This window comes from Aggregicoccus sp. 17bor-14, assembly GCF_009659535.1.
In the GTDB taxonomy this organism is placed as follows: Bacteria; Myxococcota; Myxococcia; order Myxococcales; family Myxococcaceae; genus Aggregicoccus.
Window position 1 is genome coordinate 502,086 of record NZ_VJZZ01000002.1, and the last position, 54,922, is coordinate 557,007.

At 73.6% G+C, this 54,922-nt stretch carries 49 protein-coding genes; 29 read left to right on the forward strand and 20 right to left on the reverse strand.

Annotated elements, in window-relative coordinates; translation table 11 throughout:
• Nucleotides 1–131: 131 nt before the first annotated feature.
• Nucleotides 132–1,025 carry a LysR family transcriptional regulator gene (locus FGE12_RS06020; RefSeq protein WP_255449842.1) on the reverse strand — a complete coding sequence of 298 codons (894 nt, stop codon included), beginning with the start codon at nucleotides 1,023–1,025 and terminating at the stop codon, nucleotides 132–134.
• Between the two features lie 119 nt (nucleotides 1,026–1,144).
• Between FGE12_RS06020 and FGE12_RS06025 the strand changes: the two genes are divergently transcribed.
• The 4 genes from FGE12_RS06025 to FGE12_RS06040 all read left to right on the forward strand — a co-directional run bounded on the left by FGE12_RS06025 (nucleotide 1,145) and on the right by FGE12_RS06040 (nucleotide 4,667).
• Entirely contained in the window at nucleotides 1,145–1,732 is a 588-nt protein-coding gene (locus FGE12_RS06025) for a glutathione S-transferase family protein (RefSeq protein ID WP_153865333.1), read from the forward strand.
• 46 nt (nucleotides 1,733–1,778) lie between these two features.
• Nucleotides 1,779–2,282: a DinB family protein gene (locus FGE12_RS06030; protein ID WP_194797625.1), complete on the forward strand. Its 504-nt coding sequence runs from the start codon at nucleotides 1,779–1,781 to the stop codon at nucleotides 2,280–2,282.
• 110 nt (nucleotides 2,283–2,392) lie between these two features.
• Nucleotides 2,393–2,677 carry a hypothetical protein gene (locus tag FGE12_RS06035; protein WP_153865335.1) on the forward strand — a complete coding sequence of 95 codons (285 nt, stop codon included), beginning with the start codon at nucleotides 2,393–2,395 and terminating at the stop codon, nucleotides 2,675–2,677.
• Between the two features lie 202 nt (nucleotides 2,678–2,879).
• Nucleotides 2,880–4,667, forward strand: coding sequence for a glycosyl hydrolase family 18 protein (locus FGE12_RS06040; protein ID WP_153865336.1), 1,788 nt, complete (start codon nucleotides 2,880–2,882; stop codon nucleotides 4,665–4,667).
• Nucleotides 4,668–4,722: 55 nt separating this feature from the next.
• Here FGE12_RS06040 and FGE12_RS06045 read toward each other — a convergent pair whose 3' ends face one another.
• A complete protein-coding gene (locus FGE12_RS06045; RefSeq protein WP_153865338.1) occupies nucleotides 4,723–5,493 on the reverse strand; it encodes a DNA/RNA non-specific endonuclease in 771 nt (256 codons plus the stop codon).
• Between the two features lie 159 nt (nucleotides 5,494–5,652).
• Nucleotides 5,653–6,972 (reverse strand): collagen-like protein, encoded by a 1,320-nt coding sequence (locus FGE12_RS06050; RefSeq protein ID WP_153865340.1) that lies wholly within the window; start codon nucleotides 6,970–6,972, stop codon nucleotides 5,653–5,655.
• A gap of 117 nt (nucleotides 6,973–7,089) precedes the next feature.
• Between FGE12_RS06050 and FGE12_RS06055 the strand changes: the two genes are divergently transcribed.
• Both FGE12_RS06055 and FGE12_RS06060 read left to right on the forward strand, forming a co-directional pair.
• Nucleotides 7,090–7,551, forward strand: a complete 462-nt coding sequence (locus FGE12_RS06055) for a peroxiredoxin family protein (protein ID WP_153865342.1) — start codon at nucleotides 7,090–7,092, stop codon at nucleotides 7,549–7,551.
• Nucleotides 7,552–7,612: 61 nt separating this feature from the next.
• Nucleotides 7,613–8,170: a hypothetical protein gene (locus FGE12_RS06060; RefSeq protein WP_153865344.1), complete on the forward strand. Its 558-nt coding sequence runs from the start codon at nucleotides 7,613–7,615 to the stop codon at nucleotides 8,168–8,170.
• Nucleotides 8,171–8,182: 12 nt separating this feature from the next.
• Here the strand turns inward: FGE12_RS06060 and FGE12_RS06065 are convergent, their stop codons facing one another.
• Nucleotides 8,183–8,536 (reverse strand): RidA family protein, encoded by a 354-nt coding sequence (locus FGE12_RS06065; RefSeq protein WP_194797626.1) that lies wholly within the window; start codon nucleotides 8,534–8,536, stop codon nucleotides 8,183–8,185.
• An 89-nt stretch (nucleotides 8,537–8,625) separates the two neighbouring features.
• Nucleotides 8,626–11,076, reverse strand: a complete 2,451-nt coding sequence (locus FGE12_RS06070; RefSeq protein WP_153865348.1) for a PPC domain-containing protein — start codon at nucleotides 11,074–11,076, stop codon at nucleotides 8,626–8,628.
• A 247-nt stretch (nucleotides 11,077–11,323) separates the two neighbouring features.
• On the opposite strand from FGE12_RS06070, the gene FGE12_RS06075 reads away from it, so the two are divergent.
• Nucleotides 11,324–12,397, forward strand: coding sequence for a sensor histidine kinase (locus tag FGE12_RS06075; RefSeq protein WP_153865350.1), 1,074 nt, complete (start codon nucleotides 11,324–11,326; stop codon nucleotides 12,395–12,397).
• Nucleotides 12,394–13,167 carry a LytTR family DNA-binding domain-containing protein gene (locus FGE12_RS06080; RefSeq protein WP_153865352.1) on the forward strand — a complete coding sequence of 258 codons (774 nt, stop codon included), beginning with the start codon at nucleotides 12,394–12,396 and terminating at the stop codon, nucleotides 13,165–13,167. Before FGE12_RS06075 ends, FGE12_RS06080 begins: the two co-directional genes overlap by 4 nt.
• Nucleotides 13,168–13,192: 25 nt before the next feature.
• Here FGE12_RS06080 and FGE12_RS06085 read toward each other — a convergent pair whose 3' ends face one another.
• The gene (locus FGE12_RS06085) at nucleotides 13,193–14,230 is read right to left on the reverse strand and encodes a pirin family protein (RefSeq protein ID WP_228530591.1); all 1,038 of its coding nucleotides are present in this window, start codon (nucleotides 14,228–14,230) and stop codon (nucleotides 13,193–13,195) included.
• A 120-nt stretch (nucleotides 14,231–14,350) separates the two neighbouring features.
• Between FGE12_RS06085 and FGE12_RS06090 the strand changes: the two genes are divergently transcribed.
• Complete coding sequence (locus FGE12_RS06090; protein ID WP_153865354.1) at nucleotides 14,351–15,127, forward strand: hypothetical protein; 777 nt, start codon at nucleotides 14,351–14,353, stop codon at nucleotides 15,125–15,127.
• Here FGE12_RS06090 and FGE12_RS06095 read toward each other — a convergent pair.
• Together FGE12_RS06095 and FGE12_RS06100 are read right to left on the reverse strand one after the other, a co-directional pair.
• Nucleotides 15,121–16,722, reverse strand: a complete 1,602-nt coding sequence (locus tag FGE12_RS06095) for a hypothetical protein (protein WP_153865356.1) — start codon at nucleotides 16,720–16,722, stop codon at nucleotides 15,121–15,123. The two genes, FGE12_RS06090 and FGE12_RS06095, sit on opposite strands and share 7 nt — an antisense overlap.
• Entirely contained in the window at nucleotides 16,719–17,483 is a 765-nt protein-coding gene (locus tag FGE12_RS06100; RefSeq protein WP_153865358.1) for a hypothetical protein, read from the reverse strand. The genes FGE12_RS06095 and FGE12_RS06100 overlap by 4 nt, the downstream gene beginning before the upstream one ends.
• A 172-nt stretch (nucleotides 17,484–17,655) precedes the next feature.
• Here FGE12_RS06100 and FGE12_RS06105 point away from each other — a divergent pair, with 172 nt between their 5' ends.
• A complete protein-coding gene (locus FGE12_RS06105; RefSeq protein ID WP_194797627.1) occupies nucleotides 17,656–18,552 on the forward strand; it encodes an endonuclease/exonuclease/phosphatase family protein in 897 nt (298 codons plus the stop codon).
• 75 nt (nucleotides 18,553–18,627) lie between these two features.
• Nucleotides 18,628–19,416 carry an ABC transporter ATP-binding protein gene (locus FGE12_RS06110; protein ID WP_370458894.1) on the forward strand — a complete coding sequence of 263 codons (789 nt, stop codon included), beginning with the start codon at nucleotides 18,628–18,630 and terminating at the stop codon, nucleotides 19,414–19,416.
• On the opposite strand, the gene FGE12_RS06115 is transcribed toward FGE12_RS06110, so the two are convergent.
• A complete protein-coding gene (locus tag FGE12_RS06115) occupies nucleotides 19,413–19,871 on the reverse strand; it encodes a hypothetical protein (RefSeq protein WP_153865361.1) in 459 nt (152 codons plus the stop codon). The two genes, FGE12_RS06110 and FGE12_RS06115, sit on opposite strands and share 4 nt — an antisense overlap.
• A gap of 167 nt (nucleotides 19,872–20,038) precedes the next feature.
• On the opposite strand from FGE12_RS06115, the gene FGE12_RS06120 reads away from it, so the two are divergent.
• Entirely contained in the window at nucleotides 20,039–22,207 is a 2,169-nt protein-coding gene (locus FGE12_RS06120) for a chloride channel protein (RefSeq protein ID WP_153865363.1), read from the forward strand.
• Here the strand turns inward: FGE12_RS06120 and FGE12_RS06125 are convergent.
• Nucleotides 22,204–23,418 carry a cysteine desulfurase-like protein gene (locus FGE12_RS06125; RefSeq protein ID WP_153865365.1) on the reverse strand — a complete coding sequence of 405 codons (1,215 nt, stop codon included), beginning with the start codon at nucleotides 23,416–23,418 and terminating at the stop codon, nucleotides 22,204–22,206. The two genes, FGE12_RS06120 and FGE12_RS06125, sit on opposite strands and share 4 nt — an antisense overlap.
• Before the next feature lie 54 nt (nucleotides 23,419–23,472).
• Between FGE12_RS06125 and FGE12_RS06130 the strand changes: the two genes are divergently transcribed.
• Nucleotides 23,473–23,970 (forward strand): ATP-binding protein, encoded by a 498-nt coding sequence (locus tag FGE12_RS06130; RefSeq protein ID WP_153865367.1) that lies wholly within the window; start codon nucleotides 23,473–23,475, stop codon nucleotides 23,968–23,970.
• Between the two features lie 6 nt (nucleotides 23,971–23,976).
• On the opposite strand, the gene FGE12_RS06135 is transcribed toward FGE12_RS06130, so the two are convergent.
• Nucleotides 23,977–25,458, reverse strand: a complete 1,482-nt coding sequence (locus tag FGE12_RS06135) for a DUF4403 family protein (RefSeq protein ID WP_153865369.1) — start codon at nucleotides 25,456–25,458, stop codon at nucleotides 23,977–23,979.
• A 71-nt stretch (nucleotides 25,459–25,529) separates the two neighbouring features.
• Here FGE12_RS06135 and FGE12_RS06140 point away from each other — a divergent pair, with 71 nt between their 5' ends.
• Both FGE12_RS06140 and FGE12_RS06145 read left to right on the forward strand, forming a co-directional pair.
• Nucleotides 25,530–25,964: a MarR family winged helix-turn-helix transcriptional regulator gene (locus tag FGE12_RS06140; RefSeq protein WP_153865371.1), complete on the forward strand. Its 435-nt coding sequence runs from the start codon at nucleotides 25,530–25,532 to the stop codon at nucleotides 25,962–25,964.
• Complete coding sequence (locus tag FGE12_RS06145) at nucleotides 25,961–26,374, forward strand: organic hydroperoxide resistance protein (protein ID WP_153865373.1); 414 nt, start codon at nucleotides 25,961–25,963, stop codon at nucleotides 26,372–26,374. The genes FGE12_RS06140 and FGE12_RS06145 overlap by 4 nt, the downstream gene beginning before the upstream one ends.
• Before the next feature lie 19 nt (nucleotides 26,375–26,393).
• On the opposite strand, the gene FGE12_RS06150 is transcribed toward FGE12_RS06145, so the two are convergent.
• Both FGE12_RS06150 and FGE12_RS06155 read right to left on the reverse strand, forming a co-directional pair.
• Nucleotides 26,394–27,287, reverse strand: a complete 894-nt coding sequence (locus tag FGE12_RS06150; RefSeq protein ID WP_153865375.1) for an aldo/keto reductase — start codon at nucleotides 27,285–27,287, stop codon at nucleotides 26,394–26,396.
• A gap of 65 nt (nucleotides 27,288–27,352) precedes the next feature.
• On the reverse strand, nucleotides 27,353–28,429 hold the full coding sequence (locus tag FGE12_RS06155) for a class I SAM-dependent methyltransferase (RefSeq protein ID WP_194797628.1): 1,077 nt from the start codon (nucleotides 28,427–28,429) through the stop codon (nucleotides 27,353–27,355).
• Between the two features lie 176 nt (nucleotides 28,430–28,605).
• On the opposite strand from FGE12_RS06155, the gene FGE12_RS06160 reads away from it, so the two are divergent.
• Together FGE12_RS06160 and FGE12_RS06165 are read left to right on the forward strand one after the other, a co-directional pair.
• Nucleotides 28,606–29,874, forward strand: a complete 1,269-nt coding sequence (locus FGE12_RS06160; protein WP_153865377.1) for an inner membrane CreD family protein — start codon at nucleotides 28,606–28,608, stop codon at nucleotides 29,872–29,874.
• 60 nt (nucleotides 29,875–29,934) lie between these two features.
• Nucleotides 29,935–30,420, forward strand: coding sequence for a DUF3574 domain-containing protein (locus FGE12_RS06165; RefSeq protein ID WP_153865379.1), 486 nt, complete (start codon nucleotides 29,935–29,937; stop codon nucleotides 30,418–30,420).
• An 8-nt stretch (nucleotides 30,421–30,428) separates the two neighbouring features.
• On the opposite strand, the gene FGE12_RS06170 is transcribed toward FGE12_RS06165, so the two are convergent.
• From FGE12_RS06170 to FGE12_RS06180, 3 genes are read right to left on the reverse strand one after another with little or no spacing between them, the layout of a single operon-like run.
• The gene (locus tag FGE12_RS06170; protein WP_153865381.1) at nucleotides 30,429–31,247 is read right to left on the reverse strand and encodes a YoaK family protein; all 819 of its coding nucleotides are present in this window, start codon (nucleotides 31,245–31,247) and stop codon (nucleotides 30,429–30,431) included.
• Between the two features lie 40 nt (nucleotides 31,248–31,287).
• On the reverse strand, nucleotides 31,288–31,632 hold the full coding sequence (locus FGE12_RS06175) for a histidine triad nucleotide-binding protein (RefSeq protein ID WP_153865383.1): 345 nt from the start codon (nucleotides 31,630–31,632) through the stop codon (nucleotides 31,288–31,290).
• A 21-nt stretch (nucleotides 31,633–31,653) separates the two neighbouring features.
• Nucleotides 31,654–33,096: a hypothetical protein gene (locus tag FGE12_RS06180; protein WP_153865385.1), complete on the reverse strand. Its 1,443-nt coding sequence runs from the start codon at nucleotides 33,094–33,096 to the stop codon at nucleotides 31,654–31,656.
• 48 nt (nucleotides 33,097–33,144) lie between these two features.
• On the opposite strand from FGE12_RS06180, the gene hprK reads away from it, so the two are divergent.
• The 4 genes from hprK to FGE12_RS29985 are packed head-to-tail and all read left to right on the forward strand — an operon-like array spanning nucleotide 33,145 to nucleotide 36,643.
• Nucleotides 33,145–34,107, forward strand: a complete 963-nt coding sequence (gene hprK / locus FGE12_RS06185) for an HPr(Ser) kinase/phosphatase (protein ID WP_153865387.1) — start codon at nucleotides 33,145–33,147, stop codon at nucleotides 34,105–34,107.
• On the forward strand, nucleotides 34,107–34,970 hold the full coding sequence (gene rapZ / locus FGE12_RS06190) for an RNase adapter RapZ (RefSeq protein ID WP_194797629.1): 864 nt from the start codon (nucleotides 34,107–34,109) through the stop codon (nucleotides 34,968–34,970). Before hprK ends, rapZ begins: the two co-directional genes overlap by 1 nt.
• A gap of 26 nt (nucleotides 34,971–34,996) precedes the next feature.
• Nucleotides 34,997–36,445, forward strand: a complete 1,449-nt coding sequence (gene asnS, locus FGE12_RS06195; RefSeq protein WP_153865531.1) for an asparagine--tRNA ligase — start codon at nucleotides 34,997–34,999, stop codon at nucleotides 36,443–36,445.
• 57 nt (nucleotides 36,446–36,502) lie between these two features.
• On the forward strand, nucleotides 36,503–36,643 hold the full coding sequence (locus FGE12_RS29985) for a hypothetical protein (RefSeq protein WP_194797630.1): 141 nt from the start codon (nucleotides 36,503–36,505) through the stop codon (nucleotides 36,641–36,643).
• On the opposite strand, the gene FGE12_RS06200 is transcribed toward FGE12_RS29985, so the two are convergent.
• Nucleotides 36,637–37,779 (reverse strand): DNRLRE domain-containing protein, encoded by a 1,143-nt coding sequence (locus tag FGE12_RS06200; protein ID WP_153865389.1) that lies wholly within the window; start codon nucleotides 37,777–37,779, stop codon nucleotides 36,637–36,639. The genes FGE12_RS29985 and FGE12_RS06200 overlap by 7 nt on opposite strands.
• A 388-nt stretch (nucleotides 37,780–38,167) precedes the next feature.
• On the opposite strand from FGE12_RS06200, the gene FGE12_RS06205 reads away from it, so the two are divergent.
• From FGE12_RS06205 to FGE12_RS06220, 4 genes are all read left to right on the forward strand, one after another.
• Complete coding sequence (locus FGE12_RS06205) at nucleotides 38,168–39,127, forward strand: sensor histidine kinase (protein WP_153865391.1); 960 nt, start codon at nucleotides 38,168–38,170, stop codon at nucleotides 39,125–39,127.
• A complete protein-coding gene (locus FGE12_RS06210) occupies nucleotides 39,124–39,936 on the forward strand; it encodes a LytTR family DNA-binding domain-containing protein (protein WP_153865393.1) in 813 nt (270 codons plus the stop codon). The genes FGE12_RS06205 and FGE12_RS06210 overlap by 4 nt, the downstream gene beginning before the upstream one ends.
• Nucleotides 39,937–40,096: 160 nt before the next feature.
• Nucleotides 40,097–40,699, forward strand: coding sequence for a hypothetical protein (locus tag FGE12_RS06215; protein WP_153865395.1), 603 nt, complete (start codon nucleotides 40,097–40,099; stop codon nucleotides 40,697–40,699).
• Between the two features lie 92 nt (nucleotides 40,700–40,791).
• Complete coding sequence (locus tag FGE12_RS06220; protein ID WP_153865397.1) at nucleotides 40,792–41,184, forward strand: hypothetical protein; 393 nt, start codon at nucleotides 40,792–40,794, stop codon at nucleotides 41,182–41,184.
• On the opposite strand, the gene FGE12_RS06225 is transcribed toward FGE12_RS06220, so the two are convergent.
• Nucleotides 41,181–41,588: an STAS/SEC14 domain-containing protein gene (locus FGE12_RS06225; RefSeq protein ID WP_153865399.1), complete on the reverse strand. Its 408-nt coding sequence runs from the start codon at nucleotides 41,586–41,588 to the stop codon at nucleotides 41,181–41,183. The genes FGE12_RS06220 and FGE12_RS06225 overlap by 4 nt on opposite strands.
• 88 nt (nucleotides 41,589–41,676) lie before the next feature.
• On the opposite strand from FGE12_RS06225, the gene FGE12_RS06230 reads away from it, so the two are divergent.
• On the forward strand, nucleotides 41,677–43,128 hold the full coding sequence (locus tag FGE12_RS06230) for an MATE family efflux transporter (RefSeq protein WP_153865401.1): 1,452 nt from the start codon (nucleotides 41,677–41,679) through the stop codon (nucleotides 43,126–43,128).
• Between the two features lies 1 nt (nucleotide 43,129).
• Here the strand turns inward: FGE12_RS06230 and FGE12_RS06235 are convergent, their stop codons facing one another.
• Entirely contained in the window at nucleotides 43,130–44,065 is a 936-nt protein-coding gene (locus FGE12_RS06235) for a DMT family transporter (protein ID WP_153865402.1), read from the reverse strand.
• A 167-nt stretch (nucleotides 44,066–44,232) separates the two neighbouring features.
• On the opposite strand from FGE12_RS06235, the gene FGE12_RS06240 reads away from it, so the two are divergent.
• Complete coding sequence (locus tag FGE12_RS06240; protein ID WP_153865404.1) at nucleotides 44,233–46,044, forward strand: long-chain fatty acid--CoA ligase; 1,812 nt, start codon at nucleotides 44,233–44,235, stop codon at nucleotides 46,042–46,044.
• Nucleotides 46,045–46,167: 123 nt separating this feature from the next.
• Here the strand turns inward: FGE12_RS06240 and FGE12_RS06245 are convergent, their stop codons facing one another.
• Nucleotides 46,168–46,701, reverse strand: coding sequence for a hypothetical protein (locus tag FGE12_RS06245; RefSeq protein ID WP_153865406.1), 534 nt, complete (start codon nucleotides 46,699–46,701; stop codon nucleotides 46,168–46,170).
• 501 nt (nucleotides 46,702–47,202) lie between these two features.
• Between FGE12_RS06245 and FGE12_RS06250 the strand changes: the two genes are divergently transcribed.
• Entirely contained in the window at nucleotides 47,203–50,178 is a 2,976-nt protein-coding gene (locus FGE12_RS06250; RefSeq protein WP_153865408.1) for a hypothetical protein, read from the forward strand.
• 29 nt (nucleotides 50,179–50,207) lie between these two features.
• On the forward strand, nucleotides 50,208–54,866 hold the full coding sequence (locus tag FGE12_RS06255) for a hypothetical protein (RefSeq protein WP_153865410.1): 4,659 nt from the start codon (nucleotides 50,208–50,210) through the stop codon (nucleotides 54,864–54,866).
• Nucleotides 54,867–54,922 lie beyond the last annotated feature (56 nt).

Here is a 54,922-nt window from a genome sequence, read left to right on the forward strand (position 1 = left end):
ATACCGGGGTGCTCCAGAGCCCGTCAATCCCGAGGCGCAGGGCTTCCCCTGGCGCACGGCCGTGAGCAGGTGCGCGTGTGGGTGACGCGCGCGCCTCCGCCCAGGCTTCACCACGAGGGCATACGGGGCGCTCACCGCGCAGCGCGCGCGCGCCGGCGCCTCGGAGAGCCGGGCAGCGCGAGCATCGGCGGGAGACGCTCGGCGAGCAATTCGACGAAGAGCCGCACCTTGGGCGGGAGGCTCGCGCGGCTCGGGTAGACGGCGTGGAAGGTGCGCACCAGTGCGGGGCGGGGGCCGAAGAGCACCTTCAAGCGGCCGTCGCGCACGGCCTCGTGGCAGAGGATGCCCGGCACGCGCGCGATGCCCACGCCGGCGAGGGCCGCGTCGCAGGCCACCTCCAGGTCGTTCACCGTGAGCACTGGCTCGATGCGCGCCTTCACGCCTCCGACGCTCCAGGTCTCGAAGGCGCTCAGCGCGATGCAGCGCGCGGCGCCCAGCGCCCGCGGCTCCGGCGTGCCGTGGCGCGCGAGGTAGCGGGGGCTCGCCACGTAGTACACCGCGCCCTCGCCCAGGCGGCGCGCCACGAGCGACGAGTCGTCCAGCGGCCCCGCGTGGATGGCCACGTCCAGGCCCTCCTCGAGCACGTGCACGGGACGGTCGGCGAGCACCAGCTCCACCTGCAGCTTCGGGTGGCGGGCGAGGAACTCCGAGACCACGGGCCCGAGGTAGCGGCGGCCGAAGAGCGAGGGCGAGGAGACGCGCAGGAGGCCCATGGCCTGCGCGAGCTGCTGCTGCACCTCGGCGTTCGCCTCGTCGATCTGCGCAGCGATGGCCGCGCAGCGCTCGTAGTAGGTGGCCCCCGGGCCGGTGACCCGCAGCTGCCGCGTGGTGCGCTCCAGCAGCCGCACGCCGAGCTGCGCCTCCAGCTTGCCCAGCCGCTCGCTCGCGCTCTGCTTGGTGATGCCGAGCCGGCGCGCGGCGCGGGTGAAGCTGCCCTCGCGCACGATGGAGGCGAAGAGGAGCATGTCGGACGGGGACACCATCGCTGTCCAGCCTATCCTGACAAAGCGTCAGCGCGCCGCCGCATTGTCCGTTCGCGCGGGGCGCCGCACCCTGCGTGCATCCCTCTTCCCGGAGCACGCCCATGAAGCTCTATGCCGCCCCCAGGACCCGCGCCATCCGCCCCCGCTGGCTCCTCGAAGAGCTCGAGGTGCCGTACGCGCTGCAGCGGGTGGAGGTGTCCCAGCCCGAGGGCGTGTCGCCCGAGATGCGGGCGCTGCACCCGCTCGGCGAGGTGCCCGTGCTGGTGGACGGAGCGCTCACGCTCTTCGAGTCCTCGGCCATCTGCCTCTACCTCGCGGACCGCTTCCCCGAGAAGGGCCTCGCGCCGCTCCCCACGTCCGCGCAGCGCGGGCCCTATCTGCAGTGGCTGCTCTTCGCGGAGGTGACGCTCGAGCCGCTGGTGCTCGAGCAGCGCCTCCATGCGATGCGGCCGGAGGCGCCGCGCCCCGCGCCGCCCGCGCGGCTCGGGGAGGTGCTCGGCGCGCTCGAGCGGCACCTCGAGGGCCGCGAGTACGTGGCGACGGAGGGCTTCACCGCCGCGGACCTCGTCCTCTCCTCCATCCTCCACCTCGCGCACACCCTGCGGCTGCTCGAGCGCTACCCGCGGCTGAGCGAGTACACGCTGCGCTGCACGAAGCGTCCTGCGGTACGACGGGCGGTCATGGGCTAGGGGCCCGCGCTAGGGTGTGGGGCGAGCCCTCATCGAAGGAGACCCCGTGACGTCCGCGACCCTGAGCGCCCTGCAGCAGTTCCCCTCCCAGCTCCGGCAGCTCTTCGACGAGGTGCCGCGCGAGCACTGGCACTGGACGCCCGCGTCCTGGGAGGGCATCCCGAGCGAGGCTCTCGACCCGGTCGGGCAGCTGTGCCACGTGCGGGACATCGAGCAGCTCGGCTACCACGTGCGCTTCAGGCGCCTGCTCGAGGAGCGCGAGCCCGTGCTCGCATCGCTCGATACCGAGGCGCTCGCGGTGCAGCAGCGCTACGCGGAGGCCGACCCCGCGCAGGCGCTCACCGCCTTCGCTCGCGCCCGCGAGCACACGATGGCGCTGCTGCAGGGGCTCTCCACCGCGCAGCTGCAGCGGCGCGGCTCCTTCGACGGCTACGGCGAGGTCACCGTGCAGTCGCTCATCCACTTCCTGAGCAGCCACGACCAGCAGCACCTCGCCGGGATGCAGTGGCTGCTGGGGCGCATCGCCAGCCTCGGTGGCTCTGCTCACTGAGCGACGCCGCCGCGGCCCAGCGTTCAGCGCCGGGCGGCCCGCGAGGCCGCACCCCTGACGAGATGCTGGCCGTGGGCGCGGCGCGGGTGTCTGCTGTGCGGCGCCCCTCCATGCGAACCGCGAAGCCCTACAGCATCGACTACGCCCCCGCCGCCTGGCGCCACATCGGCTCGCTCTCCGGCGAGGAGTTCAGCGGCCTGCAGCGGGCGCTGCAGCGCATCGCGGAGGTGGCCACCGCGGCGCTGCCGGCCGCACCCCCTGCGGGGCTCTTGCTGGAGGCGCAGGTGGCGGGCCTCGGCTTCCGCTACGCCGTGGAGGCCGAGCCACGGGTCGTACGGCTCGTGAGCCTCGAGCGGCTCGCGCGCCGCGCAGCGCGCACCCGCGCGGCCTCCTGAGCGCCGCTCCCGTCCACTCGCCGACTCCTACCTGCAGCGCGTTTTTGCCGCGACGCCGCACGCTTTCGTCCCCGCTGCCCGGCGACTACGACTCCGGTCTGAGTGCACCTTGCCGCGCAGCGAGCGCGCACCCAACTGGGCGGCCTTCCCGGGGGCGCCTCGCACCGCGCGTGCACGCCCCCCTCACTGGAGGTCCGAGCCGATGCGGAGTCTGGGGGCCGTGGCAGTGCTGCTGGTGCTGTGGACGGGGGCGGGGTGTGGCGCGGGGGACGAGGCGCTCGAGCAGCCGACGCCGGAGCCGCTCGCGCCGGGAGAGCCCGCGGTGCCGCCGGCGCTGCCGCCGGGCGCGCCGCAGGGGGTGCAGGCCGCGGTGGCGGGCGACGGGCTGCTCGCGAGCTGGAGCGCTCCGGCTGCGTCCGCGGGCGCCGGCCCCGTGCAGCGCTATAGCCTGCGCTGCACCCCGGACTGCGGGGAGCAGCAGGTGGACGCGCAGGTGCACGAGCTGCAGCTGCAGGGGCTGCGCGAGGACACGGAGTACACGCTGGAGGTGGCTGCGGTGAACACGGTCGGCGAGGGCCCCGCGGCCCTCTCCTCTCCCGTGCGCCTGCCCAAGCGCAGCCGGCTGCCGGGGGCGCCCACGGCGGTGAGCGCCGCGGCGGGGGATGCCCAGGCCACGGTGCGCTGGACGGCGCCGTCGCAGACGGGCAGCTCCGCGCTGCGCAGCTACACCGTGCGCTGCACGCCCGCGTGCACCGCGCGCTCGGTCGCCGCGCCGGCCACCAGCGTCACGGTCCCGGGGCTGAGCAACGGCACCGCCTACACCTTCCGGGTCTCGGCGGTGAACGACGCAGGCGAGGGCGCGGCCTCGAGCGCGAGCAACGCCGTGACGCCGCAGGCCCCGCTGCCTCCGCCTCCTCCGCCCCCTGCCGCTTCGGGCCGCTGGGTGTCGGCCTACTACGTGGGTTACCAGCGCAGCCTCTACCCGGAGGCCGAGCTGGACCTCAGCACGCTCACCCACCTCATCGTGGGGCGGGTGACGCCGCTGGCCACGGGCACCTTGAACACCACCTTCGACATCGACGCGACGAACGGCCCCGCCATGGCGCGCACCCTCTCGAGCCGCGCGCACGCGGCCGGCAAGAAGGCGCTGCTGATGGTGGGCGGCGCGGGTGAGCACGACACCTTCGCGGCCGCCGCCTCCTCGGCGAACCGCGCGCGCTTCGTGAGCAGCCTGCTCTCGGCGATGGACAGCCTCGGCTACGACGGGCTGGACCTGGACTGGGAGCCCATCCTCGATGCGGACCAGGCCCCGCTGCTCGCGCTGGTGCAGGCGCTGCGCGCGGCCCGGCCCGGCATCCTGCTCACGCTGCCCGCGGGCTGGGTGAACGCGAACTTCCCCGGCGACGTGGGCAGCTACTACGCGCAGCTCGCCGCGCAGCTGGATCAGCTCAACCTCATGTCCTACGACATGGCGGCGGACTGGACGGGCTGGGACAGCTGGCACTTCGCCGCGCTGTACGGCGAGAGCGCCACGCACCCCAGCTCCATCGACTCCACCGTGCGCGCCTACCTCGCGGCCGGCGTGCCCGCGGCGAAGCTGGGGCTGGGCCTGGGCTTCTACGGCTCGTGCTGGCGCGGGGTGAGCGCGCCGCGCGTGCCCGTCACGGCCTCCGTCGCGCTGCTGGAGAGCGACAACGCCATGAGCTACGCGAACATCGTCTCGCTCTACGCGCCCAGGGCCACGGCCGCGTGGGACGAGGCGGCGCAGCAGGCCTACCTCACCTCGAGCAGCGGGGCGGGGCCGCAGGGCTGCAACTTCATCTCCTACGAGGACCCGCGCTCCATCCTCGCCAAGGGCACGTACGCGCGCTCCCAGGGGCTGGGCGGCGCCATCGTGTGGACGGTGAACGAGGGGCACCTGGCGAGCGCGCCCGCGGGCTCCCGCGATCCGCTGATGCGGGCGGCCGCGGACGCCTTCCTCGCGCCTTGAAGCTCGAAGGGCCGGGCTCCGCAGAGGGGGAGCCCGGCCGGACCGCGCGTGCGCCTCAGCCGCAGCCCTGGCTGGTGAGCCAGTTCACGCCCTTGGTGCGCTCGGTGGTGCCGTTGGTGCCGCCGTAGTCCACGTTGGTGAAGGACATGGAGACGCTGGCGCCCGAGGACTGGTTGGTGATCTGCATGGTCATCGTGTTGGGGATGAGCGTGGTGGAGTTCGGGTAGTTCGCGCCGATGTAGTAGCGCAGGCGGCCGCTGGGGAGGCTCCCGCAGGTGGCCATCTTGTTCTCCAGCTGCGCCCAGTTGCCGCGGTTGAAGTTCGCGTCCTGCGGCACGATGTTCGCGCGCCCGCCCCAGCCGCCCAGCTGCGAGCCGATGAGGTGCCCGCCGTCGTAGTCGTTGCTGGGGTTCTCCGCGTCACCCCACTGCCCGATGCTGGTCTGGCAGGTGTCCTGGCGCGGCGCCGCGGCGATGATCGGCAGGTACTTGTAGGCGCGGTTCGGGCGGCCCGAGGCGTCGATGTAGTAGTACTCGCCGTCGAAGCTGTGCCAGATGCTGCGGTCGCTCGAGGGGAAGAACTTCACGCAGTCGCTGATGTTCTCGGCGTGCACGTCGTCCGTGCGCACGCGGTAGCCCACGCCATAGGGCGCGAGCGCCGCCTGGATCTCGGCCTCGGTGTGCGTGTCGAAGAACTCCGCGAGCCCGCTGGGGCCGCCGAAGTCCTGCTCCAGCTGACTGGCGACTCCGTCTCCCCCCAGGTCCGCGTCCGTGCCGCACGCGCTGAGCCACAGGACAGCCGCTGCCGCGATCACAAGCTTCTTCATGGTGCGCCTCCTCGAGTCACTTCACCGGGGTCCGCCGGTGGGAGGCTGCGTAGCAGAGTTGCAGATGCAACCGCTTGACGTCTGCGCAACGACGCGTTGCGTCTGTCCGCGATCGGAGAGAAGGCCGCGGCGTACGCGCGCGTACGCCGCGGCGGGTGCTCAGTAGAAGAGGAGCTCGGGCTGCGGCGTCACCGAGATGGAGAAGTCACCCTGGCTGCCGGCCTCCGCGGCGCCGCTGGCCGCCGTGGACTTCGTGCCGTCTCCACCGTCACCGCCCGAGGCACCGCCGCCGCCCCCCGCGGCCGCGAGCACCGTGGCGGTGCCCGAGACGGCCCCCGCTCCGGCCGCGCCACCGGTGACGATGATGTTCGCCGCGTTGGCGATGACCGGCGGATTCGCCGAGAGCATCTGCACGATGCCGCCACCGCCACCGCCTCCGCCGCCGTAGAGCTGGCCCGTGGGAGCACCCGTCGCGAGGCCGTTGGCCCCGTTGCCGCCCCCGGCGCGGATGAAGCCGTTGGTCCCCACCGAGAGGGTGCCCCGCGACACGAGGGTGAGCACGCCTCCGCCTCCTCCCCCTCCGCCCGGCAGGGCCACGCTGCCGGTGAGCTGCGCGTTGCGCCCCGCGACGTCGATGGTCCCGTTGATGACGATGTTGCCGCGCGCCGCGAGGATGAGGCGGCCGCCGGCCTCGCCTCCGAAGGCGCTGGTCGTGTTGCCGTGCTTCGGGCGGAAGCCGCCGCCCGCGCCGCTCAGGTCGAAGCGGGTGAGCAGCGCGGAGCGGCCCAGGTCCAGGCCGCGGCCGCCCTGGTAGCCGTCCGCCGCGGAGAGGGCGATGCCTCGCGAGGGCGAGTTGATGCTCTGCACCTGCTGCTCCGGGTTCACGGCGATGATGCCGAGCGGGCCGAGGGTGATGTCGCCGGTGGCGCGGATCGTGGTGCCGCTCGCGACGATGAGCGTGCCGTCGATGCGCACGTTGTGGAACATGAGGTTCGCGCCATTCACCATGCTGCCGTAGCCGATGGCCAGGTTGCGCGGCGGCGAGGTGCTGAAGAGGGTGAAGTCTCCCGCCGAGCCGTCGCCGTAGAGCGCGAGCGCGCCCGGCTCTCCCGGAGGGCCGGTGGGGCCGTCCGGCCCCTGCGCCCCCTGCGCTCCGTCCGCGCCGTTGCACAGGTAGCGTGCGGAGGTGGGGTCTGCCTCGCCCTCGTCCACCGCGCCGTTGCCGTTGCGGTCCACCGCGGCCTGCAGCAGCACCCCGCCGTGGGGGCAGTTCGTGCCCGCGGGCTCGGGCAGGGTAGCCACGAGCGCCGCAGGTCCCTGCGCCCCGGTGGCTCCCGGCTCACCCTGCGGACCCGCGGCGCCCTGAGGCCCCGGAGCACCCGCGGGCCCCTCCGAGCCCGCCGAGCCTGCAGAGCCCTTGCAGGCCGCCACGGCGAGCAGCCCCGAGCCCAGCAGGGCTCTCCCAAACGCGTTCAGCATCCGTTCCCCCTCCAGAAAGAGGCCCGCAGTCTCGCCTGCTTCACCCGGAGTGCGCCAATCCCAGGCCCTGACGGCCAGAGGCGCAGGCGCCCGACCCTGGGGTAGCGTGCACGCCGCATGGTCTCGCTCGACGCCCCCGCCCCCGACTTCGAAGCCCTCACCACCCAGGGGCAGCGCCTGCGCCTGTCCTCACTGCGCGGCCGGCCCGTGGTGCTCTTCTTCTTCCCGGCGGCCTTCACGCCCGTGTGCACGCGCGAGGCGAAGGAGTTCGGCGACGTGCTCCCGCAGCTGCGCGCGGCCGGCGCGGAGGTGGTGGGCATCTCCACCGACGAGCACCAGGTGCAGTGCGACTTCGCTGTTGCCACCGGCGCCACCTACCCCATGGTGGGAGACCCCGAGGCCGGCATCGCGCGCAGCTACGACGTGGTGTGGCCGCTGCTCAAGCGCACGCAGCGCGTGACCTTCGTCATCGATGCGCAGGGCATCATCCGCGGCATCTTCCACCACGAGCTGCGCGTGGGCCACCACGTGCGCATGGTGGTGCGCGCGGTGCAGGCGCTGGCCACCGCCGCGCGCTGATTCGAGCCTGCGGGCGCCCGCAGCGGTGATACTCCACGGGCTTCCCCCCGCCTGGAGTCCCATGCTCGCGCCCGCTCTCGCCGCCGTGCTCCTCTCCGCCTCTGCCGCACCGAAGCCTGAACCGAAGTCTGCGCCGAAGGCAGCGCCGGCGAGCGCCGCGGCGGACCCGTTTGCCGCGTGGGAGCCCCTGCTGGGTGACTGGATGGGGGAGGGGAGCGGGCAGCCCGGTGAGGCCACCGGCGGCTTCTCCTTCGAGCGCGACCTGCAGGGCCGGGTGCTCGTGCGCCGCAGCCACGCGGACTACCCCGCGAGCAAGGAGCGCCCCGCATTCCGGCACGAGGACCTCACGGTCATCGCGCTCGAAGGAGGCGCTCCGAGCGCGAGCTACTTCGACAACGAGGGCCACGTCATCCGCTACCGCGTGACGCACAGCCCGGAGACGCACCGCACCGTGTTCCTCAGCGACGCGATCCCGGGCGCGCCCCGCTTCCGGCTCACCTACGACTGGACTGCGCCCGAGCGGCTGACCCTCACCTTCGAGATCGCCCCGCCCGGCGCGCCCGAGCAGTTCAAGACCTACCTCAGCGCTCGGGCGCACCGCGCGCCGGCGAAGCGCTAGCCGGAGTGCCCGCTACTCCGGCAGCGCGGCCACCGCGGTGAGCTCCACGAGGATGCCGTCGCCGAAGTCGCCCACCGGGATGACGGCGCGCGTCGGCCGGTGCGCGCCGAGCACGCTGGCCACCGCGGCGTCCACCGCGTCCCAGTGCTCCATGCCGTGAAGGAACACGGTGAGCTGCACGAGGTGCTCGAGGCGCGCGCCGGCCGCCTCCAGCACCGTGCGCACCTTCTCCAGCGCGCCGCGCACCTGGCTGCCCACGTCCGGTCCCTCCGCGACCTGGCCGGAGACGAAGACGAGGCCGCGCGCGACGATGCCGGGGGAGTAGTGGCCTGCGGGAGGGGCGGAGGAGGGCTGGATGGAGCGCATGGCCGCGAGCATCCCACGGATGAAACGGCGCGGGGGCGGCGAGGCCCCGCTGGCCCCACCGCCCCCGCCTTCACCGCTTCACGCCGCGGCTACTGGTTCTTCCACAGCTGCACGGCGTAGTAGTTCGCCGTGGGGTCCGCCGGGCTCTCGACGATGCCCCCCATGGCCGAGACCCGGCCGGTGCGGATGACGGTGGGCACCACGATGGCGCTCGGCACGTCCTCCTCGACCACCAGGTAGTAGTCGCCGCGCGCCGGGGCGCGGAAGGAGATCTCCATCGTCGCGCTCATGCGGTTGAGGGAGCTCGGGACGCCGAGCACCTCGTCGCCCTGCTCGTGCCGCACGCTGGCCAGCACGTTGCCCTGGCGGTCGAGGATCTTCATCTTCGCGTTCAGCGCCGAGCCCCAGCTGCTGTAGTCGTCGCCCTCGTCGGACCAGTTGCCATACAGCGACACGCTCACCAGCTGGTTCGCGTCCGCCTGGAAGGCGAACGAGTCCACGTCCACGTGGGTGTCCGAGTTGGAGATGATGCCGGAGGCCCAGCCCTGCGCGTCGAAGGCGCTCGCCTGGGGCTCGGTGCCGGCGGCGGGCAGGGTGTCGTTGGGCTCGGTCTCGAAGCGGCTGGTCGCGGCGCGCTCGAGCAGGAAGGTGAAGCTGCCGGCGCGGTCGCCGCTCATGCGCACCAGGTACTCCCCGTCCTTCACCAGGATGGTGCGGTACACGTCCGCGGCGCCCATGTCCTCGAAGGGGAGCTCCTTGGCGAGGTCGCTCGCGGAGTAGAGCAGCGCGTCCACGTACACCGGGCTCACGTCGCTGTTGCCCTTGCCGAAGGGGTAGAGCTCCACCAGGTCGCCGGCCTTGCCGCTGAACTTGTACCAGCGCACGTCCGCGTCCGAGGCCACGGTGGCGCTCACGTACTGGCCGTAGGCGATGCCCATGGCGGTCTCGGAGGTGGTGTTGGTGCCCGGGTCCACCGCAGCCTGCACGCCCTGGGCGGAGAACGAGAGGAAGTAGGGGCCCGCGCCGGTGTTGCAGCAGCGGGTCACGCGGACGTAGTAGGTGCCCGGGGTGCTCAGCAGCAGCTCGACGCTCGAGTCGTACCAGTACGTGTCGTCGTTGTTCCAGAGCTGGACGCCCTCGGCCGTGTACACGTAGAGCGCGGGGTCGTAGTAGCCCGGGCGCTCCTCGGGGACGTACATGCCGTTGCGGTGCGCGGTGAGCGCGAAGCGCACGCGGGTGGGAGCGGCGATCTCGAACTTGTAGTAGTCGCCCTCGGTGGTGCCCGAGCCGGCGAGGCCCTCGTAGTAGCCGTACACCACGCCCGGCGCGATCGCCTCGGCGGCGGCGATGCTGTCGTTGCCGCCGCCCTTGCCCGCCTCCTCCTGCTCGAGCTGCAGCAGCGCGGGCGCGCCGGCCAGCTGCACCCAGGTGGCGTAGCGGCCACCGTCCAGCTCGGTGCTGTCGCCCACGTCCGGCTCGAGCACGAGCAGGTAGTCGCCGTCCGCGGGGATGCGCACCTGCTCGAGGCCGAAGTCCAGGTCAGTGCCCGTGCTCTCGTTCTGGCCGATGCGGAAGAGCACCTGCTCGTCCTTCGCGGCGACCAGGGTCACGCGGATGCCATGCTTCCAGTTCGCCTGGTCCAGGCGGGTGGCGTAGGTGGCCACCTCGAGCAGCTGGCCCGCGTGGGCGCTGAAGCGGTAGGTGTCCACGTCGTTCTTCGCCTCGCCGCCGGCCTCGGTGGCGCTCGGGGTGAGGTCGCCGAAGAGGGGCAGGCCCACCTGCAGCGGCTCCGCGGTGGCGAAGGTGTCGTTGAGCTGCGCGCCGGTGGCCGTCTTGTCCTTCGGCTCGCGCTCGTCCGCGGCGTTGCTCAGGCTGAAGGCGCCGCTGGTGGCGCTCGCGCCCGGCGCGGTCGCGCTGAGGGTGTAGCCCTGGCCCGCGCGGTCGAAGCGCAGCGCGTCGAAGGTCGCCACGCCGTCCACCGTGGTGGCCTCGGCGCCGCTCAGCACCGCGCCGGTGGGGTTGTTGCCCACGCCCAGCTTCACCGGGCGCGCCACCCTCACCACCCGCCCGTCCTTCGCGGAGACCACGCTCACGCGGAAGGCGTCGAGCGGCAGGCTCGCGCGGTAGGCCTGCACAAGCCCCTCGAAGCGCAGCGCCACCGCCTCCACGTCGAAGCTCGCGCTCTTCACCGTGCCGCCCTCGAGGTCCTCCACGCCCTCCGCGCTCGCCTCGAGCACGAGGCCCGCGCCGCCGCCCTCCACCCACGCGTCCGCGAAGGTGGCCTTGCCCCCTTGCGCGATCTGCGTGACGGTGCCGCCCAGGCTCGCGCCCTCGCCGCTGAGCTTCAGCGTCACCTTCGCCGGCACGTCCAGCGCCTTGCCGTCGCCGTCCTGCACCTGCACCACCACGCCCAGCGGCTCGCCGGCCACGCCGGATGCCGGCTGCGTGGTGATGACCAGCTTCGCCTCGTTGCCGCTGCACCCCGCCAGCGCGAGCATCGCGCTCGCGAGCAGGGCCACTGCCCCCCGGAACTGACTCATCTGAAGACCCATCCTTGCTGTGTGTCGTTTGGCTCTGCGGCCGGGCCTCGGAGGCAGCAGCCCCCCATGGCCCGTTCGCGATGGACGGCATTTGCCAGCGGGGGCGTGACAGGCGAGTGACCGGGACGGGAGGCCTACAGAGGCCTACGCGCGTGTCGGGAGCGACCGCTGGGGGCCGGGTATCGACCGCTCGCGCCGGCCGGGCGCGCACAGGGGGCGGGGCGCGGGCACTATGCTCGGCCTGGACATGCCTCCCATCCGCCCTCCCGCGCTGCCCCAGGGCTCGCTCGTGCGCAGCACGGTGCGCGCGCTGCTCGAGCCGCGCCGGCTCGCGCCCATCCTGCTGGTGTGCGCGCCCATGGTGGCCGCCCAGAGCCGCTACAGCGAGGACCCGCTCGCCGTCCCGCTCGCGCTGCTGATGTGCGCGCTCTTCGTCCTCTTCGCGCCCCTGGCCTGGCGGGTGCTCTTCCCCGAGCGGCTGCCCGCCTCGCAGGGCGCGGTGCGGCTGGTGCTCTACGCGGCGCTGGGGGCGGGCATCGTGCTCACGACCGGCCTGGTGCTGCCGGGGCTCCTGGGCATGGGGCACACCTTCCTCACCCAGCGCCCCACGCTGCTGGTGGCGGGCGCGCTCTTCCTCGTGGGCGGCTGGGGGCTGGGGCGGGACATCGGCCTCACCGCCACGCTCGCGCGCGAGCGCGCCCGGGCCGAGGCGCTGGCGCGCGCCGCCGAGGGCGCGCAGCTGCTCGCGCTGCGCTCGCACCTGGACCCGCACTTCCTCTTCAACACGCTCAACGCCATCGCCGAGTGGTGCCGCGAGGACGGCGCGGTGGCGGAGCGCGCGGTGCTGCAGCTCTCCGAGATGCTGCGCGCGGTGCTCGCGGGCGTGCGGGCCTCCACCTGGCCGCTCGAGCAGGAGCTCGCGCTGGTGGAGACGCTGTTCGCGCTGCACCTGCTGCGCGACCCGCAGCGCTTCACCTTCGCGCTGCAGGTGCCGCCCGAGGTGCGCGCGCTGCCGGTGCCGCCCCTGCTGCTCCTGCCGCTCGCGGAGAACGCCGTGAAGCACGGGCCCGCGGCGGGCCATGCGGGGGCGCTGCGGCTCACGGCCGAGCCACACGGCGCCTCCCACGTCCTGCTGCAGCTGGAGAACCCCGGCCCCTACCGCGGCCCGCGCGAGGGCAGCGACGGACTGCCCACCCTGCAGCGCCGCCTCGCGCTCGCCTACGGCGGCCAGGCCACGCTCCGGCTCGAGGAGCAGGGCGGGCGCACCTGCGCGAGCCTCCTCCTGCCCCGAGAGGGGCCCCTCCCGGATGTGCTCACATGACCCTGCGCGTGCTCATCGCGGACGACGAGCTGCTCGCGCGCCGGCGCCTGCACCGGCTGCTCGGCGCGCTGCCGGACGTGGAGGTGGTGGGCGAGTGCGGCGACGGCAAGGAGGTGCTCGCGCGCGTGCACCAGGGCGGCGTGGACGTGGTGCTCCTGGACATCCACATGCCCCACCTCAGCGGCATGGAGGCGATGCGCCTGTTCCCCGCGGACGGGCCCTACGTCATCTTCTGCACCGCGCACCCGGACCACGCGGTGCAGGCCTTCGACTCGGGCGCGGTGGACTACGTGCTCAAGCCGCTGGAGCCCGCGCGGCTGCAGAAGGCGCTGGAGCGCGCGCGCAGCCGCGACGCCCAGCGCCGCTTCGAGGCGGAGCGCGCGCGCCACCGGCCGGGCGCCGCCGCTACCGCGCCCCCCGCACTCGAGCGCCTGCCCATCCCCACCCGCCAGGGCATCGTGCTGGTGGACCCGCGCCAGGTGACGCACCTGCAGCTGGGAGATGGGCTGGTGACGGTGTTCACGCTCACCGGGCAGTACCTCAGCGACGCCAGCCTGCAGGAGCTGCAGGCGCGGCTGCCCCCCACCTTCGAGCGCGTGCACCGGCGCGCCCTGCTCAACCTCGAGCAGGTGCGGCAGCTCGAGCCCCTGGAGACCGGCGGCTACATCGCGCGCACGGTGCAGGGGCACGCGGTGGAGGTCTCGCGCCAGAGCGCGCGCGAGCTGCGGCGCAGGCTGGGGCTGCGCCGTGGGCCTGATGACGAGCCCTGAAGACGAGCCCTGAAGACGAGAGCCGCTAGCCCGGCCGCTCGATGTGCCCGTCCGCGTGGCGCGCGAAGCGCCCTTCGGACAGCGGGTGCACCGGGTCGCTCGAGTCCCAGGGCCAGCCGCCGAACTGGGTGCGCTGGTAGTCGGCGAAGGCCTGCTGGATCTCCTCGCGCGAGTTCATGACGAAGGGCCCGTACTGCACCACCGGCTCGGCGATGGGGCGCCCCTGCAGCATCAGCAGCTCGACCTCTTCCGGACCTGCCTCCAGTGCCGCGGGCGCGTCCGCGCGCAGCTCCACCGCGTGCGAGGGCGGGATGTCCCGGCCCCCGATGCGCAGGGCGCCGCCCTTGAAGAAGTAGAGGGTGCGGTTCACCCCGGCGGGCGCGGGCGGCAGGGTCCAGCGCGCGCCGGGCGCGAGCTTCAGCGTCCAGATGGCCACGTCCGAGCCCGGCTGCGAGGCCCAGGAGTCGGGCGGGGGCGGCAGGCCCTTGAGCCCCTCGAGGCCTCCCGCCACCACCACCACCTCGGTGCTGCGGCCGGCCTCGTCCCGGAACACCTGGCGCGGGATGCGCTCGCGCCAGAGCATGGAGAAGTAGGGCTCCACCATCTTGCTCTTGCGCGGGAGGTTGAGCCAGATCTGGAACAGCTCCACGGGGTTCGGCTTCTCGCGGTTGAGCAGCGGGAACATCTCCGAGTGGTTGATGCCCTTGCCGGCGGTGAGCCACTGCACGTCGCCGCCGCCGAAGCGCGCCGCAGCCCCCAGCGAGTCCGCGTGGTCCAGCAGCCCCTCGCGCACGATGGTCACCGTCTCGAAGCCGCGGTGCGGGTGGTGCGGAAAGCCCGGCACCACCTCGCCGTGGTACATGCGCCAGCCGTCCTTGCCCTCGAAGTCCTGGCCCAGGTCGCGCCCCTCCAGCGAGGCCGCCGGCCCGAAGTGCTCGTTGCCCGGCGGGAAGGCGTCGTCGTGGTGCACGCAGAAGAGGAAGGGGCTGGGCGTGCGCCAGGGCATGCCCAACGCGCTCACCGACCGCACCACGTCACTGCCCTCGCTTCGCTCCACGCTCATCGCTGCGTCTCCTTGCGCCGGCGCGGCGCATCCCCATGCATAGCGGCGGGCGTGCGGCAGTGCACGGGGCAGGGCGGGGGAGGTTGTGCCGCTGCACGCTCCCGGGCCCCAATGGTGCTCATGACCCTGGCCCCGTCGCCTCTCGCCCGCCTGCTCACCGTGGCGCTGCTCGCCTGCGGCCTGGCCCCTGCCGCCGCGCGCGCCGAGGGCCTCTTCCACAACTCCAGCGCCTCGCTGCTCTACGGCACGAACTTCCACGACGCCTCGGTGGGCAACGACCCGCCGGGCGGCAAGCTGCTCACCGTCACGCTCGAGAACTTCACCGAGTTCCCGCTCGGCGACAGCTTCTTCTTCCTCGACCTGACGAACGGGGACTACGGCGAGGGGCCCGCGGACGACTACCGCATGTACGGCGAGTGGAACCCGCGCCTCAGCCTCTCCAAGATCTCCGGCCGCAGCTTCGCCCTCGGGCCGCTGAAGGACGTGCTGCTCACGTACGAGCACAACCGCGGCAGCAGCGGCTTCGTCTCCAACAACTACGGCCTCGGGCTGGACTTCCGCGTGCCGCACGTGGCGGTGCTCACGCTCAACACCTACCTGCGCAACGACAACTTCAGCCCGCCCACGCTGCAGCTCACCTTCGTCTGGTACGCGCCCTTCATCACGGGGCCGCTGCGCTGGACCTTCGGCGGCTTCGCGGACCTGTTCCGCATCCGCGGCGCGCCGGAGGGGCAGGGCGGGTGGGATCTCATGACCCAGCCGCAGCTGCTGCTGGACGTGGGCGCGCTCGCGGGGCTCTCCCCCGAGCGGGTGAAGGTGGGCACCGAGTGGTACCTGCACCGCAGCGGGCTGGGGCTGCGCAGCGCGCCCCAGGCGATGCTGCGGCTCGCCTACTGAGCGAGGCCCGCGGCCGCGGCCTCGGCCTCCACCTGCGCGTAGTCGAGGTCCGCGTGGGCGTCCGCGTCCACGAGCGCGCCGGCCTTCTCCTCCACGTGCTCGCGCAAGGCGGGGAACAGCGCCATCACGCTGTCGGAGCGCACGGTGGAGGGCAGCGCGCGCGCCTCGGTGAGCAGCGTGCCGCGGCTGCTGCCCGCGTCCAGCGCGCCGTGGAAGCCCTCGCTGGCGATCTCGTTCGCCCCGCCCGGCAGCTTGAAGCCCGCGGAGGCGTAGGGGCGGCGGAAGGAGAGCAGCACCTGGGCGGGGTACTCCACGCTCAGGGGCTGCAGGGCGGTGCGCGCGCGGAAGAAGAGGTCCGGGTACTTCGCGTCCCGGGTGAGCGCGAACAGCTCCTCGTCCGTGTGCACGCTGAAGGGCGGCGCCTTGCCGTCCTCCCCGCTCGCATCGTCGCCGCCGTGCGCGTTCAGCTTCACGCCCAGCTCGCCGTACTTGCCGTCCGAGGGCAGGTAGTAGCGGTTCTGCGCGGGGTCGTAGCCGAAGCTGACCAGCACCTTGCCGTTTCGCCACAAGCCGTACCACTCGAGCGCCACGCCGGGCAGCAGCGCGGCGATGTCCGGCCGGGGACTGGCGCGCGCGAGCGCCACATCCACCGCGTTCAGGGTGGAGGCGCGGCGCGCCACCTCCTCCGAGAGCTCCGGGTCGGTGTGCAGCGCGAGGTAGCTCACGCGCGTGTGGATGATGGGGATGGCGTACACCTGCCCCGTGCCCCGCCCCTCCGCGAGCCGCTTCACCGGGGTGAGGCCGAGCCCCGGCATCAGGCTCTCGAAGTCCAGCAGCTCGGGGCCCCGCGCGCGCTGGAAGTCCATGCCGTGGTCGGAGAGCAGCGTGAAGACGTAGCGGCGCTCGGGGTGCTTCTTCTTGAAGTCCTGGATGCGGCGCCACACCTGCAGGAAGGCGCGCGTCACGTCCTCCTTGTGCTGGATGTGGCCCATGGCGTCCACCTCCAGCAGGTAGCCGGTGAAGGTGTGCGCGAACTCGCCGCGGCGCGGCAGCAGGAAGAAGAGGTTGTCCAGCGCGTCGCCCAGCGCGCCCTCGCTGTCGCGGTAGCTCCAGAGCGTGGAGAGGTAGCCGTCCGCGTAGCTGTCGAAGGCGCGGTAGTAGGGCGGGCCCTCCAGCAGCGGCGCGGCGGGGAACTCCGGCAGCGCGTGCGTGGCGAGCCCGGGCAGCCCCGCGCGCTTCACCTCGTCGCCCACCGGATCGTAGTACTGGTACTCGTAGCCGCTCTCGCGCGGCGTGCGCAGGATGCGGCTCCAGCTCGCGTCCGACGTCGCCGGGAACATGGAGACGAAGGGCGCCGCGCTCCACCCGCCGCCGGGCCCGAGCGCCTCGCGCAGCGAGCGGTCCTGGCGCGCCGCGTCCTGCACCGTGTCGTAGGAGAGCCCGTCCACCGCGAGGAACACCTGCACCTCGGGGTTCGCGCCCGGGTCGCCGTGCACCGGCACGCTGTTGAGCAGCGCGAACTGGTCCCAGTCGCAGCCGGCGAGCGGCAGCGCGAGGAGGCCCGCGAGCAGCGCGAGGCGGCGCGCGCGCCTCACAGCTGCAGCCCCAGGCTGAGCAGGGGCTGGCCCTGGATGCCGTCGCGGCTGTGGCGGTACACGTAGCCCAGGCGCGCCTCGAAGCTCTCCGTGTGGAAGCGGTAGGAGGCGCCGAACACCTGCATGCTGTCGCGCGCGCTCGTGCCCAGCTGCCCGGTGTGCAGGAAGAGGCCGTGGTTCTTCTTCGGGGCCAGCTCCACGCTGAGGAAGGCGCCCGGAGTGAAGGTGGTCTCCACCGGCGCGTGCCCCGTCACCCCCAGCACCGTGGCGCTGCCGTGCAGCGTGAGCCAGCGCCGGGCACTCCAGCGCGCCGCGAGGCTGAGCGGCAGCGCGAGCACCGAGCGGCCGCCGGTGTCGAAGCCCGAGGTGTAGCGCGAGGAGAGGAAGGCCTCGTTGGCGCTGGGCAGGAGGAGATACGCGCCCAGCTGCAGCGCGAGCGCGAGGCGCGGGCCCTGCAGCAGCGCCGCCTTGAGGTGCAGGTTCGGCACCCGCATCACCAGGTTCGTGGGGCTCAGGCCCACCTGCAGCCCGCCGGGAAGGCCCACCTCGGCCGCGGACGTCCCCAGGTACACACGCCCCTCGGGAAGGGTGGCGCCGGTCTGGTCCCACAGCGGGTAGAGGCCGGTGGCGGGCGAGGTGAAGGCGTCTCCGGCGGCTCCCGCGTCTCCCGGGACGATCTCGGCCGGCGGTTGGGCGGCGGACGCTGCGGGCTGTGCGCTGGGCAGGCCCGCAGCCGGGGCGGTCGCGGCAGGCGTTGGCAAGGCGGCTCTAGGACCCGCAGCCACCTGCATGGCGCACACCGCGATGAATACAGAGAGCATCGTCCCCCCTCCAACCGCGGCCGGCTCCCGCGGAGGTCCAGCGAATTCCATGAATCCTGTTCTTCTCCCGGCCGGAAGCCGACATGTAACCTGCGCAACACGCCGGAGGCAAATGGGCCTCGCGCCCTGGCTGCTGCTGGGGCTGCTGCTGCTGCCGGCCGGCTGCCGCAGCCGCTCGGCGTCCGCGGCGGAGGCCCCGCCGCCGCCGCGCGCCCCGATGAAGGGCGAGTCCCTGCGGCTCGTGACCTACAACGTCTACAACCGCCCCTGGCGCCGGGCGGCGCGCACCCACGATGCCGCCGAGCTCCTCGCGCAGCTGCAGCCGGACGTCGTGCTGCTGCAGGAGGTCTCGCGCTACGCGCACTCGAAGGACGTGCCCAGCGCGCGCTTCGCCCAGCGCCTCGGCCTGCAGGACTTCACCTACTGGATGGAGGACGGCCTCCTCTTCAGCGGCGGGCAGGCGCTGCTGTCGCGCTACCCGCTGCGCGAGGTGGCCGGGCACCCCTTCAGCAAGGACTACCGCATCGAGGCGAAGGGCTTCGTGCACGCGGTGCTGGCCACCCCCGCGGGGGACGTGGGGCTTGTGGGGGTGCACATGGCGGCGGTGAAGGGCGGCAAGGTGAAGGCGCAGCAGTTCGCCGAGCTGCAGGCCTTCGTGGAGGGCCTGCGCGCGCGCATGCCGGTGCTGGTGGCCGGGGACTTCAACGAGGAGCCCACCACGCCGCTCTCGCAGGCCTTCCGCCGCGCGCTCGGGGCGCAGAGCCTCTACGAGGCGGTGGGGCAGGGGGACCCGAAGCTCAAGAGCTACGCGCCCTACCCGCGCCCCTGCACCGACCCGCAGGCGGAGCTCATCGACGACATGCTGCTCGTCCCCGCGCACACCCCCCACGCCGCGCAGCTGAGCTTCACCCGCGGGGGCATCCAGCAGGGCCCCACGCCCGTGGCCTCGGACCACTGCCCCGTCGCCGCCACCATCCAGCTGATGCCACCCCCGCCCGACCCGGGCTAGAAGCGGCGGTGCCATGTGGCACCCCCGGTCCCTCCGCCCCCGCTCTGCCGCGCCCTCTTCTCACGGGGAGGCGCGGTGACGGCCCCGCTGCTCGAGTGTGAGGGGCTCACGGCGGGCTATGGCCCCACCCAGGTGCTCGGTGGAGCCGGCGGCCTGAGCTGGCGCGTGGGCGCGGGCGAGCTGTGGGCGGTGCTCGGCCCCAACGGCGCGGGCAAGAGCACGCTGCTGCGCAGCCTGCTGGGGGTGAGCGCCTGGACGCGCGGGAGCGTGCGGCTGCTGGGGCGCGAGCGCGCGGAGTGGGAGCCGCGGGCGCTCGCGCGGCGGGTGGCGTGGGTGCCGCAGGGGCTGGAGCCGGTGGAGGGCTTCAGCGGCCTCGAGCTGGTGCTGATGGGGCGCAGCCCGCACCTGGGGCTGTGGGGGCTCGCCTCGGACTCGGACGTGGCGCGCGCCCGCGCCGTGATGGAGGAGCTGGAACTCAGCCACCTCGCGGGGCGCATGGCGGACGCGCTCTCGGGCGGCGAGCGGCGCATGCTGCTGCTCGCGCGCGGGCTGGTGCAGGACCCCGAGCTGCTGCTGCTCGACGAGCCCACCGCCTTCCTCGACCTCAAGCACCAGGTGGCGGCGCTGCAGCGGGTGCGCGCGCGCACGGACGCGGGCCTGGGCGCAGTCGCCGTCCTGCACGACGTGAACCTCGCTGCCGCCTTCGCCACCCACGTGCTCCTGATGCAGGAGGGGCGGGCGCTCGCCGCGGGCCCCGCGCACGAGGTGCTGGTGCACGCGCAGCTCGAGCGCCTCTACGGGCTCGCGCTGGAGAGTGCGCGCGCGCCCTCCGGCGCCCAGCTCTTCGCCCCCCGCGCGCGCTAGCGGCGGGTCGGGGCGGCGGCCGGGGTGCCCGCGTCCCGGGTCCCGCCGTCTCCCATGGCGCCTCCGGCGCCCCCATCCCGAGCCCCGAGGCTGCCGCTGCCGGCCATGCCGCGCGCGCCCGGGTCCACACCGCCATCCATGCGGCTGAGCGAGTTGCCCGGCGCAGTGGAGCCCTCGCCCACGCCGCCCGAGCCGCCGGTGGCCTCGGCCTTCGGGTCCTTCGTCTCCGGCGAGAGCGGGGAGGCGAGCTTGGGGTCAGTGGTGCCCACGGTGTTCGGCTGGCTGCCGGTCTTCGGGGCGCCGCCCGTCTGGGCCTCGGGGCGGGCCTGGCGCTGCTGGGGGGTCTGGAAGGCGTCCTGGTCGCGCGGGGCGCTCTGGTCTGCGCAGGCTCCGATGCCGTAGGCCGCCACCGACACCACGCCCACCGCCACCGCCCGCCGCATGAATCGCACCATGGAAGTCCTCGCTCCTGGGGAAAGGCTGCCCAGAAAGGTAGGAATGGCGGCGCGGCTGTCAGGGAGCGGGGGAGGGCTCGGCCGCCCGGCTGCTCCCACCTCCGTGCAGGTGCTCGACACAAACCGTGCTCCCCGCCCCGGGAAATGACACTGTTGGGACACCAAGCATGTCCGCTCCGCCCAAGCCTCCCCCCCTGCAGCGCGTGCACCTCGCGCTGCGCACCCTGCCCCCCCGCCTCGAGCGCGCCGTGGAGGCGCTGCCCCCGCGCCTGCAGCGCCTGGTGGACGCGCTGCTCGCGGCGACCAACCGCGTGCACCTGCCCAGCGCCTCGGTGCTGCCCTTCGCGGGGGCGGTGGTGGGGGTGTACAGCGGGCTCGCGGCGGGCATCTTCGCGAACCTCATCGGCCTGGTGAGCGGGATGGCCTTCGGCTTCCCGCACGTCATCGACCTCTTCCGCAAGCGCAGCGACACGCGCCTCTTCCTCGCCGAGGCGCTCGCCGGGGCGCACTGGCACTTCGAGTACATCGTGGTGGCGCTGCCGCTGGCGCTGGGCGGGCTCGCGCTCGCGCGGCTCATCTCGCCGGGCGGCCCGCGCGACGTGGTGCGCCGCCGCCTGCGCGTGCTCGCGCTGCTCACGCTGGGCGCGCTCGCGCTCTACTACCCGCTGGTGGCGCTCGCGGCGGTGAACACCGTGCTCGGGCGCACGCACAACCTGGGCGCCTTCCTCAAGTACGTGCCCTGGTTCCTGGTGCTGCTCGCGCCCACGCTGGGCGGCATGGTGGTGGGGCGCATCCTGCGCAACCACCCCGAGGCGCACGGGCACGGGGTGCCCGAGGTGGTGCGCGCGGTGGAGCGCGAGGGCGCGGGGCTGCCGGCGCACGAGGGCCTGCGCAAGCTCGTCGCCTCGGCGGTCACCATCGGCTCGGGCGGCAGCGCGGGGCGCGAGGGGCCCATCGTGTTCGGCGGCGCGGCCTTCGGCTCCGAGGTGGGGCGCACGCTGGGCTTCAGCCGGCGCGACCTCTCCATCCTGCTCGCCTGCGGCGCGGGGGCGGGCATCGCGGCGTCCTTCAACGCGCCCATCGCGGGCGCGCTGTTCGCGATGGAGATCCTGCTGCGCGAGATCCGCCTCCAGGTCTTCAGCCCCATCATCCTCGCCAGCGTCACCGCCACCATGGTGGGCCGCGGCGTGATGGGCAGCGCGCCGATGCTCGCGCGCGTGAACTACAGCATGGTGAGCGGCTGGGAGATCCTCGCCTACGGCCTGCTGGGCGTGGTGTGCGGCCTGCTCGCCTTCCTCTTCCTCGAGGCGCTGCACGCGGTGGAGGCGCTGTTCCAGGGCAAGGGCAAGAGCCGGCTCTCGCAGCTGCTCGGAAAGCGCGGCCTCCCCTTCCGCGCGGGGCTGGGCGGCCTGCTCGCCGGCGCGCTCGCGCTGGTGCACCCGGCGGTGTGGGGCACGGGCCACGAGTACGCGAACGAGGCGGCGGTGGGGAAGCTCACGCTCGGGGTGCTCGCGCTCGGCTGCGTGGCGAAGCTGCTGGCCACGGCGCTGACCATCGGCTCGGGCGGCTCGGGCGGCACCTTCTTCCCGGCCACCGTCATCGGCGCGCTCGGCGGCGGCGCGCTGGGCGAGGCGCTGCACCGGCTGCTACCCGGAGTCACGGCTCCCAGCGGCGCCTACGCGATGGTGGGCATGGGCGGCACGGTGGCGGCGATGACGCGCGGGCCGCTCACCGGGATGATGATGATCTACGAGCTGAGCGGGAACTACGCGATCATCCTCCCGCTGATGGTGACCTGCACCATCGCGAGCTTCCTCTGCCACGCGCTCGCCGAGCGCCGCGCCGCGCAGCACGCGCCGGCGGAGCGCCCGCGGCGCCAGGTGCCGGTGGGCACGGGCAACCTCATCGCCTGGACGGGGGCGCTCGCGCCGGACGTGCCCGCGCTGCAGGTGCGCGAGCGGCTGCTGGCCTCGCCCTCGGGGGCGCTGCCCGTGCGCGGCGTGGACGGCGCCGTGGCGGGCGTCATCGCCGCGAGCGCCCTGGGCGCGCGCTGGCGGCTCGTGGGCGGAGAGTCCACCGCGGCCGCGCTCGCCGAGCCGGCCACCCCGCTGGGGCCGGCCACGCGCGTCGCCGATGCGCTGGAGGCGATGGACGCCCAGGACGTGGACGCGCTGCCGGTGGTGGACGGGGAGGGGGGCCGGGTGGGCGTGGTCACCCGCGGCGTGCTGCGCCGCTTCCTCGAGCAGGCCCCCGCGGCGCAGCCTCACGGCGCGCCGCCGGCCGCGCCTCCTCCCGCGCCGGAAGAGCCCTTCGCGCCGACCGAGATGCGCAGCTAGGCCGCGCGCATCCGCTCGAGCGCGCGGGCGAGCGCGTCCACCTCGTCCAGCGTGTTGTAGTGCAGCAGCGAGGCGCGCACGGCGCCGTCCGGCATCCGCCCCAGCGCCTGCATCGCGAGCGTGGCGTAGTAGTGGCCCGCGGCCACGCCGATCTCCTCCTGCGCGAGCCGCTCGGCCACCTGGCGCGGGGTGAGTCCCTGCACGTTGAAGCAGAAGGTGGCGGCGCGCCCCTCGGGAGTCCGCAGGCCGTACAGCGTCACGTGCGGCAGGGCCTGGAGGCGCTCGAGGCCCGCCTCCAGCAGCGGGCGCTCCAGGCTCTCGATGTGCCCGTACGCGCGCTGCAGCCCCTCGCGCCCCGGCAGGCCGTCGCCGAGCACCTCGCGCAGGTAGCGCAGGGAGCCCAGCCACCCGGCGAGGGCCTCGTGGCTCGCGGTGCCCGGCTCGAACTTCTGCGGGCTGTCGTCCGGGACGAACCACAGCTTGTCCGCGGGCAGCCCCGCGAGCAGCCCCTCGCGCACGTAGAGGCAGCCCAGGTGCGGGCCGAAGACCTTGTAGGGCGAGAAGAGGGCGAAGTCCGCGCCCCAGGCCTTCACGTGGGGCAGGTGGTGGGGGCTCGAGTGCACGGCGTCCACGATCAGCCAGGCCCCGGCCTCCCGCGCGAGCGCGCCCGCGGCCGCCACGTCCGGCGTCGTCCCCACCGAGTTCGCGGCGGCCGTCACCGCGACGAGCCGCGTGCGCTCGGAGAGCAGCGGCCGCAGGTCCGCCGGATCCAGGCGCCCCTCGGGCCAGCGCGCGCGCCAGGTGCGCACCTGCACCCCTTGCGCCTCGAGCGCCCGCCACGGGCTCGCGTTCGCCTCGTGCTCGAGCTCGCTCACCACCACCTCGTCCCCTGCGCGGAAGAGCCGCGAGAAGGCGCGCGCGAGCTGGAAGGAGAGCGCGGTGGCGCTGGTGCCCAGCATCACCTCCTCGGGCGTGCAGCCCAGGAAGGCGGCCGTCTCGGCGCGCGCCCGGGCCTTCACCTCGGTGGCGCGGCGCGAGGCGGGGTAGGGCATCCCCACGTTGCAGCTGCCCGCCGTGAGGAAGTCCGCAATCGCCTGGATGCAGTGCGTGGGCACCTGCGCCCCGGCGGCGTTGTCCAGGTAGCGGAAGCCCGAGCGCAGGGCCGGGAAGTGCGAGCGCACGGAGGCGGGGCTGGGAGGGGAGGAGCGCATGGTGCGCGCGAGCATAGCGCCGCAGGAGACGCGCGGGCCGGGTAGCATCCCCCCATGGCTCAGCAGGCGATGCTGCACTTCATCTGTGGGAAGGCGGGCTCGGGGAAGACCTCGCTCGCCCGGGCGCTCGCGGCGCGCGAGCGCGGGGTGTTCTTCTGCGAGGACGCGTGGCTCGCGCGGCTCGGGGCCCCCATCGCCTCGGTGCAGGACTACGTGGCGGCGGCGGCCCGGGTGCGCAGCATGATGGAGCCCGTCATCGCCCAGCTGCTCGCGCTGGGCGTGCCGGTGGTGCTGGACTTCGCGGGCAACACGCCGCGCGAGCGCGCCTGGGTGCGCTCGCTCTTCGAGCGCGCGGGAGCCGCACACACCCTGCACCTGCTCGAGCTGGACGACGAGACGTGCTGGGCCCGCATCGCGCAGCGCAACGCCGAGCGCCCCGAGGGGCTCTTCTTCGGCGAGGTGTCGCGCGCGCTCTTCGACGCCGTCACCCGCCACTTCGCTCCGCCCACGCCCGAGGAGGGCTTCACCCTCGAGCGCCATCCCCAGGGCTGAGGGGCCTCACTGCCCCGCGCGCGGGCGCAGCAGCGCGGCCGAGTCCACGTGCAGCGCGAGCCGCCCCAGCGCCTGCCCGCGCACGACGAAGCCGTCGCCCTCCGCGTACACGCCCAGCGGGGTGAAGGCCTCCACGTGCCCCTCGAGCCGCAGGCCCGGGGCGAGCTCGCGCTGCAGCCCGGCCTCGGCGAGGCCGCGCAGGCGCTCGAGCTGCGCGCGCACGGGGAAGCGCGCGTTCTGCGCGAGCAGCTCGCGCAGCGTCTCGTGCCCCCAGCGCTCGGCGTAGCGCGCGAGCGCGTACTCGGTGCCCAGCGCGTACTCCACGTCCTCGAGCACCAGCGCGCCGCTCGCCGCGTCGTAGCGCGGGCGCGCCGTGAGGTACACGTCCCCCTCCAGGCGGCGCAGGCCGAGCAGCCCGGTGTGCAGCGTCACGTGCACGCGCAGGAGCGCCCCGCCGCCGCTGCCCTCCACCCCGACGTCGTCGATCTTCAGCCGGTGCCCCTGCAGAGAGAGCGCGCGGCCCCGCAGCTGCTCGCGCAGCCGCGCCCCCAGCTCCGCGAAGCCGATGCGCGCGTCCAGCGCGAGCTGCGCCGGAGCGTCGTCGCCGTCCGCGGGCAGCAGCGGGGGCAGGGGCTGGGGCTCGACCTCGGGCGCGCGCCCCACCGAGAGCAGCGGGCGCACGCGCACCCGCAGCGTGGCGGAGACGCGGAGCCCCTCGCCGTGGGGCGGCGTCACCTGCACCGCGCTGGGGCGCAGCGCGAGCCACACCCCGCTGCCCAGCGCGAGCGGCCGCTGCAGCTGCTGCCACACGGGCGTCACCCGCGGGCGCAGCTGGGTGAGCTGGGGCACGCGCGCATCCAGCTGCGCGAGCGCCGCGTCCAGGCGCGGGGTGAGCGCGGCGCGCAGCCGCTCCGTCACGTCGTAGCGCAGGAAGGTCACGCGGCAGGGGGAGGGGAAGTCGAGCGTGTAGCCGCTCTTCGCGCGCAGGTGCCAGTCGCGGGACCACGAGAGCCCGGAGCGCAGCGCGAGCGAGAGCGTGGGCGACTCGCCGCTCGCGCCGCAGCTGGCCACCTCCGGGCACAGGGTGCGGCTCACCCGCAGGCAGGCGCGCGCGAGGTAGCGCGCCCCGAAGCGGGCATGCAGCTCCGCGCCCTGCACCTCCACCTGGAAGGGCGCGCGCTCGACGCGGTACTTGAGCCCCACCCGGCCGTTGGCCACCGGCGTCCACGCCTCCGTCTCGTCCACCACCCGGGGCACCTGCTGCTCGAGCGCCGCGAGCGCGCCCTTCAGGTCCAGCTCCACCGGCAGCGCCACCACCGACTCGGGCAGCTCGGGCGGCGGGGGGCTCGGGCGCAGCGCGGGCCGCGGCACCTCCAGATGCTCGGTGCAGCCGCCGCGCCCCAGCAGCCCCAGCGCGCCCCCGAGGAGCAGCAGCGTCAGCACCCCCCAGGGCAGCCACCTGCGCGCGCGTGAGTGTCGAGCCGCCATTCCCCTCCTTCTACCCCAGGCCGCGTGCAGATTCAGTTGCGCGCAATCGAATTGCGAGCAATATACATCCCATGGACCCGCTGCTCCTCGAGCACCAGCTGTGCTTCGCGCTCTACGCCGCCACGCGGGCGATGACGCAGGCGTACGCGCCGCTGCTCGAGCCGCTGGGGCTGACCTATCCGCAGTATCTGGTCATGCTGCTGCTCTGGGAGGAGGACGGTCTGGCCGTGCGCCAGCTCGGCGAGCGGCTGGAGCTGGACTCCGGCACCCTCACCCCGCTGCTCAAGCGCCTGGAGGCCGCGGGCCTCTTGCGCCGCGCGCGCGACCGCGCGGACGAGCGCGTGGTGCGCATCCACCTCACGGCCGCGGGCCGTAGCCTCAAGGCGCGCGCGCGGGGCATCCCGCGCGCCGTGGCCTGCAGCGCAGGCCTGCAGGCGGGCGAGCTCACCCGCCTGCGCACCGAGCTCCGTCGTCTCACCCACACCCTGAAGGAGAATCGCCCATGACCCCCCTGTACACCGCCACCGCCACCTCCGAGGGAGGCCGCGCCGGCCGCGTGAAGAGTGACGAAGGCACGCTCGACTTCCAGCTCGCCGTGCCCAAGGGGCTGGGCGGGCCGGGCGGCGCGGGCACCAACCCCGAGCAGCTCTTCGCCGCCGGCTACTCGGCCTGCTTCGCCGGCGCGCTCGGGCTGGTGGCGCGCACCCAGGGCGTGAACCCCGGGCCGCACACCATCACCGCGAAGGTCTCCATCGGCAAGGACGCCACCAGCTACGGCATCGCCGTGGAGCTGCACGGCAAGTTCGCCGAGCTGCCGCGCGAGAAGGCCCAGGCGCTGATGGAGGCCGCGCACCAGGTGTGCCCCTACTCCAAGGCCACCCGCGGCAACATCGACGTGAAGCTCCTCGTCGATTGAGCCGGCTGAGCCGCCTGCGCTAGGCGCTCTCCTTCCAGGCCTCGAGCCCCTGCGCGTCGAGCGCCTGGAAGTCCGCGTCGCTCAGGCGGATGCGGGCCGCGGCCGTGTTCTCCTCCAGGTGCTTCACCTTCCCGGTGCCCGGGATGGGGAGCATCACGGGGCTGCGGCGCAGCACCCACGCGAGCGCCACCTGCGAGAGGCTCGCCCCCAGGCGCTTCGCGAGCGTGTCCAGGAGGCTGTTGGGCGTCGCGAGGCCGCCGGCGGCGAGCGGGTACCAGGGGATGAAGCCGATGCCGTGCTGCTCGCAGTAGCGCAGCACCTCCTCGCTCCCGCGCTCCACCAGGTTGTAGCGGTTCTGCACCGTGGCCACGCGGAAGTGGCGGCCGGCCGCCTGCACCTCCTCCACGCTCACCTCGCTCAGGCCCACGTGCTGGATGAGCCCCTCCTTCTGCATCTCGGCGATGGCGCCGAACTGCTCGTCGCGCGGCACCTTCGGGTCGATGCGGTGCAGCTGCCACAGCGCGAGGCGCTCCTGCTTCAGCCGCCGCAGGCTCATCATCACCTGCTGGCGCAGGTACTCGGGGCGCCCCAGCGGGCGCCAGATGTCCGGCCCGTGCCGGGTGAGGCCGCCCTTGGTGGCCACCACGAGGCCGCGCGCGTACGGGGCGAGCTCCTCGCCGATGAGCCGCTCGCTCACGTCCGGGCCGTAGCTGTCCGCGGTGTCGATGAAGGTGATGCCCAGCTCGGGCAGCCGGCGCAGCACGCGGCGCGCCTCGGCCACGTCCGCGGGCTCGCCCCAGATGCCCTTGCCGGTGATGCGCATCGCGCCGAAGCCGAGCCGCACCACCTCCAGGTCTCCGCCAATCTTGAACGTGCCGCTCGCCACAGCGCTGCCTGCGCTCGTTGGGCTCATTTGGGTGTACCTCCGGGTGAAGGGGGGGTGAGAGCCCCTGCACTAATCACCGTGGGGCGGGTGCGCTAGGCCGGAACGAGGCAGTAGAGCGTGGTCACCTCGCGCGAGCGCGCGGCGTGCAGGGGGTCCGAGGTGTCCTTCGCCTTGCCGTGGCGCGCGGGGGTGGAGCGCTTCCACTTCACCTTCAAGCCCGCCTCCCGCAGCTGCGCCTCGAGCCAGCCCTCCGCGCGCAGTCCGAGCAGCACGGCCAGGTCCGAGAGGACGAGCAGCCCCTCTCCGCCGGGGGTGAGGTGCGCCGGCAGCTCCGCGAGGAAGCGGCGCAGGAAGGCGCTGTCCTCGTCGAACACGGCGCGGTCCACGCGGTTCTTCGGGGGCTCGGGGATCCACGGCGGGTTGCTGATGACCAGGTCCGCACGGCCCTCGGGGAACAGGTCCGCCTGCGCCACGCTGAAGCGCTCGGCGAGCCCGAGCCGCTCGGCGTTCTCCCGCGCGCAGGCGACCGCGCGCTCATCCACGTCGGTGGCCTGCACCGAGTGCGCGCCGTGCTGCAGGAGCAGGAAGGAGAGCACGCCGGTGCCGGTGCCCACGTCGAACACGCGCCGGCCCTCCACGCCGGGCAGGCGCAAGAGCAATTCCACGTAGTCCGTGCGGGTGGGCAGGTACACGCCGTAGTGCGGGTGCAGGCGCCCGGCGAGCCCCGGCACCTCGAGCCCCTTGCGGCGCCACTCCGCCGCGCCCAGCATGCCGAGCAGCTGCTTGAGGGGCACGCGCGTCGTCTCGGCGGTGGGCTCGCCCCAGGTCCAGCGGCAGGCCTGGGACACGTCCGGTGCGCGGGCGAGCGAGAGCCGGTAGTCGCGGTCCAGCTCCACCACCAGGTGCGAGAGCACCTCGTGCTCGAGCTGGCGCGCGCGGCGCTCGGCGCGGAAGGCCTCGAGGGGGCTCTTGACCGCGGGCGTGCGCGGGAGCCTGCGCGCGAGCGCCCCCAGCAGCTGCTTCGCGTTGTGGAAGTCCCCCGTGTACAGCAGGTACTCGCCGCGCCGCAGCCGCTTGAGGGCCGCGTCCGCGCTGAGTCGATCGTCCACGGGGCTGAGCCGCGCGGGGGCGGGCGCGTCGCTCTCGGAGTGCCAGGTGAGGGAGTCCACGGAGGGCACCCTACACGCCGGGGCGCGCGCGCGGGGGCCCGCGTGTGGGCCTTCCGGGACAGAATGTCCGCGCAGGTGGCCGCAGGGCCGCGCTTCGGGCGCGGCCGTGCAGCCGCAGGGCAGGGGCCCTCCAGGGGAGCGGGGCGCTGGCACGCGGCCTGCTCTGGCGCCGGCCCATGCGAAACCTCCTGGCCATCGGCTTCATCTGGGTGGGCTGCGCGCTCGCGTGGACCATCCTCGGCTCCACGCTCGTCGCGCGCTCGGGCGAGTCCTCCTCGGAGCTGCTCGGGGAGGTCCATGCGCTGTGGGGCAGCCCCATGGTGCAGGAGCCTCCCACGGCGCTCTACCGCGAGAAGCGCACGGTGACCGAGACCGTGAGCGTGAACGACGCGCAGGGCCTGCCGCACGTGCAGACGGTGCAGCGCGAGGAGGAGGTGCCGCGCGCGGCGGCGCTGGAGCGCAGCAGCCTGGAGGCCTCGCTCTCGCTCGAGCAGCGGCGCAAGGGACTGCTGTGGTTCCCCACCTACGCGGTGGACTTCCGCGGCCAGTACGTCTTCGTGAACCCGGATGCGCAGCCGCAGGAGCTGGAGTTCAGCTTCCCGCTCCAGAAGGACAGCGTGGGCTACGACGGCTTCGCGGTGCACGATGCCGCGGGCGCACTGGTGCCCACGAGCATCGCGGACGGGACGGCGCGCTGGCGCGCACGGGTGGGGCCGGGCGAGCGCACCTCGTTCTCGGTGGGCTACCGCTCGCGCGGCACCGAGCGCTGGGAGTACGCGCTCACGGAGGGCACCGGCCAGGTGCGCCACTTCTCGCTGCTGCTGCGCACGGACGATGCGCGCGTGGACTTCCCCGTGGGCTCGCTCTCGCCCTCGCGCCACGCGGCCACGGGGCGCGGCTGGGAGGGAGAGTGGGAGTTCGAGAGCCTGGTGTCCTCGGCCCGCGTGGGCGTGGCGCTCCCGGGGCGGCTCAACCCGGGCCCGCTCGCCGCGCGCATCACCTTCTTCGCGCCGGTGGGGCTGCTGTTCTTCTTCTTCGTGGTGGGGATCCTCGCCACCGTGCAGGGCCAGCGCCTGCACCCGGCGAACTACTTCCTCTTCGGCTGCGCCTTCTTCGCCTTCCACCTGCTCTTCGCGTACCTGGTGGACCACCTGCCCATCGCCCCCGCCTTCACGCTCGCGGCGGTGGTGAGCGTGGCGCTCGCCACCACCTACGCGCGGCTCTTCGTGGGCTGGCGCTTCGCGCTGCGCGAGCTGGGAGGCGCGCAGCTCGTGTACCTGGTGCTCTTCAGCCTCACCTTCATGTGGGAGGGCTTCACCGGGCTCGCCATCACCGTGGGCGCCATCCTCACGCTCTTCATGGTGATGCAGGTGACGGGGCGCGTGGACTGGCGCCAGCTGGGCCTGCCGCGAGACCCCGTCACGGGCGCGCCCAAGCTGGGCTAGCGCGGCGTCCTTCGGAGCGCTGTCGACGTGCGCGTCCGAGCGGCTACGCTCGCGCGCACCATGTCGCCACGTGCCCTGTGCCTCGCGCTCTCGCTGCTGCTCTCCTCCGCGGTCGTCGGCTGTGCGAGCGGTGCCCGGACGCTGCCAGGAGCGACCGCGGGCGTGGTGGAGCGGCTCTACTTCGGGCGCACCTTCCCGGGCGGCGAGGTCTCGGACGCGGACTGGGCGGCCTTCCTGCGCGACGAGGTCACCCCGCGCTTTCCCGCCGGCCTCACCGCCTGGCCCACGCAGGGGCAGTGGCGCGATACGGCCACCGGCGAGGTCACCCGGGAGCCGGGCTTCGTGCTCGAGCTGCTGCACCCCGCACAGGAGGACGCGGCGCAGAGGGTGGAGGGGCTCTGCGAGGCATACCGCGCCCGCTTCCACCAGAAGGCGGTGCTCTGGATGCGCAGCGAGGTGCAGTGGCGCGAGGTCGCTGCGCCGGCCGTCGCACCACCGGCTGCCACCGTGCCGCAGTCTCGCGGGGCGCCCGCGCTCGTGCCCTAGGCCGGGCCTCAGCGCTGCGCGATGAAGGGCGCCGGGCCGCTCTCCTGCGCCGGCGCCCCCGGCAGCGCAGACACCGTGCCCGGCGCGCCGCGGCGCGGGCGCCAGTCCAGCCCCACCAGCGCGACGAGGAGGCAGCAGGGCGCTCCGAGCGCGAGCGCCCCGTAGCGCGCGTGCAGCAGGGTGCCCGCGACGCAGCCGCCGAGGAAGGAGCCGAGGAGGAAGACGTGCAGCCACGCTCGCTCGAACTCCACCGCGTGCAGCAGGTCGCGCAGCGCGCGCGCGAGCCCCAGCGCGCCGCGTCCGCGCGCGTGGTCGCGCACCCAGGTGCCCATGCGCACCAGCTCGATGCCCAGGTCCGTCACCATCCCCGTCACGTGCGAGGTGCGCACCACCGCGCCGGACACGCGCGTGACGAGCGCGTTCTGCAGGCCCATGGCGAAGCTCAGCCCCCACGCGAGCGCCGGCTCGCGCTCGCCCGGGTGGCGCCAGCAGAGGAACGCCACGCCGCCGAGCATCAGCAGCTCCAGCAGCAGCACCAGCGAGTGCCGCCCGCGCGAGCGGTGGCGCGCGGCGTCCATCAGCAGGCTGGAACTCACCGCGCCGCAGAAGAAGGCGAGCAGCAGCCGCGCCGCGGCCGCCGCGTCCAGCCCGTGGCCCGAGGCCAGCGCCTCGCCCAGCTCGGATACCTTGCCGCTCATGTGCGAGGTGTGCGTGCCCAGCAGGTAGAAGCCGACCGCGTTCACGCTGCCCGCCACGCCCGCCAGCAGCATGGCGAGCAGCGCGTTCTCTCGGCGGGCCTGGGGAGAGCCCTCGCGGTTGAAGAGCATGAGCGCGAGCGAGTCTAGCTCCCCTGGAGCCGGGCCGCGCCTAGCCTGGCGGCCAGGTGAGCGGACGGCCGGCGAGCACGTGCAGGTGGATGTGGAACACCGTCTGCCCCGCGTCGCGGCCCGCGTTCATCACCACCCGGTAGCCCGAGTCCGCGTAGCCGCGCTCCTTCGCCAGCTTCGCCGCCGCGACGTAGAGGTGGCCCGCCAGCTCGCGGTCCCCGGAGGCGATGTCCCCGATGGTGGCGATATGCTTGTTCGGGATGACGAGCACGTGCATCGGCGCCTGGGGATTGATGTCCTCGAAGGCGAGGCAGTGCTCGTCGCGGTAGACGACCTTGGCCGGAATCTGGCCGTCGCGGATGCGGCAGAAGAGGCAGTCGGACATGGGCGGGCAGTGTAGCCCTGCCTAGTCGAGCCGCCAGGAGAAGTGGGCGTCCGCGACGCATCCTGCACGCTGCAGGCGCACGAGGACGAGCGGCCCGTCGCTGGCCAGCACCTGCGCGCCGCCGTCGGAGCCCACTGCCCCGGGCACGGTGATGGCGTAGTTGTAGAGCCCCGCGCCGCGCGGCGGCCCGTCGTGCGGGTAGAGCGGCACCGGGCGGTGCAGGTAGCTGTAGCCGCCGGTCCACGCCAGGTGCGCGACCTCCACCTTGAGCCCGCACAGGTCCGGCGCGTGCCCGGCCCGCTCGAGCAGCCGGTTGATGGGCCCCGCGTCGTCCCAGGCGCTCGCCCGGGGGCGGCTTTCCTCGTACGCGCCCAGGTCCCCGAAGCGGAGCTGCGGGGCGCTCGCCGCCGAGAGCACGCCGACCGCCAGCAGCGCACCCGCTGCGGCTCGGGCGGCGGCGGGGTCCTGCACCTGCGAGAGCAGCGCCTCCAGCCCCACCCCGGCGAGCGCCGCCACGAGCGGGAAGAGCGGCAAGAGGAAGCGCAATTCCTTGTGGGGCTGCAGCGCGTGCACGAGGAAGAAGGCCGCGCTGAGCAGCCAGAGCGCCGGCGCGCGCCGCGCCGCGAGCAGCGCGAGCCCGAGCCCCGCGAGCGTGACGGCGGGCATGGCCTGCAGCAGCACCCGCAGGTAGTAGCCGAAGGGCGAGGTGCCCCAGCGCGCGGCGCCCCCGGCCAGGTTGAAGTCCAGGTACACGCGCGCGGACTGGAACCAGCTCCCCCACGTCAGCCGGTCCAGCAGCCCGTAGAGCAGGGCGCCCACCGCGAGCACCGCCGCGGCCTCGGCCGCCCGGGCCCAGCGCCGGCGCACGAGCAGCACGGCGAGCAGCCCCAGGCACAGCAGCCCGCACTGCAGCCGCAGCAGGGTGGCGAGCGCGAGCAGCGCCGCACCCCCGAGCGTCTGCCGGCGCGTCGCCCCCTCCGGCAGGGCGAGCGCGAGCCCCGCCACCAGGGGCAGCGCCGCGGCGTTCTCGCTCATCGCCCGGTGCGAGAAGTAGAGGGGCACCGCGCCCAGGGCGAGCAGCAGCGCCGCGCTCGCCGCGGCGAGCGCCCCCGCCCCGAGCCTGCGCGCGAGCGCGTACGCCCCGGCGATGCAGCCGGTGCCTGCAAGCGCGAAGGCGCAGCGGGTGAGGCGCAGGTAGCCCCCGGGCTCGGGCAGGTGCAGGGCGCGCGCGAGCTCGAAGAGCCCCGCCACCAGCCCCGGCAGCGCCCAGCTGCGCGCCCCGCGCGCGAACTCCCAGGCCACCAGGCCGTAGCCCCAGACGAGCCGGTGCGCGGGCTCCAGGCTCTGGTGCACCTCGTCCGGCCAGTACAGGCCGTCCTCCGTCAGGGCGAGGTACAGGCGCAGGGCACCCCCGGCCACGAGGCCGAGGAGCAGCAGCAGGAGGGCAGGGGAGGGCCGGCGCATGACGGGAACATTCCAAACGGCCCGGCCGATGATATCCAGTTCCCCGTAATGGCCTCCCTGCGCATCGCCCGGCTCCTCGAGGACCGCGACTACGACCTGAAGCTCACCCTGGTGGCGGGGGAGCGCGGCCTGCAGAAGGTCATCACCTCCCCGCGCATCCAGAAGCCGGGGCTCGCCCTCACCGGCTTCACCGAGCACCTGCACCCCCAGCGCGTGCAGGTGTTCGGCAACACCGAGATCTCCTTCCTGCGCACCCTGCCCGAGCCGCGCCAGCGCGAGGTGCTCTCCACCCTCTTCGCCGGCGACCTCGCCTGCGTGGTGGTGACCAAGAACCTGGAGTTGCCGACCGCGCTCGTGGACGAGTGCGAGCACGCCGGGCTCTCGCTGATGAAGACGCCGCTGCTCAGCAGCACCTTCATCCAGCAGGTGCAGGCCTTCCTCGAGGAGGCCCTCACCGAGACCAGCAGCCTGCACGGCGTGCTGATGGACGTGTTCGGCGTGGGCATCCTGCTGCTGGGCAAGAGCGGCATCGGCAAATCCGAGATCGCCCTGGACCTGGTGATGCGCGGCCACCGGCTCGTCGCGGACGACATCGTGGACGTCACCCGGCGCAAGAACGCGGTGCACGGCGCGGGCAACCCCGTCATCAAGCACCACATGGAGATCCGCGGCCTCGGCATCATCAACATCAAGGACCTGTTCGGCGTGGCCGCCGTGCGCGAGACCAAGGCGATCGAGATGGTCATCGAGCTGCACGACTGGGACCCGCACCAGGAGTATGACCGCCTGGGGGTGGAGGACCAGATGTTCAACATCGTGGGGGTGGACATCCCCCTCTCGGTGGTGCCCGTCCGTCCAGGGCGCAACATGACCACCATCATCGAGGTGGCGGCGCGCAACCACCTGCTCAAGTTGCAGGGCCATCACTCGGCGCGCGAGTTCGCCGAGCGCCTCAATCGGGCCATCGCAGAGGGTGCGATGCGCCGCACTCTGGGAGAAGAGGTCGAGTAGTGTCCGCCCCCACCAAGCAGATCGTCGTCATCACCGGCATGTCCGGCTCCGGCAAGAGCACGGCCATCCGTGCGCTGGAGGATGCGGGCTACTTCTGCATCGACAACCTCCCCGTGCTGCTCCTGCCCAAGCTCACCGAGCTGGCGGGAGGAGGCCACATCGAGCGCGTGGCGCTCGTCATCGACGCGCGCGAGAGCGTGTTCCTCCACGAGGCCCCGCGCATCCTCGGGGACGTGAAGCGCGCCGGGCACCAGGTGGACGTGCTCTTCCTGGACGCGAGCGACGAGAGCCTCCTGCGCCGCTTCAGCGAGACGCGCCGCAAGCACCCGCTCGCCCCCGAGGGCAGCGTGATGCAGGGGCTCACCGCCGAGCGCCACCTGCTCAAGGACCTGCGCGAGATGGCCGACCAGGTCATCGACTCGAGCGCGCTCAACGTCCACGACCTCAAGCGCATGGTGCAGGCGCGCTTCAGCCCGAACCCGGACAGCGGGCCCAGCCTCAGCCTCATGTCCTTCGGCTACCGCTACGGCGTGCCCCCGCAGGCGGACCTCGTCCTGGACGTGCGCTTCCTGCCCAACCCCTACTTCATCCCGGAGATGAAGGGGCTGACCGGCAAGAACCCCAAGGTGGCCGCCTACGTGCTGGACCGCGACGAGAGCCAGCAGTTCCTCGCCAAGGTCGAGGACCTCTGCCGCTTCCTCTTCCCGCGCTACCAGAAGGAGGGCAAGGCGTACCTCACGGTGGCGCTCGGGTGCACGGGGGGCAAGCACCGCTCGGTGGCCATCGCGGCCGAGCTCGCGCGAAGGCTCTCGGACACGCACAGCCGCGTTCAGCTGTGGGACCGGGACCTGGGCAAGGAGTAAGGTCCGCCGCCATGATCCAACGCTCCATGATTGCCAGCCTCCTGCGCGGCGACGTGCCCGTGGGCACCGCCGTCACCCTGCAGGGCTGGGTGCGCACCCGCCGCGACTCCAAGGCCGGGGTCTCCTTCATCAACGTGCACGATGGCTCGGGCTTCCACCCCATCCAGGTGGTCGCCCCCAACACGCTCGCCAACTACGAGTCCGAGGTCCTGCGCCTCACCTCCGGCGCCAGCGTGGAGATCGAGGGCGAGCTGGTGCAGAGCCAGGGCAAGGGCCAGAGCGTCGAGGTCCAGGCGAAGAGCGTGAAGGTGCACGGCTTCGTGGACGACCCGGACACCTACCCCATCAGCCCGAAGCAGCACTCCTTCGAGTACCTGCGCACGGTGGCCCACCTGCGCCCGCGCACCAACACCTTCGGCGCCATCGCGCGCGTGCGCCACACGCTCGCCATGGCCGTGCACCGCTTCTTCGACAAGCGCGGCTTCCTCTGGGTGCACACGCCCATCATCACCACCAGCGACGCGGAGGGCGCGGGCGAGATGTTCCGCGTCTCCACGCTGGACCTGGTGAACCCGCCGCGCACCGACAAGGGCGAGGTGGACTTCAGCAAGGACTTCTTCGGCCGCCAGGCCAGCCTCACCGTGAGCGGCCAGCTCAACGTGGAGGCGTACGCGCTCGCGCTCAGCAACGTCTACACCTTCGGGCCCACCTTCCGCGCCGAGAACTCCAACACCACGCGCCACCTGGCGGAGTTCTGGATGGTGGAGCCGGAGATTGCGTTCGCGGACCTCAACGCGGACGCGAACCTCGCGGAGGAGTTCCTCAAGAGCCTCTTCAAGGACCTGCTCAACGAGCGCCACGACGACATGGTCTTCTTCGCCGAGCGCGCCGCGAAGGAGGCGCAGGACGCGGTGAAGGGCAAGGCGGGCGCGGCAGGTGTGGCCAAGGAGGGGATGGACATCCTCACCCGCCTCGAGCGCTTCGCCGAGAGCAGCTTCGAGCGCATGGACTACACCGAGGCGATCAAGCGGCTCGAGGCGAGCAACCGCAAGTTCGAGTTCCCGGTGAAGTGGGGCATGGACCTGCAGACCGAGCACGAGCGCTACCTCGTGGAGACGATCGTGGGCCGCCCCGTGGTGGTGATGAACTACCCCAAGGACATCAAGGCCTTCTACATGCGCCTCAACGAGGACGGGCGCACGGTGGCCGCCATGGACGTGCTCGCGCCGGGCATCGGCGAGATCATCGGCGGCTCGCAGCGCGAGGAGCGCCTGGACGTGCTCGACGCGCGCATGGACCAGATGAAGCTGCCCAAGGAGCACTACGGCTGGTACCGCGACCTGCGCCGCTACGGCAGCGTGCCGCACGCGGGCTTCGGCCTCGGCTTCGAGCGGCTCATCCAGTACGCCACCGGCATGGGCAACATCCGGGACGTGATTCCCTACCCGCGCACCCCGGGCAACGCGGACTTCTAGGGAAGTGCGGGCGGGAGGGGCTGGCCCTCACCCCCTCCCGTGCACACCGTTGCGGGCATGTTCTTCTTCTTCAGCAACCGCTTCGGCTGCGTGGGCTCCATCCTCGTCTCGGCGGCGCTCAGCGCGCTCATCTACTTCGTCTTCATGCACGGCAGCTGCGGGGGCGCGGGCGGCCCCGTGTCCCCCAGCGGCTACTGAGCGGCGCAGGGCTCCTCGTACTCGAGCCGCAGCGTGGGCCAGCTGCCCGTGTCCGGGCTGTACGCGGAGACGAAGTCCACGCCGTCGGGTGAGTCGGTCTTGAGCCCCAGCTCGAGCCGCAGGGGTCCCTCGGCCACCATCAGCGTGTCCGTGAGATCGTAGTCGACGGCGCCCGCGCCCGAGATGCTGCGGCGGGTGGCGAGCGGGGTGAGCTCGGTCTGCGGGCGCGTGGCCCAGGTGCGGCTGTCCTGGGTCCAGGCCCCCGCCTGCACGCGGAACAGCTCGGGCGCGAGCCGGGTGCCCTCGGTGGCGAAGAGGCGCAGCGTGGCGCGGGTGAGGGTGCGGCCCTGCCGGTCCACCTGGAAGGCGAGGTACGACTCGCGCACCGGGTCGCCGTCCACGCGCAGCTCGGGCTTGCGCAGGAAGTCCTTCTCCGGGGAGTCGGCGAGCACGTAGAAGCCCTCCACGGGCCAGCTCACCTCCACGCGCTGCGCGGTGGCGCCCGCGGCGCAGTCCGCGGGCTCCGTCTGCACCACCAGCTGGGGCCGCAGGGCCTCCAGGGTGCTGTCGCGCGCGACGAAGCTCGCGCCGTCCGCGCTGTCGGTGGCGAGCAGGAAGTCGTAGTCGCCATCGCCCTGCACGGCGGCGCTCACGTCCAGCTCCACCCAGCTGTCGGCGCGCACGGCCCCGCTCGCGGCGTAGCGCGGAGCGTCCGCGGCCGCGCGGGGGCGGCTCTTCCAGGTGACGTGCTCCTCGCTCCAGCCACCCTGCACCGTTTGAGCGTAGGGCGCGTCGGTGCTCGCGCTGGTGGCGTACACGCGCAGGGTGGCGTGGCGCACGCGGCCCACGCCGCTGAGCCGGAAGTGCAGCACCGACTCCACGCGCGGGTCGCCGTCCACGCGCAGCCGGCTGTGCGCCCCGAAGGCGCGTCCCGAGCGCTCGGACTCCACGCGCGCGTCCGCGTCCGCGAGCGCGAACACGGTGGTGCTGCCGCCCAGCGCGAACTCGGCCTGGGCGAGCGGGGCCGCGTGCAGCAGCTCGTCGTCCCCCAGCTCCACGGCGTCCGGGTCCGCGTCCCCACCACAGGCCAGCGCCACGGCCGCCGCGACGGCCCATCCCCACGTCTTGAACTGCATCGGTCTCGTGCTCCCCCTGCGCCCCGCCCGGCATGGATTGCACCCGCCGTGCCGGGCTTCCCCCTCCCTCCGGGAGAGGGGCGGGGTGGGGGATCTCCCCGGGGAGAGGGAAAGAAAGTTCCCTGCCCGCGGAAGGCGGCGTGTCCCGCAGTGCAGGGTCGCTGACCTGCCGTGGGCATGGGGTGGGGGCGCTGCGTGCGGCGTCCCCCCCACCTGCCGGACCGCCGCACGCAGGGGGCAGCAGTCGCCCGGGCGCGCGCGCTGGAACAAGGGGGTGCGACGAAGCGGCCCGCAGCTGCGCTGGAGCGCCCGCCGCGTGAGGCGAAGCGGAGCCCCGCGGCAGGTTGACCCGTGCGCGGAGCGGCCCGCACAATCCCCGCCCTCCGCCATGGCGTCCGAGCCCTTCCATCCCGACGAGACGCCTCGCTCCGAGGACGACGAGGTGCGCGTGTCCAAGGCGCGCATCCAGGCGGTGGTGAACGTGCTCTCGGTGATGGCGATCGGCGGCTACGACCCGCAGACCATGCGCCTGCCGCCGCGCGAGTCGGACGCCTTCGGGCTGCTCGAGGAGGGCTTCAACCTCTTCGCGCGCGAGCACGCGGAGACCACGCAGCGCAACCTCGAGTACCTGCGCACCATCGAGCAGGCGCGCCAGGAGGCCGCCGAGCGCCAGGTGCGCGAGGCGCAGCTGCAGGAGCAGCTGATGCGCGCCCAGCTGCACACGCTGCGCATGCAGCTGCAGCCGCACTTCCTCTTCAACACGCTCAACTCCATCGCCGCGCTGGTGGAGGAGGACGTGCGCGCCGGGCAGCAGATGATCGCCCACCTGAGCGACTTCTTCCGCCTCACCCTGGAGAGCACGCGCCAGCAGGAGGTCACGCTGCGCGACGAGCTCACCCTCATCGGGCACTACCTCGACCTGGAGAAGATGCGCTTCGGGGACCGGCTGCAGGTGAGCCTGGACGTGGCCCCCGAGGCCCTGGACGCGCTGGTGCCCAGCTTCATCCTCCAGCCGCTGGTGGAGAACGCCATCCGCCACGGCATCCAGCCGGCCATCGAGGGCGGCACGGTGCAGGTGGTGGGGCGGGTGGAGGGCGAGCGCGTGCACCTGGAGGTGCGCGACGACGGCGTGGGGCTCGCGGCGCCCGCGAGCGCCGGGGCCCGGCTGGGCCCCGCGCGCCGCTCCACCGGGGTGGGGCTCTCCAACACCCGCCAGCGGCTCGCCCAGCGCTTCGGCGAGCCGCCCGAGCAGCTGCTCGAGGTGCGCGCGCGCACGCCCCGCGGCACCTGCGTCACGCTGCGCTTTCCCCGCCTCCTCGCGGCCCGCGGGGACAGGAGGACGTCATGAGTCAGCCCCTCTCCGTGGTCATCGCCGACGACGAGCCGCTCGCGCGCCGGCGCCTGCTCTCGCTGCTGCGCGACGAGCCGGGCCTGAGCGTGGTGGCGGAGTGCGCGAACGGCGTGGAGCTGGTGGACGCGGTGCGCGCGCGCAGCCCGGACCTCGTCTTCGTGGACGTGCAGATGCCGGGGCTCAACGGCCTGGAGGCGCTCGCGGCGCTGGAGGGCGAGCGCGCGCCGGTCACCGTCTTCGTCACCGCGTACGAGGAGCACGCGCGCCAGGCCTTCGACACCGAGGCGCTGGACTACGTGCTCAAGCCCATCCACGAGGACCGCTTCCGCCGCGCCGTCTCCCGCGCGCGCGAGCGGGTGCGCGAGCGGCGCGCCGCGGCGCTCAACCAGCAGGTGGTGCGGCTGCTGGGCGGCGAGGGCTCCACGGCCGACGCGGTGCCCGGCGCCGCGGGGCTGCCCGCCTCCGAGCCGCGCCTCAGCCGCATCCCCATCCGCACCGGGGACCGGGTGATGCTCCTGGACGTGGAGGAGATCCGCTGGGTGGAGGCCGAGGGCGACTACCTGCGCTTCCACACGCGCGACACCTCGCACTCCACCCGGATGACGCTCTCCACGCTCGAGCGCCAGCTGGACCCCTCGCGCTTCGTGCGCATCCACCGCTCCACGCTGGTGCGCGCCGCCGTGGTGAAGGAGCTGCAGCCGCTCACCCACGGCGAGAGCCGCGTGGTGCTGCACGACGGCACCCTGCTCAAGCTCAGCCGCACCTACCGCGAGCGCCTGCAGCAGCTGCTCACCCAGGGCGCGTAGGCGCTGCACCTACTTCACCCCCGACCGCTTCGCCGCGCGCGAGGACCGCTTCGCCGCACCCCGGCGCGCGCAGGCGTCCGGCCGAAATATGCTCGCGCCGGCCGGGTTGCAGGTCGGCAGGGCCGCAGGGCCAAGGGCACGCAGCACCCGAAGGAGACGGATGTCCAGCGCAGCAGCCGCAGCAACGCGAACGGTGGACCTCGGCGCGCTGGAGCTGACGGGCGAGGCGTTCGCGGCGATCGTCTACGGCTTCTCGGAGCGCAACCTGCTCGCCCCGCGCATCCTCGAGCGCCTGGAGCTGAGCGCGCCCGAGCGCCCCTTCACCCCCACCGGCCACTACCCCATCACGCAGGCCTTCAAGCTGCTCGCCGCGGTGGAGGGCGAGATGGGGGAGGCGGGCCTGATGAAGACCGGCAGCCTCATCCCGCGCTACGCCCTCTTCCCGGGCGGAGAGCCCGCGGACGTGCGCGCGGCGCTGCAGCAGCTGGACACGGGCTACCACCACAACCACCGCCGCGACGGCCGGCCCCTGTGGGACCCGGTGACGGGGCAGCTCGGCGAGGGCATCGGGCACTACGCCTGCGTCGAGCTGGGCACGCGCTCCGCCCGCTTCCACGTGAGCAGCCTGTACCCGTGCAGCTTCGACCGCGGCATCCTCCTGGGCCTCAGCCGCCGCTTCGAGCCGCTCGTCACGGTGAGCGAAGAGCCGGGCCGCTGCCGGCGCCAGGGCGGCGAGGCCTGCCACTACCTGCTGCGCTGGTAGGGAAACCCCTGCCTCCCCCCCGGTGACAAGGGAGGGCCGCCGGCGCTATGACGGCGGGCCTCCCTCTCCTCACAGCCGCCGGGGGCTGCCGGATGTACGAGCTGCGCAACGATGTGCCGGGCCGCACCATGTACGTCACCCTCCGCGGGGCGATGCGCGCGGAGGAGATGCGGCGCTTCACCGCCGAGCTCGAGGCGGCCTGCGACGTGTACGGCGGCCGGCCGCACCTGTGCCTCGCGGACATGAAGGGCCTCACGGTGATGGACCCCGAGGCGGCGCAGCTGCTGCGCGAGAGCATCGCCTACACGCGCCGGCGCGGCGTGGTGCTCTGCGCCCACGTGGTGGACTCCACGCTCGCGCGGCTGCAGACCCTGCGCATCGGCATCGAGGCCTCCGGGCCGGACGCCACCATCGACTGCGGGAGCGTGGAGGAGGCGGAGCGGGTGCTCGCCCACACGCGCCGCCAGCTCGAGAAAGAGCCCTAGAACTCGGCGCCCAGCGCGGTGAGCCAGCCGCGCGCCGCCGACTCGGTGGAGAAGAAGTTGAGCGTGGGGCGCTGCCCGCTCAGCTCGCTGCCCAGCTGCATCAGCAGCAGCATGGTGCGCATCTGCTCGCTCGTGTTCACGTACGCCATGGTGAGCGGCGTGCCGCGGCGAAACGCCCACTCGATGAGCAGGCGGCGCCCCTCGGGCTCGAACACCCCGTCGCCCATCTGGCCGAGGTCGCAGAACATGAACACCGGCTCGCCCTGCGGCACCACCGTGTCCACGTAGCGCACCCACGCCTCCGCGTCCGCCCCCGTCACCGAGCCTCGCACCATGAGGAAGGTCACCTTCCCCTCGCTGCGGGCCTGGTGGATGCCGACTCTCTGCTCTGTGCGGGCGCTCATTTGCAGGGGCACTGTAGCCTGAAGGGGCTCGGAGGCGCAGCCCGGCGGGGCATTTGCCAGTGTCGGCCCCACCGCGTATGGGCGGGGGATGTCCGCCTCCGTGCCGCCCGAGTCCCTCTCCGCCCACCCAGCTCCGGCGCAGTCGCAGCCCCAGGGCCTGCTCGCCCTGCTGCGCCAGGCGGTGGCCGGGGCGCACCCGGCGCACGACTTCACCACCGGCCTGCTCGGGCGCGCCATCCTCCTGCTCAGCATCCCCATGGTGCTGGAGATGGTGATGGAGTCGCTCTTCGCCATCGTGGACGTGTACTTCGTCTCGCGCCTCGGCGCGGACGCCATCGCCACGGTGGGGCTCACGGAGAGCATGCTCGCGCTGGTGTACGCGCTGGCGATGGGGCTCTCCATCGGGGCCACGGCGGTGGTGGCGCGGCGCATCGGGGAGAAGGACCCGGAGCGCGCGGCGCAGGCGGCGGCGCAGGCGCTGCTGCTCGGCGTGCTCGTCGCGGTGCCGGTGGCGCTCGCGGGCGTGCTGGGGGCAGGGCCCCTGCTGCGCGTGATGGGCGCGAGCCCCTGGGTGCTCGAGCACGGGGTGGGCTTCACCCGGGTGATGCTGGGCAGCACGCCCATCATCGTCCTGCTCTTCCTCATCAACGCCGTGTTCCGCGCGGCGGGGGATGCGGCCATCAGCATGCGCGTGCTGTGGCTCGCCAACGCGCTGAACATCGTGCTCGGGCCCTGTCTCGTCTTCGGGGTGGGGCCCCTGCCGCGGCTCGGCGTGCTGGGGGCCGCGGTGGGCACGGCGCTGGGGCGCTCGGTGGGCGTCCTCTACCAGCTCTACCGGCTCACCCGCGGGGACGGGCGCATCGCGCTCGCGCGCCGGCACCTGAAGGTGGAGGCGGGCACGCTGCTCGCCATGCTGCGCCTGTCCGCGAGCGCCACCCTGCAGATGCTGGTGGGCACCGCGAGCTGGCTCGGCATGGTGCGGATCATGGCGGGCTTCGGCAGCGCCGCGGTCGCGGGCTACACGCTCGCGATGCGCATCGTGATGTTCGCGCTGCTGCCCTCGTGGGGGATGAGCAACGCGGCCGCCACCCTCACCGGCCAGAGCCTGGGCGCGGGCCGCCCCGAGCGCGCCGAGGCGGCCGTGTGGCGCGCGGGCCGCTACAACATGTTCTTCCTCGGCGGGGTGAGCCTGCTGTTCCTGGCGCTCGCCCCGCAGCTGCTCGCCCTCTTCACCCGCGAGCCCGAGGTGCACGGCCACGCGGTGCACGGCCTACGCATCGTGAGCGCGGGCTTCGTCTTCTACGCGTACGGCATGGTGCTCACCCAGGCCTTCAACGGCGCGGGCGACACGCGCACGCCCACGTTGCTCAACCTCGTGTGCTTCTGGCTGCTCGAGCTGCCGCTCGCGTACGCGCTCGCGTATCCCGTGGGAATGGGGCCCACCGGCGGCTTCCTTGCCATCACCACCGCCTTCGTGGTGCTCACGGTGGCGAGCGGGCTGCTGTTCCGCAAGGGCGCCTGGAAGACGCGCCGGGTGTAGCTCAGGCGCGCGAGCGCGCGAGCAAGCCGCGCAGCCAGGCCTCGCCGCTCACCAGGCCGATGCCCCCGAGCACCAGCACCGCGCCCAGCACGAAGTGGAGGGTGAGCGGCTCGCCCAGCACCAGCACACCGGCCGTCACGCCGAACAGCGGCGTCATGAAGGAGAAGACGGCGAGGTTCGAGGCGAGGTAGCGCCGCAGGAGCCAGAACCACGCGAGGTAGCTCGCGAAGGACACCACCACGCCCTGGAAGAGCACGCTGCCCACGGCGACGGGCGTGAGCGCCACGTGCGACGCCTGCCCGGTGGCGAGCGCCACGCCCAGCAGGAGCACGAAGGCCACCGCCAGCTGGTAGAAGAGCGTGAGCGCGGGCGGCGCCTCGGACAGGCGCGAGGTGCGCACCACCACCGTGGTCGCGCCCCACGCGGCCCCCGCTCCCACGCCCAGCGCGTCGCCCAGCAGCATGCGCGGGTCCATGTGCGCGAAGGAGGCCCCGCCCACGAAGGCCACCGCGATGCCCACGAAGCACACCCCGATGCCCAGCCACTGGAAGGGGCGCAGCCGCTCGGAGGGGATGAGCAGGTGCAGCCCCAGCGCGCTGAACACGGGCGAGGTGTAGAGGAACACCGCGATGTGCCCCGCCGTGGTGTAGGTGAGCCCCAGCGCGATGAGCAGGAACTCGAGCGCGAAGAGGGCCCCGGCCGCGAGCCCCGCGGGCACCGTGCCCTGGCGCACGCCCTCCCAGCCCCCGCGCGCCGTCATCAAGAGCCCCACCAGCAGGGCCGCGATGCCCGAGCGCGTCGAGGCCTGGAGGATGGGCGCCACGTCGTGCGCCGCGAGCTTGATGGCCACCTGCTGCAGCCCCCACAGCGCGCACAGGAGCAGCATCAGCTGGAAGCAGAAGGCGTCGGCGCCGCGCCGCGCGCTGGGAGGGGACATGCGCGCTCCCATACGTGAACTGGCCCCCCGTGCCGAGTGCCGAATTCCGCAGCGCGAACCGTCCGAGCGTGCGCGGGAGGGCAGGGCGGGGTGGGTCCCTCTGGCCTCCCCCCGCAGGGGCCATTAGCGTGGGGCCCCGAGACGCCCACCCACGCGAGGACGACGCGATGAAGCAGGACTTCCGCACCCTCAACGAGCTGCTCGCCAGCGCCCGCCAGCAGTTCGGCGCGCGCACCTACCTCGCGGCGAAGCAGGACGGCCGCTACCAGCCGCTGAGCTTCGAGGCCTTCGGCGCGCAGGTGGACGCGGCGCGCGCGGGGCTCGCACAGCTGGGGGTGAAGCGCGGCGACCGCGTGGCCGTCATCTCGGACAACTGCGTGCCCTGGGCGGTGATGGCCTTTGCCACCTTCGGCCTCGGCGCCCTCTACGTGCCCATGTACGAGGCGCAGCTGCCGGGCGAGTGGTCCTTCATCCTCGGCGACTGCGAGGCCTCGCTGGTGCTCGCCGGGACACCCGCGGTGGCCGCGCGGCTCGCGCCGTATCTCGAGGACCTGCCCTCGGTGCGTCAGGTCGTGGTGCTGCGGCCCGGGAGCGAGGCGCTGCCCGCGGGACAGCTCGCCTTCGAGGGGCTGCTCGAGCGCGGGCGCGCGGCGCCGGTGCCGGTGGCGGAGGTGGCGCCCGAGGCGCTCGCCACGCTCACCTACACCTCGGGCACCACGGGCAAGCCCAAGGGCGTGATGCTCAGCCACTTCAACATCGCGAGCAACGTGAGCGCGGTGATGGACGCGTTCGGCATGGACCCGCAGGGGGAGCGCTCGCTCGCGTTCCTGCCGTGGGCGCACGTCTACGGGCAGGTGGTGGAGCTGTACGCGGCGCTCGCGGGCGGCTCGCAGATCTACCTCGCCGAGAGCCCCACCACGCTGCTGCAGAACCTGGGCGAGGCGCAGCCCACCGTGCTCTTCAGCGTGCCGCGCGTGTGGAACAAGGTCTACGCGGGCATCCACGGCAAGATGCTGCAGGAGGGCGGCGCGAAGCTCGCGCTGTTCCGCCGCGCGCTCGCGGTGGCGCAGGCGCGCGAGGAGCTCGCGAAGCAGGGCAAGCGCTCGGCGCTGCTGGACCTGCAGGGGCGGGTGCTCGACAAGCTGGTGTTCTCGAAGATCCGCGCGCGGCTCGGCGGCCGGCTCAAGTACGCGGTGAGCGGCGCGGCGAGCCTCTCGCCCGAGGTGGCGCGCTTCTTCAGCCACGTGGGCCTCACGGTGTGCGAGGGCTACGGCCTCACCGAGACCAGCCCGGTGGCGACGAACAACCGCCCGGGGCAGATCCGCCTCGGCTCGGTGGGCCGGGCGCTGCCCGGGGTGAGCGTGCGCATCGAGCCGGTCGAGGGAATCCCGGCGGGGCAGGGCGAGGTGGTGGTGAAGGGGCCCAACGTGATGCAGGGCTACTACCGCCGCCCCGAGGAGACGGCCGCGGTGCTGCTGCCCGACGGCTCGTTCCGCACCGGGGACCTCGGCCGCATGGACGCGGACGGGTACGTGTACATCACGGGGCGCGTGAAGGAGCAGTTCAAGCTGGAGAACGGCAAGTACGTGAGCCCCGCGCCGCTCGAGGAGGCGCTGAAGGTGAGCCCGTACATCGCGCAGGTGTTCCTCGAGGGCGCGAACCGCCCGCACGTGGTGGCGCTGGTGGTGCCCAACGCGGAGGCGCTGCTCGCGTGGGCGAAGGGCAACGGCCTGGAGGGGAAGAGCGTGCCGCAGCTCATCGGCGAGCCCGCGGTGCGCGGCTTCTACCGCGCGGAGCTCGACCGGCTCTCCACGGGCTTCAAGGGCTTCGAGCGCGTGGTGGAGTTCAGCCTCGTCCCCGAGGAGTTCACCGCGGACAACGGCCTGCTCACCCCCAGCCTCAAGGTGAAGCGCGCCGCCGTGGCCCAGCGCTACCGCGGCCAGCTGGACGCGCTCTACGCCGAGCCCGCCGCGGCGTAAGAACGAGATGGCGCTGATCTGATGCAGTTGGGCGCAGCTGTCCCCTCTCCCTCTGGGAGAGGGACGGGGTGAGGGAAGGGGACGGAGCTGCGTGACCGCCCCCTCCGCGAAGGGGGCGCCCGGTCACGGCCTCGGCGGCGGAGCCGGGTTGAGCTCCTGCGACCAGACGACCGAGGCGATCTTCCAGCCGGACTCGGTGCGCAGGAGCTGCCAGCCCTCCTTGCCCCAGTTCTGTTTGTAGGTGCCCACCGTGAAGGTGTAGTCGAACCACACCTGGGCGACCTCGCCATCGGTGTCGATGCGGACCTTCGAGAAGGTCTCCTCCAGGCGCGCCGGGTTCTGGACGACGAAGTCGATGAAGCCGGCGGGGCTGCCCCTGGCGGAGACCTTGCTCGGATGCGGCAGCTCGGGCTTCGGCCGGCTGGCGTAGAGCATCTCCGCGGAGGTGTCGGAGAGCACGCTGGCCCACGTGATGTCCTCCTTCAGGAACAGCTTCATGAAGGCGGCCTTGTCCTTCTCGAGGATGGCGGTGCGGAAGGTCTCGATGACGGCTTCGATCTCCTTCCTGCTCCGCGCCGTATCCGCGGCGCGGGCCTGCTGGGGAGGGCCTGCGGCGAGGGCGAAGGCCAGGCACACGGCGGCGACTGCAGGGTTCATCACGGCTCCGGGTGTCGAAGGAAGCGAGCACAGGCAACGCGCAGGTGCGCGAGCCGGCGCAGGTAAGCACAACGGCTTCCCGGCAAGCGCCGCTCTCCGAGCGGATGGCTCAGCGGGACCCGCGCGCCTGCAGTGACCTGTCCGAGAGACCTCCTCAGGTCGTCGGGACTCCGGGTGCGTGGTGACCCGCCCCCTGCGGGGGCTCGCGCGCACCCGTTCGTTTGCCCTCCACGCACTGTCTCGGTTTCCCCTCCCGACGCGGCTGTCGGCCCGCCCCTTTCACCCGTGGGCAGGGTCCGGCCGCACGCAGGGGCAGGGTGAATCCAGGGGGTGGACCCGAGACCCGGGGCATTTGCACCCCATTTGACACTCCAACGATAAGCGCACCTAAAATCCGCGAAAAATTTCCCTCAGCGAACGGAATATTCCTTGCGCGTTAAACAGAAGCTTCTGGCGGCCACCGCCGTGGCGACCGCCGCCGTTCTCCTCGTGCCTCCGTCCGTGAGTGCCTACCGGCGCTACGTGGACCAGCTGGCGCGCGCCAAGCTCCGCGACTTCCTCAAGGATCCGCAGGCGGGCGACGAGGGCTGGCGCGAGGCCGACCCGGACGCGTGGCGCGAGACGGCGCCCGGTGAGGGCGAGGCCGAGGGCGACGATGCGATGCGCCGCATGATCGCCGCCAAGACGCTGTGGGGGACGCGGACTCCCGAGGCGATGGAGCACCTGGCGCGCGTCTCCCACCAGGAGGCGCAGCGCTGGGCGCCGCAGCTGGCGTCCCCGCTGCGCGCCGCGCCCGGCGTGGACCAGCCGGCGATCGTGGGTGGCGCGAACGCGGCCAGCCTGTCGTGGGTGAACCTCGGTCCGACCAACGCGAGCTTCGAGTACAACGGCAGCCTCTACAGCGAGGTGGACTCGGGCCGCGTCAACGCCATCCTCGTGAGCCCCGCCGACACCCGCATCGCCTACCTGGGCACCAGCGGCGGCGGCGTATGGAAGACCTTCGAGATGGGCAACGCGAAGCCCACCTGGTACCCGGTGGCCGAGACGCTGGGCAACCTGGCCATCGGGGCGCTGGACCTGGACCCGCAGGCGCCGGACACGCTCTACGCGGGCCTGGGCGACTTCGTGGACACGCCGGGCGGCCAGGTGGTGAAGAGCACCGACGGCGCGGCCACCTGGGGCGCGCCGGTGAGCCTCTCGGGGCAGTACCCCGCCGGCTCGGGCGGCCTCTCGGTGAAGGCGCTGCGCATCCGCGCGCTGCGCGTGGACCCGACCAACTCCAACGTCGTGCTGGTGGGTACGGACGTGGGGCTCTTCCGCTCCACGGACGCGGGCGCGAGCTACAGCCTGGTGGACCTGCCCAACCAGGGCACGACGCAGAAGCCCGAGAGCGTGTGGAGCATCGTGTACACGGGCGCCGTCAACGGCGTGAGCCGCTGGGCCCTCAGCGGCGTCTACGCGTGCGATGCCGCCAGCCGGCCTCCGGATGCAGGAGTTGGCCAGGCCTCGGGCGCCACGGGCTGCACCGCGGGCAACCCGGGCGACCTCTGGACGAGCAGCGACGCGGGCGCGACCTGGAGCTCGCGCAAGGCCGCGGGCGCCATCCCCACCACGGCGGTGGGCCGGCTCACGCTCGGCGCGGGCACTCCGTCGGCCACTGCGGTGACGGTGGTGTACGCGCAGCTGGGCAACCAGGACGAGTACAACGCGCCCGCGGGCGCCGGCTACTGGCGCTCCACCGACTCGGGCGCGACCTGGGTCGCCATCAACGGCACGCTGGCGAACGCGACCAACTCCGTGGGCGGCGCGCGTGACTGCGGCACCGTCAACGTGAACGCCGGGCAGGCCTGGTACAACTCGGCGGTGGCGGTGGATCCCGCCAACGACAACAACGTGCTCATCGGCGGCATGCTCTGCGGCCTGCGCACCAGCAACGGCCTCTCCGCGACGCCCACCTGGGAGAACGTCTCGCACTGGCTGCCCAGCGGCGGCGGCGGCAACGTCACCGGCGGCACCCTGGACTACGTGCACGCGGACTGGCACGCGGCGCTCATCGTGCGCACCGCCACGGGCTACCTGGCGATGGGCGGCAGCGACGGCGGTCTCTTCGTCTCGAGCAACCTCTTCAACGCGACGCCGCCCCAGGTGGTCTGGAACGGGATGAACCAGGGCATCGTCACGCACCTGGGCTACTCGATGGCCTCGGGTGACCCGGCCACGGGCAACTCCTACCTCGCGTACACCGGCCTGCAGGACAACGGCACCCGCTTCCGCGATCCGGCCGCAGGCGCCTCCTCCACCACCTTCAACCAGGTCATCGGCGGCGACGGCTTCGGCGCGGCCGCGAGCAAGGACCCGTCGAGCAGCGCCACCGTCTACTGGGCGAGTGTGAACGGCAGCCGCCGCACCTGCGTGCCCACGTCGGCCAACAGCTTCTGCAACGCCGGCACCGCGTGGACGACCAAGAACGCGACGCCGCTGTCCACCACCACCTGCCCCGGCGAGGGCCAGCCCTTCATCATCCGCTACGCGGTGGCGCAGGCCAGCCCCAGCGTCAACACGGTGCTCACCGCGACCAACGGCGCCGTCCACCGCGTGAGCGGCACGGGGGCGTGGGCCGCCATCAGCCCCTGCCTCACCGGCGCCACCCGCAACCTCGCGGCCTCGCCCACCATCGACGGCCTGTACGGCGTGGCGATGAGCGGCGGCCGCTTCTACGTCACCAGCAACTGCACGGGCACCACCACGGCCTGCACCTGGACCCAGAGCAGCGTGCTGGGCTTCGACGCCAACGGCGACGGCACCCTCGGGGCCGACGAGAAGGTCAGCTACACGTCCATGGTCTCCTTCCCGCCCGCCACGCCGGCGGGCAAGACGGCGGGTGACGTGTACGTGGCGGCGAGCGCGGCCCCGCTCGCGGGAGACGGCAAGAGCCTGGTGTCGGACGCGCTCGGCCACCTCTTCATCACCACCAACCGCGGCGCGAGCTGGGCCCCGCTGCACGGCAACGGGACGGGCTTCGACCTGCCCAACGTGGGCATCGGCTCGGTGCGCTACGACCCGGGCGACACCGCCAACAACACCCTCTACGTGGGCACCGAGCTCGGCGTGTACCGCAGCATCGACGGCGGCCAGACCTGGCGCCGCTTCGGCAACGGCCTGCCCATGGCGAGCGTGACGGACATGTTCATCAGCCGCACCGGCTCGATGCTGCGCGTGTCCACCTTCGGCCGCGGCCTGTGGGAGATCTACCCCTCGGCCACCGCCGAGAAGGGCGTGAACGGCACCGGCGACTGGAACCGCGACCAGCAGCTGGACTTCATCGACCTCGCGGCGATGGCGAGCCGGCTCGGCACCTCGCCCGCCACCACCGAGGCCCCCCTCTACGACTGGAACGTCGACGTGACCGGCACCGTGAGCGGCACGGACGACGCGGACCTCACCCAGCTGCTCAACAAGTTCGGCGGTCGCCCGTGAACCGCGCCCCTCGTCAGGAGACGTCCATCTTGAGCCTCAAGCACCTCGCGCTGGCCCTGCTCGCGGCGGCCAGCTTCGCCTCCGGCTGCAAGGGCGCCAAGCCCCACAACGACCTGCCCGACGGTGGCTCCCCGCCGGCGCAGGTGGCCCGCAAGCTCGCCTTCACGGCGCAGCCCACGGCCGCCCAGGTGGGCGCGCACCTCGCCCCGTCCGTGCAGGTCACGGTGCAGGACGCGGACGGGAACACCGTCACGGCGGCCAACACCTCCATCACCCTCGCCCTGGGGCAGAACGCCGCGGGCGCGAGCCTCTCGGGCCTCAAGACCGTGGCGGCGGTGAACGGCGTGGCCACCTTCACCGAGCTCGCGCTGGACAAGGCCGGCGAGGGCTACACCCTGGTCGCCAGCGCCAGCGGCCTCACCGGCGCCACCAGCGCGGCCTTCTCCATCAGCGCCGCGCCGCAGAGCACGCCCACGCTGGCCTTCTCGGCGGCGCCGGACGAGGCCGACGCGGACGGCACGCTGCTGCCCGAGGTGACGGTCGCCGTGAAGGACGCGCAGGGCCATACCCTGACCGGCGCCCTCTCGGTGTCGCTCGCCCTGGGCGCGAACCCCTCGGGCGCCACCCTCCAGGGCACGCTCGAGACGGTGTCGGTGAACGGCGTGGCCACCTTCCAGGGGCTGAGCATCACGCAGGTGGGCGAGGGCTACACCCTGGTCGCCTCCGCGCCCGGCGCGGTGAGCGTCACCAGCGCGCCCTTCCGCGTGAAGCCCGGCGCGGCCCGCTCGCTCGCCTTCGTCACCCAGCCCTCCTCCACCGTGGCCGGCAGCGCCCTCGCTCCCGCGGTGCAGGTGGCGGTGCGCGACGTGCACGGCAACACCGTCACCGCCTCCACTGCCAGCGTCACGCTGGCGCTCTCGGCGGGCAGCCTCGCGGGCACCCGCACGGTGGCGGCCGTCAACGGCGTGGCCACCTTCCCGGACCTCTCCGTGGCCCAGGCCGGCACCAGCTATACCCTCGCCGCCAGCTCGGGCTCGCTCACGGGCGCCACCAGCGCCGCCTTCGCGGTCAGCCCCGGCGCTCCCGCCGCGCTCGCCTTCCGCACGCAGCCCGCGGGCGGCCCGGCCGGCGCCACGCTCGGCGCGGTGGAGGTGGAGGCGCTCGATGCATCCGGCAACCTCGTCCCGGGCTTCGCGGGCGAGGTCTCGCTCTCGCTGGGCGAGGCGCCCTCGGGCGCGGTCCTCTCCGGCACCGCGAGCGCCACCGCGGCGGGCGGCGTGGCCCGCTTCGCGGACCTCTCGCTCGCCCGCGCCGCGGCGCGCTACACGCTGGTCGCCCGGAGCACGGGCCTCGTGGACGTGACGAGCGCCGCCTTCGCGGTGACCCCCGGCGCGGCGGCCCGCCTCGCCTTCGGCGTGCAGCCCTCCGGCGGCGCGGCCGGCCAGGCCTTCAGCCCCGCCGTGCAGGTGTGGGTGGAGGACGCGCTGGGCAACCTCACCGACTCCAGCGCGAGCGTGACGCTGGCGCTCACGGGCGGCGACGCCGCGGCGCAGCTCTCCGGCGCGCTGAGCACGACCGCGTCCTCCGGTGTGGCCACCTTCGCGGGCCTCTCGGTGGACAAGAGCGGCATGGGCTACCAGCTGGTCGCCTCGAGCACCGGCCTCCCGGGCCTCTCGAGCGCCACCTTCGCCATCGTCTCGGGCGTGGCCTCCCGCCTCGCCTTCCTCACCCAGCCCACGGACACCGTGGCGGGCGCGGGCCTCGCCGCCGATGTGGTGGTGCAGGACGCGCTCGGCAACCGCGTGCTGGACTCCACCGCGAGCATCACGGTCAGCCTCTCGGGCGGCAGCGCCGGCGCGAGCCTCCAGGGCACGCGCACCGCCTCCGCCGTGGACGGCGTGGCCCACTTCTCCGCGCTGTCCATCGAGACCGCGGGCACGGGCTACCAGCTCACCGCCAGCGCCGCGGGCCACACGGGCGCCACCTCCAGCGCCTTCGCGGTGACTCCGGCCGCGGCCCACGCGCTCGCCTTCACGGCGCAGCCGGCCAGCACCACCGCGGGCGTGGCCCTGGGGGAGGTGCAGGTGACGGTGCAGGACGCCTTCGGCAACGTCGCCACGGGCGCCTCCTCCTCCATCACCCTTGCGCTCGGCGGCGGCAGCAGCGGCGCCACCCTCGCGGGCAGCAGCACGGTGGCGGCCGTCAACGGCGTGGCCACCTTCACGGGCCTCTCGGTGGCCCGGACCGGCACGGGCTACGTGCTGACGGCCTCCTCCGCGGGCCTCACCGACGCCACCAGCAGCACCTTCGACGTGGCGGTGGCGGCGGCCTCGCGCCTCGCCTTCGCCGTCGAGCCGCCGGAGAGCGCGACCGCGGCCGAGCCGCTCGCGCCCTCCGTGCAGGTGCGCATCGAGGACGCCTTCGGCAACGCCGTGGCGGACGCCACCGCGAACATCACGCTCGCGCTGAGCGGCGGTGACTCCAGCGCCGTCCTCTCGGGCACCCGCAGCGTGAGCGCGGTGGCCGGTGTGGCCACCTTCCCCGGCCTCTCCGTGGACCTCGCGCAGAGCGGCTACCGCCTCGAGGCCACGTCGGCGGGGCTCACCGCGGCGACCTCGCGCGCCTTCACCATCGTGCCGGGCAGCGCCGCGCGCCTCGCCTTCCGCGTGCAGCCCACCGGCGCCACCGCCGGCGCGACGCTCGCGGACGTGGAGGTCGCGGTCCTGGACGCGCACGGCAACACCGTGCCGGACAGCAGCACGAGCGTAGCGCTCGCCCTGGCGCCCAGCGCGCCCGTCTCCGGCCTGCTCACCGAGCTCACCGTGGGCGGCATCGCGCGCTTCTCCGGGCTCTCGGTGGACCGCGCGGGCAGCTACACGCTGACCGCGAGCGCCACGGACCTCACCGCGGCGACCTCCGCGTCCTTCGACGTGGCGCCCGCGGCCGCGGCGCAGCTCGCCTTCACCACCCAGCCCGCGAGCACCCCCGCGGGCCAGGCCTTCACGGTGGAGGTGGCGGTGCAGGACCGCTTCGGCAACCGCGTCACCAGCGGCGCTCCCGAGCTCACGCTGGCGCTCCACGGCGGCAGCGCCGGGGCCAGCCTCTCCGGCACCTCCACGGCGAGCGCCGCGAGCGGCCTCGCGCGCTTCACCGGCCTGTCCGTGCAGCAGGCGGGGACGGGCTACACGCTCAGCGCCTCCAGCGCGGGCGTGGCGGACGCCACCAGCGTCAGCTTCGACGTCGCCGCGGGCAGCGCGGCGCGCCTGGTCTTCAGCACCCCGCCCCAGGACGGCACGGCCGCCGCGGCGCTGGCCGCGGTGGTGGTCACGGCGCAGGACGGCTACGGCAACACCGCGGCCGACTTCGGCGGCAGCGTGACGGTGGCGCTCGGGAGCAATCCGGGCGTGGCCACCCTCGGCGGCACCACCACGGTGACGGCGAGCGCGGGCGTGGCCACCTTCTCCACCCTCACGCTGGACAGGGCGGGCAGCGGCTACACCCTCGCGGCGAGCGCCACGGCGCTGAGCGGCGCGACGAGCCCTGCCTTCACCATCGCCGCGGGCGCGCCCAGCCGGCTCGCCTTCAGCGTGCAGCCTCCCGCGAGCGGCGCGGCGGGCGTGAGCCTGAGCCCGGCCGTGGAGGTCTCCCTCCTCGATGCGCAGGGCAACCTCACCCCCTCCACCGCGAGCGTGACGCTGGCGCTCGGCGCGAACCCCGGCAGCACCACGCTGGGCGGCACCACCACCGTGGCGGCCGTGGGCGGCGTGGCCCGCTTCACCTCGCTGCAGGTGACGCGCGCTGCGAGCGGCTACACCCTGAGCGCCTCCTCCTCGGGGCTCAGCGGTGCCACCAGCAGCGCCTTCTCCATCACGGCCGGGGCGGCGAGCCGGCTCACGTTCGTGACCCAGCCCAGCAACATCGCCACCGGCGCCGTCATGACGCCGGCGGTGCAGGTGGCGGTGGAGGATGCGTTCGGAAACCGCACCGCGAGCGCGCTCGCCATCAGCCTGGGGCTCGCCGACGGCTCCAGCGCCGTGCTCTCCGGCACGCTCACCCGCACGAGCACGGCCGGCCTGGCCAGCTTCGGGGACCTCTCCATGGAGCAGGTGGGCACGGGCTTCCGGCTGACGGCCTCCGCCACGGGCCTCGGCGCTGGCACCAGCACGACCTTCGACGTCACCGCCGCCCTCGGCTTCGCCTTCACCGAGCCGACGAGCGGGAAGATCCGCCTCATGCGCAACCCCGCCTCCACCAGCCGCAACATCGTGCTGGACCTGGTCACCCTGGAGGACCTCACCGGCTACTCGGTGGGCATGAACCTGCCGCTCGACACCACGCGCGCGCAGGCCGGCAGCCCGCTGATGACGAACGGCAGCGCACTGCCCGCGGGCAGCGCCCCCACGGCCGCCATGGCGCTCATTCCCACCAGCGGGCCCCTGCAGGGCGTGCTGGTGAGCGGCCAGAGCCAGAAGGCCAGCGGCGCGGGGGCGGTCCTCACGGACACCCTCATCCCCGCCGGCTCGGTGCTCTACACCCTGCGCCTCAGCATGCCCACGGGCGCCACCGAGGGTGTGGTGTTCGACGGGGCGTCGCCGGGTGCGAAGTTCCGCGCCCTGCTGCGCAACAAGCTCGGTGAGGACGTCGTGGCGGGCAACGACTTCGCCATCGGCAAGCTCGAGCTGCGCTAGGCGCACGCACCTCAAGGCCGCCCCTCACCCCGTCCCCGCAGCAGAGGGCGCGGGGT

Bases quoted from the DNA above. Each gene is read 5' to 3' on its own strand.
- FGE12_RS06020 (WP_255449842.1), bottom strand. From the start codon at position 1,025: ATGCTCCTCTTCGCCTCCATCGTGCGCGAGGGCAGCTTCACCCGCGCC.
- FGE12_RS06025 (WP_153865333.1), top strand. From the start codon at position 1,145: ATGAAGCTCTATGCCGCCCCCAGGACCCGCGCCATCCGCCCCCGCTGG.
- FGE12_RS06035 (WP_153865335.1), top strand. From the start codon at position 2,393: ATGCGAACCGCGAAGCCCTACAGCATCGACTACGCCCCCGCCGCCTGG.
- FGE12_RS06040 (WP_153865336.1), top strand. From the start codon at position 2,880: ATGCGGAGTCTGGGGGCCGTGGCAGTGCTGCTGGTGCTGTGGACGGGG.
- FGE12_RS06045 (WP_153865338.1), bottom strand. From the start codon at position 5,493: ATGAAGAAGCTTGTGATCGCGGCAGCGGCTGTCCTGTGGCTCAGCGCG.
- FGE12_RS06050 (WP_153865340.1), bottom strand. From the start codon at position 6,972: ATGCTGAACGCGTTTGGGAGAGCCCTGCTGGGCTCGGGGCTGCTCGCC.
- FGE12_RS06055 (WP_153865342.1), top strand. From the start codon at position 7,090: ATGGTCTCGCTCGACGCCCCCGCCCCCGACTTCGAAGCCCTCACCACC.
- FGE12_RS06060 (WP_153865344.1), top strand. From the start codon at position 7,613: ATGCTCGCGCCCGCTCTCGCCGCCGTGCTCCTCTCCGCCTCTGCCGCA.
- FGE12_RS06065 (WP_194797626.1), bottom strand. From the start codon at position 8,536: ATGCGCTCCATCCAGCCCTCCTCCGCCCCTCCCGCAGGCCACTACTCC.
- FGE12_RS06070 (WP_153865348.1), bottom strand. From the start codon at position 11,076: ATGAGTCAGTTCCGGGGGGCAGTGGCCCTGCTCGCGAGCGCGATGCTC.
- FGE12_RS06075 (WP_153865350.1), top strand. From the start codon at position 11,324: ATGCCTCCCATCCGCCCTCCCGCGCTGCCCCAGGGCTCGCTCGTGCGC.
- FGE12_RS06080 (WP_153865352.1), top strand. From the start codon at position 12,394: ATGACCCTGCGCGTGCTCATCGCGGACGACGAGCTGCTCGCGCGCCGG.
- FGE12_RS06085 (WP_228530591.1), bottom strand. From the start codon at position 14,230: ATGAGCGTGGAGCGAAGCGAGGGCAGTGACGTGGTGCGGTCGGTGAGC.
- FGE12_RS06090 (WP_153865354.1), top strand. From the start codon at position 14,351: ATGACCCTGGCCCCGTCGCCTCTCGCCCGCCTGCTCACCGTGGCGCTG.
- FGE12_RS06105 (WP_194797627.1), top strand. From the start codon at position 17,656: ATGGGCCTCGCGCCCTGGCTGCTGCTGGGGCTGCTGCTGCTGCCGGCC.
- FGE12_RS06115 (WP_153865361.1), bottom strand. From the start codon at position 19,871: ATGGTGCGATTCATGCGGCGGGCGGTGGCGGTGGGCGTGGTGTCGGTG.
- FGE12_RS06120 (WP_153865363.1), top strand. From the start codon at position 20,039: ATGTCCGCTCCGCCCAAGCCTCCCCCCCTGCAGCGCGTGCACCTCGCG.
- FGE12_RS06125 (WP_153865365.1), bottom strand. From the start codon at position 23,418: ATGCGCTCCTCCCCTCCCAGCCCCGCCTCCGTGCGCTCGCACTTCCCG.
- FGE12_RS06130 (WP_153865367.1), top strand. From the start codon at position 23,473: ATGGCTCAGCAGGCGATGCTGCACTTCATCTGTGGGAAGGCGGGCTCG.
- FGE12_RS06135 (WP_153865369.1), bottom strand. From the start codon at position 25,458: ATGGCGGCTCGACACTCACGCGCGCGCAGGTGGCTGCCCTGGGGGGTG.
- FGE12_RS06140 (WP_153865371.1), top strand. From the start codon at position 25,530: ATGGACCCGCTGCTCCTCGAGCACCAGCTGTGCTTCGCGCTCTACGCC.
- FGE12_RS06145 (WP_153865373.1), top strand. From the start codon at position 25,961: ATGACCCCCCTGTACACCGCCACCGCCACCTCCGAGGGAGGCCGCGCC.
- FGE12_RS06150 (WP_153865375.1), bottom strand. From the start codon at position 27,287: ATGAGCCCAACGAGCGCAGGCAGCGCTGTGGCGAGCGGCACGTTCAAG.
- FGE12_RS06160 (WP_153865377.1), top strand. From the start codon at position 28,606: ATGCGAAACCTCCTGGCCATCGGCTTCATCTGGGTGGGCTGCGCGCTC.
- FGE12_RS06165 (WP_153865379.1), top strand. From the start codon at position 29,935: ATGTCGCCACGTGCCCTGTGCCTCGCGCTCTCGCTGCTGCTCTCCTCC.
- FGE12_RS06170 (WP_153865381.1), bottom strand. From the start codon at position 31,247: ATGCTCTTCAACCGCGAGGGCTCTCCCCAGGCCCGCCGAGAGAACGCG.
- FGE12_RS06175 (WP_153865383.1), bottom strand. From the start codon at position 31,632: ATGTCCGACTGCCTCTTCTGCCGCATCCGCGACGGCCAGATTCCGGCC.
- FGE12_RS06180 (WP_153865385.1), bottom strand. From the start codon at position 33,096: ATGCGCCGGCCCTCCCCTGCCCTCCTGCTGCTGCTCCTCGGCCTCGTG.
- hprK (WP_153865387.1), top strand. From the start codon at position 33,145: ATGGCCTCCCTGCGCATCGCCCGGCTCCTCGAGGACCGCGACTACGAC.
- asnS (WP_153865531.1), top strand. From the start codon at position 34,997: ATGATTGCCAGCCTCCTGCGCGGCGACGTGCCCGTGGGCACCGCCGTC.
- FGE12_RS29985 (WP_194797630.1), top strand. From the start codon at position 36,503: ATGTTCTTCTTCTTCAGCAACCGCTTCGGCTGCGTGGGCTCCATCCTC.
- FGE12_RS06200 (WP_153865389.1), bottom strand. From the start codon at position 37,779: ATGCAGTTCAAGACGTGGGGATGGGCCGTCGCGGCGGCCGTGGCGCTG.
- FGE12_RS06205 (WP_153865391.1), top strand. From the start codon at position 38,168: ATGGCGTCCGAGCCCTTCCATCCCGACGAGACGCCTCGCTCCGAGGAC.
- FGE12_RS06210 (WP_153865393.1), top strand. From the start codon at position 39,124: ATGAGTCAGCCCCTCTCCGTGGTCATCGCCGACGACGAGCCGCTCGCG.
- FGE12_RS06215 (WP_153865395.1), top strand. From the start codon at position 40,097: ATGTCCAGCGCAGCAGCCGCAGCAACGCGAACGGTGGACCTCGGCGCG.
- FGE12_RS06220 (WP_153865397.1), top strand. From the start codon at position 40,792: ATGTACGAGCTGCGCAACGATGTGCCGGGCCGCACCATGTACGTCACC.
- FGE12_RS06225 (WP_153865399.1), bottom strand. From the start codon at position 41,588: ATGAGCGCCCGCACAGAGCAGAGAGTCGGCATCCACCAGGCCCGCAGC.
- FGE12_RS06230 (WP_153865401.1), top strand. From the start codon at position 41,677: ATGTCCGCCTCCGTGCCGCCCGAGTCCCTCTCCGCCCACCCAGCTCCG.
- FGE12_RS06235 (WP_153865402.1), bottom strand. From the start codon at position 44,065: ATGTCCCCTCCCAGCGCGCGGCGCGGCGCCGACGCCTTCTGCTTCCAG.
- FGE12_RS06240 (WP_153865404.1), top strand. From the start codon at position 44,233: ATGAAGCAGGACTTCCGCACCCTCAACGAGCTGCTCGCCAGCGCCCGC.
- FGE12_RS06245 (WP_153865406.1), bottom strand. From the start codon at position 46,701: ATGAACCCTGCAGTCGCCGCCGTGTGCCTGGCCTTCGCCCTCGCCGCA.